Origin of the sequence: Dolomitihabitans soli (genome assembly GCF_022213955.1) — a bacterium.
GTDB classification, from domain to species: domain Bacteria; phylum Actinomycetota; class Actinomycetes; order Streptosporangiales; family Streptosporangiaceae; genus Streptosporangium_A; species Streptosporangium_A soli.
In genome coordinates, this window is sequence record NZ_JAKNTW010000013.1 from 229,412 (window position 1) to 287,082 (window position 57,671).

Here is a 57,671-nt window from a genome sequence, read left to right on the forward strand (position 1 = left end):
AAAGGATCAACCTGGTCCGGGTGTGTTCCTTCGCGTATCCGAGCGGGCTCAGCGTCTGCTGGAGGTACGAGGGCAACGCCGGCGTGGTCGCGACCAGATAGGGGAACTCGTCGATGATGACCGGCACCGCTCGTTCACCGCCGAGGCGCAGCAACTCCTCCAGGGCGTCTCGCCAGGTCGCGAAGAGGACAGGCCGGCGTAACCCCAGAAACGCGGCGTAGGCGGCGCCGAGGTCCGCCAGGTTCTGTGCCTCGGTCTGCTGGGTGGCCGCGAACAGAAACCCCCCGGTCTCCCTGGCCAACAGTTCCAGCATCAGCGTCTTGCCCTGTCTGCGACGCCCATAGACCAGTCCGAGGGTCGCGCCTGAGACCTCGGACCCGGCGAATTCGGCGAGCTCCTCCCACTCGACATCACGCCCGAAGAGGCGCTCCGGCTTGCTCGTCATCTGACCGCCTCCGATTATGATAGTTACAGCTATCATAATCGGAACAACCATTGTTGGCCCCTCAGACCTCTTCCAGGGCCTGGCGGAGGTGGGCGGCGGTGAGGCGGCGGTTGTAGGCGGGGGTGTCCGGCTGGAAGCGCCGGCCCTCGTGGAGCGGGCCCACGTCGACGACGTCGAAGCCGAACGAGTCGATCAGGTCGGCGACCGTTTTCCTGGCCGTCGCGTCGTCGCCCGCGATGGGCAGGGCACGCCGTTCGGGGTGGCCCGCCGGCAGGCCCTCGTCGGCGAGGTTGGCGTAGTAGATCGCGTTGAACGCCTTGACGACCTGGGCGTCCGGCAGGTGGGCGGCGAGCAGTTCGCTGCTGGTCGTGCCGCCGTCGTCGATCTCCGAGAAGTGGCCGTCGCGCGACGGGTAGTAGTTGTTGGTGTCGATGACGATCTTCCCCGCCGTGGGCTCGACCGGCACCTCCGGATACCTGCCGAAGGGGATCGTCACCACGACGAGGTCGCCCTCCCCGGCGGCTTGAGCCGAGGTCCCGGCGCGAGCCCCGGGCCCCAGCCCGGCCACGAGGTTCGCCAGGGTGTCCAGCCCGCGCGAGTTGCTGAGGATCACCGTGTGACCGGTGTTCAGGGCCAGCCGCGCGAGGGTCGCCCCGATGTGCCCGCTGCCTACGAGTCCGATGTCCATGCCGCTGTCATACCCCGCCGGATCGCTTCGCGATAGGTCACGAAGCGGTGGCCGGCGGTCTCGTACGCCCCGCACCGCGCCGGCGACGCCGTCACGGCGGACAACGGGGGAGCACGAGACCCCCTGCGGACCATGCCGAACTCTGCCATCATGACGCAGTTGCAATTCACTCGCAATAGTGTGTGAGACCTAGGTCCATCGGCCGATGTAATTGCGACATGGTTGCAATAGCGTCGAGCCGGTAGAGATCAACAGGAGGCTGACCATGGGGAACTACACCCTTCCCGACATGCCCTACGACTACGCGGCACTGGAGCCCGCGATCACCGGTGAGATCCTCGAACTGCACCACGCCAAACACCACGCCGCCTACGTCAAGGGGGCGAACGACACTCTGGAGCGCCTGGCGGAGGCCCGCGACAAGAGTGAGTACGGCGGGCTCGTCGGGCTGGAGAAGACCTTCGCCTTCCACCTGTCCGGCCACGTGCTGCACTCGATCTTCTGGGAGAACCTGTCGCCCGACGGCGGCGACCGGCCCGACGGGGAGTTGCGGGCGGCGATCGACGAGCATTTCGGGTCGTTCGAGGCTCTGCAGAAGCAACTCTCCACGGCGACGAGCACGGTGCAGGGCTCCGGCTGGGGAGTGCTGGCCTGGGAGCCGCTCAGCCGGCGGCTGATCGTCGAGCAGATCTACGACCACCACGGCAACGTGGGCCTGAACACCACCCCGGTGCTGGTCTTCGACGCCTGGGAGCACGCCTACTACCTGCAGTATCGCAACGTCCGCCCTGACTACGTGGATAAACTGTGGGGTCTGGTCAACTGGGACGACGTGTCCCGCCGGTTCGCCGAGGCGAGCAAGGTTCACTAAGATCAGTAATTTGACCTGACTCAAGATCTCAACAAAAAACCGGCCCTGTCTCTACAGGTCGCATTACGCAAATCGGTAAGCTGCCACTCATGCGTGCGCCCTCGGGATACCTTCTTGCCGCGCGCTACCGGCTATCGGAGCCTGTTGGACGTGGCGGCATGGGCACCGTTTGGCGCGCACGCGACGAGCTTCTCGACCGTCAGGTGGCTGTCAAGGAGGTGCGTCTCCCGCTGGTCCTCGACGAGGATCTGCGAGAGGAGTTGTGCGCGCGCACCGAACGAGAGGGCCGGGCGACCGCGATGGTCGCCCATCCCTCGGTGATCACCGTCTTCGACGTGGTCACCGAGGACGACCGGCCGTGGATCGTGATGGAGCTGCTCCAGGCGAGATCGCTGGAGCAGCTCATTCGCGAGGAGGGGCCGCTGCCGCCTCGCAAGGTCGCCGAGATCGGCAGGCAGGTCCTCGGCGCGCTGCGGGCCGTACACGCGAAGGGCATCCTGCACCGCGACGTCAAGCCGAGCAACGTGCTGGTGACCCACGACCGGGCGGTGCTGACCGACTTCGGGCTGGCCGCGCTCGAAGGGGACGCGTCGATCACCCAGGCGGGCATCGTGCTCGGGTCGGCCGGATACATCGCCCCCGAGCGGGTGCTGGGCGCCAAGGCGAGCCCTTCCGGCGACCTGTGGTCGCTCGGCGCGACCCTCTACACCGCCGTCGAGGGCAAGGGCCTGCACGGCCGCCGTACGGCTGCCGCCGCGCTCGCGGCGCTGACCAGCGGTGAGCCGATCCCGATGGAACGGGCGGGCCCGCTGGCCCCGGTGCTGTCCGGTCTGCTGCGGATCGCCCCCGATGCCCGGCTCGACGCCGCCAGGGCCTCGCTGATGCTCGCCAGGGTGGCCGCAGGCGGTTCGGCGGAGGAGCCGCTGGCCCAGGCGGCGCGCAAGTCGGTGCGCAACTCCACGCAGATCCCGGTGCCGAGCTTCGCGCGGCGGCCCGCCCATCGCGGGCTGCACCGCGCCGAGGCCAGGCAGCAGCAGACGGTGGTGGCCCGGCCGATCCAGGCCACGATGCCGCCGCCGCCGATCCCCGCGCCTCGCGGGCATCGCCGGCCGAGCGAGGGGGTGCACCGCAAACCGGTCGACATTCGCCCGGCCCCTCGCCCGCTCATCCTTCGTATGTCAACATTTATCCGACTGGTACTACCTCGTCGGTTGTGGCCCAGAGAGCTCCGCAAGCGAGGCTAAAGCGCTTCTTAACCCAGAATGGCTATCGTCTACACATGCCGGAACCGCACACGCGCCTGCTCGCCGATCGCTACGAGCTGATCACCCCCATCGGCCGGGGCACCATGGGCACCGTTTGGCGCGCCCACGACCGCTCCCTCGGCCGCGAGGTCGCGGTGAAGGAGATCCGCCAGGAGCCGGGGCTCGGCGAGGAGCAGCGCGCGGAGCTCAGGGCACGCATGATCCGCGAGGGGCGTACGGCCGCCCGGATCAACCACCCCTCCGTGGCCGTCGTCTACGACGCGATCGAGGACTCCGGCAGGCCGTGGATCATCATGGAGCTGGTCGACGCGCGGTCCCTGGAGCAGGTGATCGACGAGGAGGGCCCGCTGCCGGCCCGGCTGGTCGCCGAGATCGGCTCCGACCTGCTGGGCGCGCTCCGGGCCGCGCACTCGCAGGGCATCCTGCACCGCGACGTCAAGCCGGGCAACGTGCTGCTCACCGAGACCGGCCGCGTCGTGCTGACCGACTTCGGCATCGCGAAGGCCGTGGGCGACGCCAACCTCACCAAGACCGGCATGGTGATCGGCTCCCCCGGCTACACCGCCCCCGAACGCGCGCGCGGCGACCACACCGGGCCCGAGTCCGACCTGTGGTCCCTGGGCGCCACGCTGTACTTCGCGGTCGAGGGCAGGCCCGCCTACGAACGTTCCAGCGTGGCCGAGACCCTGGCCGCGCTGATGACCGAGAGCGCCGACGCGCCGACCCAGGCCGGGCCGCTGCGCCCGGTGCTCGAAGCGCTGCTGGAGAAGGACCACACCGTACGGCTGTCGCCGTCGAAGGCCGCCGCCATGCTGCGCGCGGTCGCGGACACACCGTCCTCCGAACCGGTGGAGATCCCCGAGGACGAACCGGAACCCAGACCGGCTCCCGGGCGGGTCCAGCGGCCCGCTCTGGGTCCGGGTCAGTCTCAGCGACCTGCGCAGCGACCCGGCCCGGGTCCGGCTCCCCGGCCCGCCGGGCAGGAGTTCGATCCGAACAAGACGATCGCCGTCAGACGCCCCAAGGCCACCCCGGCCCCCAAACGCCCGCCGATCACCCCGTCCGGTACGGCGTCGCCTGACGGGCAGCCGACGTCCGGCCCGCGGGGCGGCGTCCCCGGCGCGGCCATCCCACCGGGCAGCAGCGTCCCCGGCTCCGCCGGACCACGGGACCGCACCGGCCCGCCTGCCGGCCCCGGCGCCCCCCGTCCCCCCGTGCCCCCCGCCCGGCGCCCGTCCGGCCCGCCCCTGCAGCCCGGCCAGCGCCCGCCAGGCAGCCCTCCGCCGTCCTCCGCCGCCCCCAACCAGTACGGGCAGCAGGCACCCCGCCACCCCGCCTCAGGACTGCCGATGGGCGGCTGGCAGCCGGGCACCGGACCGCAGCAGGGACCGCCCACGCCGTACGGCACGCAGCCCAACCCGGCGGTCGCGGGACCGCCCGCCTCGTCCTACCCCGGGATCCCCGTGGCGGGTGTGCCCGGCTCCGGCCCGCCGGGACCGGTGCCGCCCGCGCCCCCGGGGAACTCCTCGAAGGGACTGGGCACCGACCTGTTCGCGATCGCCGGGCCGTCCCGGCCGGAACCTGCCCAGCGCGGCAACCGGGCGGGCATCTTCGCCCTGGTGTGCCTGGCCGTACTGGCCATCGCCGTGATCATCATCCTGGTCACCTCCACTTTCAGCGGGTGAGCCGGGCGCGGGCCGACGGCCTGCCTGCTTCGGGGACGCGCGGCCTGGCGGGCTGAGCCACGCGCCGCGTCTCCGGGCGCGCGGGGCAGACTGGGAGGCATGAGCGAGTTTCGGATCGAGCACGACTCGATGGGTGAGGTACACGTCCCCGCGGCGGCCAGGTGGCGAGCCCAGACCCAGCGGGCAGTGGAGAACTTCCCCATCTCGGGCGGAGGGCTTGAACCCGCCCATATCGCGGCGCTGGGCCTGATCAAGGCGGTCGCCGCCGAGGTGAACGGCGAGCTGGGCGTGATCCCGAAGGAGCTGGCCGAGGCCATCGCGCAGGCCGCGACCGATGTGGCGGAGAACGAGTGGGACGCCGAGTTCCCCATCGACGTCTTCCAGACCGGTTCCGGCACCTCCTCCAACATGAACGCCAACGAGGTGATCGCCTCGCTGGCCGAGGCCCGGCTGGGCCGTCCCGTCCACCCGAACGACCACGTCAACGCCTCGCAGTCGTCCAACGACGTCTTCCCCACGTCCATCCACGTGGCCGCCTCGACGGAGACGGTGTTCCACCTGATCCCGTCCCTCGAACACCTGGCGACGTCGCTGCGCGCCAAGTCGATCGAGTTCAGGGGGGTGGTCAAGTCGGGGCGCACCCATCTGATGGACGCCACCCCGGTGACCCTCGGCCAGGAGTTCGCCGGTTACGCCACGCAGATCGAGAACGCCGTGACGCGGGTCAACTCGGCGCTCACCAGGGTCACCGAGCTGCCGCTCGGCGGCACGGCGGTCGGCACCGGGATCAACACGCCGCCGGGGTTCGCCCGGCGGGTCATCGCGGGGTTGCGCGAGACCACCGGGCTGCCGTTCACCGAGGCGCCCGACCACTTCGAGGCACAGGGTGCGCAGGACTCGATCGTCGAGCTGTCCGGCCAGCTCAGAGTGACCGCGGTGAGCCTCAACAAGATCTGCAACGACCTGCGCTGGATGGGCTCGGGACCGCGTGCGGGACTCGGCGAGATCAACCTGCCCGACCTGCAGCCGGGCTCCTCGATCATGCCCGGCAAGGTGAACCCGGTGGTCCCCGAGGCCGTCTGCATGGTCAGCGCGCAGGTCATCGGCAACGACGCGGCGATCACGTTCGCGGGCGCCGCGGGCACTTTCGAGCTCAACGTGATGCTGCCGGTGCTCGCCAGGAACATCCTGGAGTCGATCCGGCTGCTGGCCAACGCCTCCCGGCTGCTGGCCGACCGGTGCGTGCACGGCATCACGGCCAACGTCGAGCGTTGCCTGGAGTACGCGGAGTCCTCGCCCTCGATCGTCACGCCGCTCAACACCCACGTCGGCTACGAGGAGGCCGCGAAGATCGCCAAGCAGGCGCTGGCCGAGCGGCAGACCATCAGGCAGGTCGTCGTCGACCGGGGCCATGTGGCGAAGGGCACCCTCACCGAGGAGCAACTCGACGCCATTCTCGACGTGTTGTCGATGACCCGGCCGCCGCGCGAGGACTGATCCACACAACAGCCGCCGAGAGTATGTCGGCCACCCCCATGGGCGCGGCCGACATGGGTGCCTAGTGTCGGCGAACATGACGGCTGATCTGTCGGGGGGCGCTTCCGTGGCACGCGAACCGGCCGGGCACACGACCGCGGTGACGAACGACGCACCCCCCGCGCACGGACCGTCCGCACCGCCGGGCGGCCCGCTCGGAGGGCACGGACCGGCCGCGCGGACGGCCGCGGTGACGAGCACACACGAACCGGCCGCGCGGACAGCCGCGGTGACGAGCACACATGAACCCGCCGCGCGTACGACCGCTGTGACGAGCACACACGAACCCGCCGCGCGTACGGCCGCGGTGACGAGCGGCGCTCTGGTGGCGCGTGAGCTGGCCGGGCGCACGGCCGTGGTGACGGGTGGCGGCAGCGGCATCGGGCGCGCCTGCGCGTACCGGCTCGCCGCCGCCGGGGCGCACGTGATCGTGGTCGACCTGTACGGCGAGGCGGCGGCCAAGGTGGCGACGGAGATCGGCGGCACCCCGGTGGCCGCCGATCTGGCCGATCCCGGGTTCCTCGACGCGATACCGGACCTCGCGTCCGTCGACATCGTGGTCAACAACGCGGGATTCCAGCACGTGGCGCCGATCGAGACGTTCCCGCCCGAGGTGTTCAGCCGGATCATGAAGGTGATGGTGGAGGCCCCGTTCCTGCTGGTGAGGGCCGTACTGCCGGGGATGTACGAGCGGGGATGGGGACGGGTGGTCAACATGTCCTCGGTGCACGGACTGCGAGCCTCGCCGTACAAATCCGCTTATGTCACTGCGAAGCATGCACTGGAAGGGTTGTCCAAGGTCATCGCGCTGGAAGGCGCTCCGCACGGGGTGACCTCCACCTGTGTCAACCCCGCCTATGTGCGCACCCCACTGGTCGAGGCCCAGATCTCGGCGCAGTCCGCCTCACACGGCGTCGAGCCGGACGAGGTGATCGAGCACATCATGCTGGCCCCGGCCGCGATCAAGCGGCTGGTCGAACCCGAGGAGGTGGCCGAGTTGGTGGCTTTCGTCTGCGGACCGCACGGCTCGTTCGTCACCGGAGTGTCGTTACCGGTGGACGGGGGCTGGACGGCACGCTGAAGAATGGACGCCATGGACACCCGCGTCTACCTTGAGCTTCTGGCCAGGGACGCCTCCGCGGTCGAGTTCGAGGGCCCGGTGCTGCAGGCGCGCGCGGCGGGCGCGGACCCGGCGGTGATGGAGGAGCTGGAGCAGGCCAAGGTCGCCGCGCTCAAGGTGCGCGCGCTGCTGCGGCGCAGGGCGCGCCGGGAAGCCGAGCTGTCGGCGCTGTTCGACACCGCGAGCGACCTGGCGGCGCTGCGCGACCTCGACGCGGTGCTGGCGGCGATCGTGCACCGGGCACGGCAACTCCTCGGCACCGACACCGCCTACCTGACCCTGCACGACGTGGAGCGCGGCGACACCTACATGCGGGTGACCGACGGCACGATCTCGGCCAGGTTCCGGGCGTTGCGGCTGCCGATGGGCGCGGGGCTGGGCGGGCTGGTGGCGCAGTCCTCCACGCCCTACTCCACACCTGACTACTTCGCCGACGAGCGCTTCCGCCACAAGACCGACATCGACGCGGCCGTGGAGGAGGAAGGGCTGGTCGCGATCCTCGGCGTGCCGCTCAAGCTGGGCGCCCGGGTGATCGGCGTGCTGCTCGCGGCCGACCGCAGCGCCCGGCCGTTCCTGCAGGAGGAGGTCGCGCTGCTGGCGTCGCTGGCCGCGCACGCCGCGGTCGCCATCGACAACGCCCGGCTGCTCCAGGAGACCCGGGCCGCGCTCGCCGAGCTGAGCGAGGCCAACCGGACCGTCAGCGCGCACAGCGCGGCCGTGGAGCGCGCCGCGCTGGCCCACGACCGCATGACGGGCCTGGTGCTGCGCGGCGGCGGGGTCGAGGACGTGGCGGCGGTGGTCACCGAGGTGCTCGGCGGCACCCTGGCGGTCCTCGACGACACCGGCCGGCCGCTGCTCGGCGACGTCGGGAAGCTCGACGCGGGCATCTTCGACGCCGCCCAGTCCTCCCGCGCGCTCGGCCGTACCGTCAGGCGCGGCAATCTGCTCGTCGCGTCCGTGGACGTCGGCGCCGAGCCGCTCTGCACGCTGGTGCTGCGCGCCGAGGACCAGGTCGCGGACACCGACCAGCGCATCCTGGAACGGGCGGCGCTGGTCACCGCGCTGCTGCTGTTGTTCCGGCGGAGCGTGGCCGAGGCCGAGGGCCGGGTCAGGGGCGAACTGCTCGACGACCTGATCTCCCGGCCGATCGGCGACCCCGAGGCGCTGGCCGAGCGGGCCCGCAGGGTCGGCGTCGACCTGGACGCCCCGCACATCGTCGTCGTGGCCAGGCACGGCGGACACCGCGACCGCGCCTCGTTCTGGGCCTCCTCGCAGGCCACCCTCGCGCACGGGCTGGCGGCGGGCCGGGGCGACGAGACCGTGCTGCTGCTCCCCGGCGAGGCGGCGGGCCCGCTGGCGCGCAAGGTGGCGGCCGAACTGACCACCTCGCTGGGCAGCACCGCCACGGTGGGCGCTAGCGGTCCGGTGCGCGGACCCGACGGGGTCGCCGCCGCCCACCGCGAGGCGCAGCGCTGCGCCGACGCCCTCGCCGCGCTCGGCCGGACCGGTGACGGCGCGAGCGCGGCCGAGCTGGGCTTCGTCGGCCTCCTCGTCGGCGACGGGCGCGACGTGGGCGGCTTCCTCGGCGCGACCCTCGGCCCCGTCCTCGACTACGACACCCGGCGCGGGACCGCCCTGGTGCAGACCCTGCGCGCGTACTTCGGCTCGGGCGGCTCACTGTCCCGTACGGCGGAGTCCCTGCACATCCACGTCAACACGGTCACCCAGCGGCTCGATCGCGTGGGCCAGCTCCTGGGGGCCGACTGGCAGGCCCCCGACCGCGCCCTGGAGATCCAGCTCGCCCTCCGCCTGAACCGCCTCGCCGACCGAACCAAACCGCCGACGTGAGAGTGAACCTGATCAACGACGGGTCGCGGCTCGCGGATCGGATGCGGCTCCACCCGGAGCCGCTCGAACGTCGATGACACAAGCTCAAGGTTCGCCGCCACAGGACGGCTGACCGACGAACGCTGCCGGCTACTGACTGGCGGTACGTGTTGCGAGGTCTTCGTCCGTGATGGAGCGGAGCACACGGCAAGGAGCTCCGACCGCGACGGTCATGGGGGGAATACTGCGGCTGACGACGCTGCCGGCGCCGATGACCGATCCGAATCCGATACGGACGCCCGGGAGGACGACCACGTTGCTGCCGATCCAGACCTTGTCCTCGATCACGATTGGTTCCGAGAACCGCCCGAAGTCCACGCGCCGCGAGGGATGCACCGGGTGTCCCGTCGTGGTGAGTGTCACGCTGGGTGCGATCATGACGCCATTGCCTATGCGGATGTCCACGTCATCGACCAACGTGAGGTTCACGTTCCCGAAGAAGTCATCACCGACGTAGACGTTGCTTCCGAACCCGGCGTGAAACGGCGGAAGCAGCACCGTGCGTTCGCCGACTCCTCCGAAGATCGCAACGAGCAGCGATCGACGCCTTTCCGTCTCGCTCGGTGGTGTGTGGTTGTACTCGAAGATCTGCTCGGTACGGCGTCGAGGGGCCTGGAAGGCTGCTTCCGACTCGGTATAGACAAGCCCCTTACCGATCCGGGCCAGGACTTCTTCCTCATGACCTTGCGACACAGCAGTGCACTCCGTTCATCCAACCCACAAATCCGCTCCCCCTCGACCCTGCACGTCCGAAGCCTATGTGCGCCGCGACCCGAGAAGCGTCGGCCCAGCAGGCCCGGCCCGCCAACGGCGCGGGGCAGCCGAGGCGGCATGCCGTACGCCAGATCCGGCAGGCCGTGCCTGGAGGTCGAAGATCGTCCGCTGCTCGGAGGCTACAGAAGCGCGAGTGCCTTGGCCACGCCCGGGTCGCGGCCGGTGGCCAGGTCGAGGGCGGTCATGGGGGCATAGTGATCGACCGGCACGCCGATCGTGTCGATGATTTCGCGGGCGGGGCCGAGGTGTCGGATCTTGGGCAGCAGCAGGATGCTGCCGTCGTCGAGGAGGTACGCCTCGGCGGGACCGGAGACCGCTCCGGCGGTGCGGGTCCCGATGAGGGTGCCCAGGTCGTTGCCCTTGACGGCCGCACTGAAGTCATCGCAGGCCGAGGCGCACCCGCGGTCGGTGAGGACGACCAGGCGCAGGCCGAGCAGCGGGACGCTGTCGTCGGTCCGGTTGGCCACGCAGTCGCCCTTGAGCGGGCAGAAGTAGCTGGTGATCTTGCCGTGCGCGAACGCGCCGAGCAGCCGCGTCACCTCGCGAGGCGACCCGCCGCCGTTGCCGCGCAGGTCGAGGACCACTGCCTTCGGCTTACCCTGCAGCTTGGCGATGACCTGGTCGGCGGCGCCTTCGTAGAATCCGGGCAGGTGGACGTACTCGACGCCGCCGGCGAGCGTCTTCGATGTCACCACCGGACGCTGCTGTGTGATGGGGCCCTCCTTGAGCTCGACGGTGCGGGTTCGTCCCGTCGTGGGGCGCTTGAGCGTGAGCTTTACCGGGTTGGTGGCGAAGGCTTCGACGATGCTCTGGTTCACGGTGTTCCCGATGAACACCGGCACGCCGTTGACCTTGACGAGGATGTCACCGGGTCTGACGTCGGCCTTGGCCGCGGGGCTGCCGGGCAGGACGCGAGTGATGAACACCGGCGGGCGGCCCGCCGGATCGAACTGCGGGCCCCGCAGGCCCGACAGGCCCACGATGCCCGTTCCGGTCGGTCCGCCCTCCGGCGGCGGGGTCGGCTTGATCCAGCGGGCGTGGTTGTCCTGCAGTCCGGCGACCATGCCGGTGATCGCGGCGCGCAGGGCGGCGGGGTCGCCGGCGCCGAGGACTTTCTCGAAGGCGGCCCAGTCGGTGTCGCGGTTCCCGGTCAGGGCGGGCAGCCAAAGGTCGGCCCGGTCGGCGCCGCGCCGCATCAGGTCCTGGGTGTAGGCGGCGAAGGCGTTCTTCAGTAGCTCCTTCGGATCCATGGCCGGGCCGCTGTAGTAGTTGTCCAGCACGCAGAAGTACGCCTGCCGGAGCGTGTTCATCGAGGTCGGCGGCGCCGATTCGGACGGTGGCTCCTTGATGGCGGTGCAGCCCTCGCCCAGGGTGGTGGCCGGTGGGGACGACGGCTTCGGCTGGGACGTCGGGGGCGACGCAAGGGCGGACGCGGGTGCGGACATGCAGCAGGCCGTCACCAGGACGGCGGCGCAGAGGGCTCTGATCATGAGCGCAGTATGGTCAGGAGCGAGTTGCACGGCCGTGAACGGATCCGTTAACGCCGCTGTTACCCCGGTTCGGGTACAAACGCTGGCATGCGGGTTCTGGTGGCGGAAGACGAACGCGACCTGGCCGATCTCGTGGCGCTGGGGCTGCGCCGCCACGCCATGGCCGTCGACGTGGTGTATGACGGGGCCGCCGCGGCGGAACGGCTGGCGGTGCACGACTACGACGTTCTCGTGCTGGATCGGGACCTGCCCGAGATGCACGGCGACCTCGTGTGCCGTGAGCTGGTGGCGCGCGGGCAGCGTACGCGGATCCTGATGATGACGGCGGCGGCGTCGGTGCCGGAGCGGGTCGCGGGTCTCGGGATGGGGGCCGACGACTACCTGCCCAAACCGTTCGACTACGCCGAGCTGGTCGCACGGGTGCAGGCGCTGGGACGGCGCAGCCAGTCGCCGGTGCCGCCGATGCTGATGCGGCACGGGATCGTGGTCGACACGCACCGGCTGCAGGCGTCGCGGGACGGGCGGCATCTGCACCTGTCACTCAAGGAGTTCGCCGTCCTCGAAGTGCTGATGAGGGCCGGCGGGGCGGTCGTGAGCTCCGAACGGCTGCTCGAAGAGGCATGGGACGAGAACACCGACCCGTTCACGACGGTGGTGCGCGTCGTGGTCAGCCGCTTACGGGCGAAGCTGGGCGACCCGCCGTGCATCCGGACGGTTCCCGGTGCGGGATACCTGCTGTGACGACGGTCCGGGTCCGGCTCACGCTGATCTACTCCGGATTGTTCCTGCTGACCTCGGTCATCCTGCTGGTCACGGTCAACCTGCTGCTGCGCCAGGCGCTGCACGCGCGGATCGGACGGCTCCCCGTGGCGCCGGTGGCGCCGATCCTGGGGGGGCCGGTCGACCGGCAGGCGCCGCTGCCCGAAGTGGTGGACGACGTGGTCAACTACCAGTGGGAGGTGACCGCGCTGACGGTCGGGATCATGGCGCTGGTGTCGGTGGTCGTCGGATGGCTGGTCGCCGGGCGGATCCTGCGGCCCATCCACCGGATCACCGCCACCGCGCAGCGACTGTCCCTGTCGACCCTGCACGAACGCATCGCGCTCATCGGGCCGAAGGACGAACTCAAGGAACTGGCCGACACCTTCGACGCGATGCTCGACCGCCTCGAACGCTCCGTCGAGGGGCAGCGGCGGTTCATCGCGAACGCGTCCCACGAGCTGCGGACCCCGCTGGCCGTCCAACGAGCGGCGATCGAGATCGGCCTCCCCGAGGACGTCGGCGAGATCCGCGACAAGCTCCTGTTCCACAACCACCGCACGGAGAACCTCATCGACGCCCTGCTGGTCCTGGCCCAGGCGGAACACGGCCTGGAGAAGAGAACCCCGGTGGCTCTGGATCAGGTGGTACGACTCGTCCTAGCCGAAAGAGGCCCGGACGACGTCACCGTCACAACGCGGGTCGAACCGTTCGTCGTCGACGGGGATCCGGTCCTGCTGAACCGCCTCGTCACCAACCTCGTCGACAACGCGGTCCGCTACAACCGTCCCGGCGGAACCATCGGGATAACGCTCTTCCACGGAGTTCTGACAGTCCGGAACACCGGCCCAGAAGTGCCGAGGGAACGTTTCGGCGATCTCTTCGAGCCCTTCCGGCGACTCCACACGACCCGTGAGCAGGGCGCCGGGCTCGGGTTGTCGATCGTCGCCTCGATTGCGAAGGCGCACGGGGCCGACATACGGGCGAGCCCCAACCCGGGCGGCGGGCTGGAGGTCGTCGTAGTTTTCACGGGGTATCGAAGTCGGGGATTCGAGACGAATGACCTTTAGGTCCGCCCCGGCTGCCCGACCGTACAGCCGACGCTCGTCACCGGCCGTTTCCGGGGCGACTTGTGCGGGGCGATCTGTTGGTGGGTCGAGACTGTAGGCATGGAGTTCCTCTGTTACCACCGTGACCGGCCCGGCTCCGTGGCGCTGCGCGAGGAGTTGTTGGAAGAGCATTGGTCCTACATGGACCGGTACGCGAAGGAGATGATCGCCCGGGGCCCGACCCTCGACGGCGACCTGCCCACCGGCAGCGTGCACATCGTCGACCTGCCCGATCCCGGCGCCGCCCGCGCGTTCGCGTTCGACGAGCCGAACTACCAGGCCGGCGTGTACCGGGACGTGCTGCTACGGCGGTGGCGCAACACGCTGGGGCGGACAATGTGGGATTTCCCCGGCGGCCAGACCGGTGGCAACCGGTACCTGGTGCTCGGCTTCGGCACGGGGCAGGCCGCCGACCTCGCCGTACCGCCCGACCTCGCCGTGCCCGACCTGGACGGGCTGATCGCCTACGGGCCGCTGCTGGCCGACGACGGCACCACCTGGCTGGGCACGGCGGCGCTGGTCCGGGCGCCGGACCCGGACACGGCACGCGCCATCCTGACCCCGGACCGGTACGCCGACATCGAGGTGCACAACTGGCAGCCCGGCGGACGGCGGTGATGCTGTTCACCGTACGAGGGCGTGGTCGACGTCTGCTGGGTGTGGGTCGTGCTTGCGGCGGCGGTAGTAGGCGATGGTGGCAGTAGCCAGCGCGGCGCCCCAGATCGGCCAGAAGCACTCCGGCAGCCAGGCCCCCCATTCGGCCAGGGCGAACCGGCCGGCGATCGTCCACCGGACGTAGGTCAGCCCGGCCACGGTGACGATGATCGAAACGAACCCGGCGGGGATGACCGCCAGCAACGGCGGCACCCGCAGGCCGCGCAGGCCGGGGATCCAGCGCGGGAAGATCTCCCCCCACCGCTGGGTCAGGCCGAGGGTGAGCACACCGCCGAACGCGCCGAAGGTCGCCAGGTAGGCGCCCGCCAGCCACAGGCCGCCCTCGCCTTCGGCCAGGAACTCCGGGCTGACGCCGAGCGGGATGCCCAGCGCCCACGCCCACCGGGTGGCGCAGTACACCAGCGGCACCGCGACCGCGACGTACACGGCCGTCCGCCCCCGCTCAGGGGTGAACCAGTTCCTACGGCTCCGGCGTCGGCTGCCGGCCAGTGCCGCGGCGGCCAGCAGCAGCCCGCCCAGCACGCACACCAGCTGGTTGAGCACGGGCCACGGCCAGGCGTCGGCGAAGGTGGCGCCGCCCAGGCTCCAGCCGAAGACCGGCGCGACCAGCAGCAGCGGTGTGTAGGCGACGCCCATCATGAGGCGGGAGTCGGGGATCACCAGGACCAGTAGCGCGGCGATCGGCCAGGCCAGGAACAAGGGCGCGCGGCCGCCTGTGCGGGGCAGCGCCAGCGCCGTCACGGCGGTGAGCAGGCCGAAGGCGGCGATCCACCAGCCGAAGCGCGGCGTGGTGCCGGCCAGGATGGACAGTGCACCGTCCGGGTCGGGGTCGGAGGCGCCCCAGGGGAAGCCCGGCATCCCCAGCGCCCACGCCACTCCGAGCGCGCCATAGGCCAGCGCCCACAGCACCGCCGCATGATCTCGCCAGACAGAAGTGATGGTTTTCATGTGCTCAGCGTCTCGGGGCGGCAGGCTGCCGGGCCAGATGCCGTTCGGCACTGCTTGCCGCCGGTAAACGTGCTGTTCGGCACCCGTGGGCGGCTCGCAGATGCACGTATCGTCGCTCTGGTGGACTTGGTGTGGGTTGCTGCCTTGGTGTCGGTGCTGATTCCCGTTGTGGTGGCGGCGACGGGGTTCGCCCGGCCGCGGCTCAGGTCCCGTCTGCCCGCGTCGACCTGCCTGGCCGCGACCGTGTCCCTGGCCTTCACGCTGGCCCACCTCATCGGCGCGACGCGGCCCGCACCGGGTGCCGACGCGCTGGGGATGGCCGAGAGCGCGGCGCTCATGGTGTTGGTCGGCTTGGTCCTCCGGTACGCGCCGGCACGGCAGGCCGCGCCGGCCGCACTGGCGGCGGGCCTGGCCGCGGCCACCTGGCTGCTACGCGTCTTCACCCCCGCTTCGGCCCTGGAAGGGCTGGGCGTGTGCACGTTCTGGGGGCTGGGCGCGTTGCTGGCCGCCGCCGCCGGCGGTTACCTGCGTTTTCTCAACGTACGGCAGGACCGCGCGGTGGCCGACGTCCGCACCGACTTGCGGCTCCAGCTGGCCAGGGACCTGCACGACTTCGTCGCCCACGACATCAGCGAGATGGTGGCGCACGCCCAGGCGGGCATGGTCGCGGGCGATCCTCGGCAGGCGCTCGAACGTGTCGAAACCGCGGGCCAGCGGGCCATGTCGATGCTGGATCGCACCCTGGACATGCTGCACCACGATCGGCCCCTCGCTGCCGTCGGCGACCTGAGCGGCGTCCGCGAGGCCGCCGAACGCTTCTCCGTCGCCGGTCCCGCGCAGGTCCGCCTCCACATGGACCCGACCGTGGTGGTTCCGGCGGAGACCGCGGCCCTGGCCTACCGGATCGTCGTCGAAGGACTGACCAACATCCGGCGCCACGCCCCTCAGGCCGACCGGGTCGATCTCAGCGTCAGCGTCCTCTCCGGATTCTTCGAGATCACGATGACCAACGACGGCGTGAGCCGGACGCGTAGCAGCCGGCAGGGCGGCTACGGCCTGCCCGGGCTGGCCGCGCTCGTCCAGGAGCAGGGCGGCGAGCTGGTCACGCAGGCCATGCCGGAGGAGTGGTCGCTGACGGCCCGCCTGCCGCTGGCACAATCGCCGGTGTGGCCATCCGTATCCTCATCGCCGACGACCAGGAAGGCATCCGCAGCGCCTTCCGCATGATCCTCAACGCCCAGCCCGACATGACCGTGGTGGCCGAGGCCTCCGACGGCCGCGCCGCGATCGATTCCGCCAAGACGATCGAACCCGATGTCGTGCTGGCCGACATCCGCATGCCCAGGGCCGACGGCATCGAGGTGACCCGCGCCTTGGCCGGCACCGGCATTCATGTCGTGATCGTCACCACGTTCGGGCTCGACGAGTACGTGCACGCCGCCCTACGACACGGCGCCTCCGGGTTCATCCTCAAACGCTCCGGCCCCACCCTGCTCATCGAGGCCATCCGGGCCGCGGTCAACGGCGACATGCTCATCAGCCCGCAGCTCACCGTCCGGTTGCTGCGCCAGCGCAGCCTTCCCCATGAGACACCGGGCGTCGTCCTCACCGAACGCGAGGACGAAATCGCGATGATGGTCGCGCATGGCAAGACCAACGCTGAGATCGCCACGGAACTCTTCCTCGCCCCGGGCACGGTCAAAAACCACATCGCCTCCATTCAGCGCAAGACCGGAGCCAGAAATCGGGTCGGTATCGCCTCGTGGACCTGGGCCACCGGCAGAGCCGAGCCATGACGCCGTGCGCACCGGCAGTGTGCCGAGGCGTTGAAGGCTCCCGACGGTAATCAAGAAACCGAAGGATCCACGCCGAGGGGCCGGTCGTCACGGCGATCAACCAGCGCGCCCGAGAAGCGTTGGCCCCGTAGGGCCCCGCCGCGGACGGCGCGGGGCCGCCGACCTGGCATGCCGTACATTCGCGCAGCACTGGACGAAGGAAGTCCGCTGTCGCGGACAGGCGGTGGGGTACTCGAACCCTCGGTCTTGCTAATCCGAGCTGAGGGGTGCCACCGGCAGGTTGGTGTCGAGGAAGGCGACGGCCTCGTTCCAGACGCGGGCAGCGGCTTCAGGGTGGTGGAACATCGGTGCCTCGCTGTTGTGGAAGGCGTGCCCCGCCTGCTCGGCGATGTGCATCCGGACGTTGGGCCGACCCTGCGCCGCCTTCTCCACCTTCGCGACCTGGTCACGCGGGATGTAGGGGTCGCTTCCGCCGAAGACCAGCAGGAGGGGGGAGTTGATCTGGCTCATCAGTTCAGTGGAGTCGGGGACGGCCGAGCCGTAGAAGGACAGGACCGCGTCCAGTCCGCCCTGCGCCGCCAGGACATAGTTGAGAGAGCCTCCCAGGCAGAACCCGACGGAGCCGACCGCGCCGGTCACCTCGGGCATGGAGCGCAAGTGGGCGAGAGTCAGCGCGCAGTCGGCCACTCCTCTCGCGAAGTCGAAGCCGCTGGAAAGCTCGACCGACGCTCGGACCCCTTCCTCGGTGTGCTCCGCCCGCCAGTTGGGCTGGAGACGCCAGAACAGGTCGGGCGCGGCTACCACGTAGCCCAGCTCGGCGAGGTCGCGGGCGACCTTCTCGATGTACGGGCCCACGCCGAAGATCTCCTGTACGAGGAGGATGCCTGGCCCGGAGCCACCGGTCGGCGTCCAGACGCGGACGTCGAACGAGCCATCATCGGCGTTCACGGTGTCAACGCGAGTATGCATCCGTCCAAGATAGCCAGATTCGTCGAAAGACCCGGTGCTGCCTCCTAGCGGTAGACGGTGTGGGATCCGCACACCATCACCGCGGGGATGAGCGTGACGCGTTACGTCTTCGCGTCGGGCGGGCCGGTCGGCGCCTGGTCGGTGGTAGCGGACTCCGGGCCGGACTCCGGTGATCCCGCCGCTTCGCCCGAGCCCGAGCCCGAGCCCGATCCCGATCCCGATCCTGAGCCTGAGCCCGAGGCGCGCGCGAGGCGGGGACGGAGGGCGGCGGCGACGGTGCCCCAGATCCCCTTCCTGAAGAGCAGCACGACCAGCACGAAGACAGTCCCGGTGATGATGCCGATGCCGTCGAACCCGGCGGTCGCGAGGTAGTCCTCCAACTGCACGACCAGGGTGGATCCCAGCACGCCTCCCCACAGGGTGCCGATGCCGCCGAGGACGACCATCATCACGGCCTTGCCCGAGGTGGTCCAGTAGACCTCCTGGAGCGAGGCGAACCCGTGGGAGATCGCGAACAGCCCGCCGGCCAGCCCGGCGAGGCCCGCCGACAGCACGAAGGCCAGCAGCTTGTACCTGTCCACGGGGTAGCCGAGGGCCCGCGCCCGCGCCGAGTTGTCCCGGACCGCCAGCAGCACCCTGCCGAACGGCGAGCGCACGATCCGCCACGCCAGCCAGAGCCCCGCCAGCACCAGCGGCAGCCCGAAGTAGTAGAAGACAAACGGATCCGACAGATCCAGCCCGAACAGCTCCCTGGGCACCCCCTGCAGGCCGTTCTCCCCGCCGGTCAGCCCACGCCACTGGTTGGCCACGAAGTAGACCATCTGCGCGAACGCCAGGGTCACCATCGCGAAGTAGATCCCGGTCCGCCGCACCGACAGATACCCGATCGGTACGGCGAGCGCCGCCGCGAACACCCCGCCGCCGAGCACCGCCAACGGGAACGGCACCCCGGCGTGGATCGCGAGCAGCCCCGCGACGTAGGCCGAGCTGCCCCAGAAGGCGGCGTGCCCGAACGACAGCAGCCCGGTGAACCCGAGCAGCAGGTCCACCGCCACGGCGAGGAGCGCCCAGCAGGCGATGTCCATGGCCACGGGCGGGTAGACCAGCCAGGGCAGCACCAGCGCCACGACCAGCCCCGCGGCGAGCAGCAGGGGCCGCCCGGCGAGCCTTGCGACGATCACGTGAGGGCCTCCTCGCGGCCGAACAGGCCCGCAGGCCGCCACAGCAGCACAGCGGCCATCAGGATGAACACCAGCGTCTGGGAGAGCGCGGGCACATAGAGGTTGCCGAGCGAGCCGACGACCCCGATCAGGAACCCGGCGAGCACCGAGCCGAACGTCGAGCCCAGCCCGCCGATCACCACGACCGCGAAGACCGTGATGATGAGGTCGGCGCCCATCAGCGGGTTGACCGCCCGCATCGGCGCGGCCAGCACCCCGGCCAGTCCGGCGAGGGCGACGCCGAACCCGAACACCGGGGTCACCCAGCGGCCCACGTCGATGCCGAAGGCCCTGGTCAGCTCGGGCCGCTCGGTCGCCGCTCGGACGATCATGCCGACCCTGGTCCGGGACAGGACGAACCACACGGCCAGGCAGACGACGATCGAGCAGCCGAGCACGAAGACCTGGTAGGCCGGGTACTCGAACAGGCCCAGGTCGAGGGTGGCCGAGATGGGCGGCGGATAGGGCTGCGACTGCACGCCGTACTCGCGTTTGAGCAGGTCCTGGAGGATCAGGGTGAGGCCGAAGGTGAGCAGGAAGTTGTACAGCGGGTCGAGGTCGGCCAGGCGGCGGATCAGCAGCCGTTCGAGGATCACCCCGAACAGGCCGAGGGCGAGCGGGACCAGCACGAGGGCGAGCCAGAAATTGACGCCGGCCTCGGTGAGCAGGATGTAGGCGCCGAACGCGCCCAGCATGTAGAAGGCGCCGTGGGCGAAGTTGACCACGCCGAGCATCCCGAAGATGACGGCGAGGCCGAGCGCGAGCAGCGCGTAGAACGATCCGCTGACCAGGCCGTTGAACACCTGTTGCACGGCAGCCTCCGCCTGTTCCTAGAACTTGCAGGTGTTCTCGGCGAGGGGCTTGAACGCCTCGGCCGCGGGAATGGTCTTAATGATCTTCTCGTAGTCCCACTCCTCGGTGACCTCGCTCTTCGCCTTGACCTGGGCCAGGTAGACGTCGTGGATCATCCGGTGATCCTCGGCCCTGACCTTGCCGTTCTTGGCGAAGACGTCCTCGAAGGCGTGGTTCTCCAGCGTCTTGACGACCGCGTCGGAGTCGTCGGTGCCGGCCCGCTGGACCGCCTGGAGATACTGCATGGCGGCGGAGTAGTTGGCGGCGTGCGCGAACGTGGGCCTGGCGCCGGTCCGCTGCTTGAACTTGTCGGCCCAGGCGCGGTTCTCCGGAGACTCGTTCCAGTACCAGGCGTCGGTGAACTTGGTGCCCTCGAACGCCGCCACGCCGAGGGAGTGGATGTCGGTGATGAACATCAGCCCGACCGCCAGGTCGACCCCCTTGTCGCGCAGCTTGAACTCGTTGTACTGCTTGACCAGGTTGACCAGGTCGCCGCCCGCCTGCATGGTGCCGAGCACCGCCGGTTTGGGGTTCATCCCCGGCGCCTTCAGCAGGAAGGTGGAGAAGTTGTCGTTGGGGAAGGGCGTCGGGTCCTTCGCCAGCACCTTGCCGCCCGCCTTGGAGATCGCCGCCGTGAAGCTCTTCTCCATGTCCTGGCCGAAGGCGTAGTCGGGGTAGACGATGTACCAGTCCTTGGCCCCTTCGGCCGTCACGGTCGTGCCGGTGCCGTTGGCCAGCATGTAGGTGTCGTAGGCCCAGTGGAACGTGTACTTGTTGCACTGCGCGCCGGTCAGCTCGGTGGTCGCGGCGCCGACGTTGATGTAGAGCTTCTTCTTCGCCTTCGCCTGCCCCGCCACGGCCAGCGCGGCCGAGGAGGTGGGCACGTCGAGGATGATGTCCGCCTGCTGGCGGTCGTAGAGCTCCTGGGCCTTGGAGTTGGCCACGTCGGGCTTGTTCTGGTGGTCGGCGGTGACCACGTCGATCTCCTTGGCCACGGCCTTGTCGCCGTGTTCGGCCTTGAAGTCCTCGATGGCCATGGTGACGGCCGTGACGCTGTTCTTGCCCGACAGGTCGGCGTAGACGCCCGACTGGTCGTTCAGCACGGCCAGTGTGATCTTGCCGTTGCTGATCTTCTCGTCGCCACCGCCGGGCCCGCCGCCGCACCCGGCAGCCACCACCGCGATTCCCGCCGCCAGCGCGGCCGTACGGCTAACGCCCATGGGTTGCTCCTTCATATTCCTAGGTATTCGAGAAGCTCGTGTTCACGTGCCCTGACCTGGGCGTTGTCCAGCGATTCGACGACCCGGCCCTCGGCCAGCAGGTAGTGCCTGTCGGCCACGGTGACCGCGAAGTGCACGTTCTGCTCGATGAGCAGGACCGTCACGCCCTGGGTTTTGATCTCCCGCAGGATGTCGCCGATCTGCTGGACCAGCAGCGGCGAGAGCCCTTCCGTCGGTTCGTCGCAGAGCAGCAGCCGGGAGCCCATCCGCAGCACCCGCGCCATCGCGAGCATCTGCTGCTCGCCTCCGGAGAGCTTGGTGCCGGGGAAGCGCCGGCGCTCGGCCAGCCGGGGGAACGCCTCGTAGACCCGTTTCAGCGACCACGGGTCCGGCCCGACCACGGGGGGCAGCAACAGGTTCTCCTCGACGCTGAGCGACGCGAAGATCCCCCGGTCGTCCTGGACCCAGCCGAGCCCGAGCCTGGCCCGCCGGTGCACGGGGAGCGCGGGCAGCGCGGCGCCCTCGAACTCGACCGTGCCGGTGAGCTGCTTGTGCAGTCCCATCACACAGCGCAGCAGAGTCGTCTTGCCGGCGCCGTTCCTGCCCACCAGGGTCACCACCTCCCCCGGTTCGACCGCCAGCGAGACCTCGCGCAGGGCCTGGGCCTCGCCGTACCAGGCGGACAGGCGGTCAATGCGCAGCATCGGCGTCTCCCAGATAGGCGGCGATCACCCGGGGGTCGGCTCTCACCTGCTCGTAGGGGCCCTCGACGAGGACCTTGCCGAACTGGAGCACCGTCACCGTGTCGGCCAGCGCCCCCACGACCTGCATGTTGTGCTCCACCAGCACCACGGTCCTGCCCGCCCGCACCCGTTGGATCAGCTCGACCGTGCGCGCCACGTCCTCCATGCCCATGCCGGCCGTCGGCTCGTCCAGCAGCAGCACCTTCGGGTCCAGGGCCAGCGCGAGAGCCAGCTCCAGGGCGCGCTTCCTGCCGTAGGCGAGGCTGTCGGCGGGCTGCTCGGCCTGCTCGGTCAGGCCGACCTCGGCGAGCAGTTCGAGCGCCCGGTCGCGGAACCGGTGCAGGACCTTGTCCGACCGCCAGAAGCGCCAGCCGAGCGAGGTGGCGCTCTGCAGGGCCAGCTCGACGTGCTCACGCGGGGTCATCTGGGCGAACAGGCTGGTGATCTGGAAAGATCTGGCGAGGCCGAGCCTGGCCACCCGCTCGGGGGGATACCCGGTGATGTCCCTGCCGGCGGCCACGATGCGCCCGGCCGTGGGCTTGTGGAAGCCGGTGAGCAGGTGGAACAGGGTCGTCTTGCCCGCTCCGTTGGGACCGACGAGGGCGTGCACGGACCCGTCGGCCACGTCAAGGCCGACCTCGTCGACGGCGCGGAAGCCCCTGAACTCCTTGACGAGGCCCTCGGCGCTCAGGATGGAGCCACTCACCGCGTGTCTCGCCGGAACGGTCGCAAGTCTCGCTCCTTTGTGCGTTCCTTCATGTGACCGGGAACGCTAGGACACGCCTTGACCGCGAGCTATGTGGACCGAGCACACATTTGGTCAGACCCGAGAGTCGGTGTGGCACACGTCACACGCTCTGGCCACCGCGTCCACAGCGGGCCACCGGTTCATGTAGGTGATCTACACACTTCGGTGGGCGACCAGAAGCTCAGAGCCGGTAACGCGACTTCCCCGCCCGTGCCAGGCGCACGAGGTGGCGGGCGCCCGGCACCTGGGCGGCGGCGCGGTGGAAGACCGAGCGGCGGGGCTCCAACGCCGGTTCCACGGCCACCGAGGGCCGCACCATGATCCGCCGCCCCCGGTGCATCTCCAGCTCGAAGCGGAGCCCGACCTCGCGGCCGTCCGTGCGCAGCGAGGGCACCCAGGTCCCCGGGCCGAGGTAGCCGGCGGCGGGCATCCGGCGCATCGGCACCTTGGCCACCAGCTGACCGGCCATCTTGCCGGGAATGCCCGGTTCCACCAGCCCTGGGACGCAGATCTCCCGGGAACCGTTGCGCAACGTCAGCTCGACCGGCGGCCCCCCGCTCGGCGGCACGTACGGCACCGGCACGACGATGAAGACGTGCCCGTCACGCCGGGCGGTGGAGGCGCCCAGCGACACCAGCGCGATCGACTCGGCGAAGCTCTTCGGCTCGACGCACACGCCCAGTTCGCCGTCGTCGGTCCAGCACGGGACGACGAGCCGCCGGGGATGGTCGGCCACCACTCCCACGCAGTTCAGCGGCTTCCTGACCCGGCCGATCCGGGTACGGGCCTGGTAGGCGCCGCTGTACAGGCGCACGTGCACCTCCCACAGGCCGCGGGGCAGCGGGTGGCCGCCGGCGGCGGTGCCGACGTCGAGGCGGACGTCGCCGACGAGCTGGACGCGGGCGTCGCGGCCCTCCCCGCGGGAGACGATCTCGCTGGTGGCGGGCAGCACGTGCGTCGCGCCGGACTCCGTGTGCCGGAGGTAGACGTTCAGGCGGGCCATGGCCACGTCCTCGGTCACGTCGGTGAGCGAGGGGCACAGCACGGAGTCCGCGATCGGCAGCGGCGGACGCCAGTACAACCGGTCGTCCTCGGCGGTGAACGTGATCGGCCTGCCGTCCGGCCCGACGATCTCGGCGTCTATGGCGAGGGTGAGCACGCCGTCGTCCCAGCGCACCTCGTCGAGGTGCGCGCGCAGGCCGGTGCCGCGGGACAGCCCGGCCAGGATGACGAGCTGGTCCAGGCGGCCCGCGCGGAGCAGGGCCGCGACCGCGCGCAGGTGGACGGGGAGCATCGGGTCCAGGCGGGTGGGGAAGCGTTCGAGCGCCAGCTCGCGCATGGCGCGGTAGAGCACCGCCCGGTCCTGCGAGGACGACACGAACCTGGCGCCGATGAAGGGGCGCAGCACCGCGGCGCGGAGCCAGTGCGCGTAGATGCGGTCTCGCTGCCTCCCAGGCTGCGTGTGCCGGTCGATGACGTCCAGCAGGGCCCGGAGTTCCCTCGCGGTCGCCGCGGGCTCCTGAGAGGAACGTCGGCGTTCTCCCACCCGGCAGCAGACGTGGTCGGCGAGCACCGCGACCACCTTGGCGGCCAGGTACGCCTGCATGACGAACGCCTGCTCCGCCAGCGGCCCCGAGTGCTCGGCGAACCGCAGCCCGTGAGCGTCGAGGAACGCCTTGCGGAAGAGCTTGTGCGGGGTGAGCTGGGTCAGCAGGCGGTCGCGCAGGATGTCGGCCCGCTCCCGGTTGGCGTAGAACGCGGTGGCCGGCGCGCCGTTGTCGCGGACCAGCTTGCCGACCAGCACGTCGGCCTCGGCGGCGACGGCCCGCGCGTGCATCCGGTGCAGCGCCTCGCGGTCCAGCCGGTCGTGCTGGTCAAGCAGGTAGACGTACTCGCCGACCGCCGCCGCGAGGCCGGCGTTCCTGCCGCGCATCGGCGAGCCCGTCGGTTCCAGGTGCAGGATCCGCACGTTGGGCCGGGTGCTCGCGATGACGTCGAGCCGTTCTGCGGTGCCGTCGGCCGACCCGTCGTCCGCGAAGATCACTTCGTACTCGTCCGGCGGCAGCGACTGCTCAAGGAGCGACCGGATACCCGCATCCGCGCCTCCCCCGGGATTACGCACCGGCATGATCACGCTGACCTTCACACCCATGTGTGCCAGCGTGCGGCGTCAACCGGGGAGACGCACTCGGACTTGCCGATTCAGGACGGAATCGCGGCCTCTCAATACCAGCCCTTGGCCATGGAGTGGGCCCAGGCGCCGCAGGGCGTCTTGTAGCGGCCCGCTATGTAGCCGAGACCCCACTTGATCTGGGTGGCGGGGTTCGTCTGCCAGTCGGCGCCCGCACTGGCCATCTTGCCCCCGGGCAGCGCCTGGGGAATCCCGTAGGCACCGCTACTGGGGTTCATCGCCCGTTCGTTCCAGGTGCTCTCCTTCATCCAGAGCCGCTCCAGGCAGCCCCACTCGGAGTCCCCCCACCCGCGGGCGGAGAGCATCTCCTTGGCCACGGCCTTGTTGCTGCCGGGGTCGGGGTCGCTGCCCGGCGGGAAGTTCTTCGGCAGGAAGCCGTCGCCGCCCGGAGCCTGCGTGGGGATCACGACGGCGTTGAGCCCCTTGCGGTCCCTGCCCTCGACGAGCGCGTCCTTCTTCATCGCCTGTACGGCCTGCTCCTTGAGCGCGTCGGCGGCCGGGTCGGGGGCGTAGGGATCGCCGCTCATGAGGCTCGCCCAGTCGGCCAGCGTCAACGGGTCGGCGGGCGTGTTGGCGTTCTGGACGGCGGTGTAGGCGGTGAAGCCGCCGCCCCCGACCAGGACCACCAGGGTGACCCCGAAGATGATCACTCGCTTGGGAGTGAGCCACGAGGAACCGCCGGAGGAACGGCGAGGACTACGGCGACGGGCACGCTGGCCCTGCGGCGCGGAGCGCTCTCTCAACTGCGGACGGGAACTCACGACCTATGAGCTTGCCGTGAACAGGGGGGTGCTCCGCAACCGAATCGCGATTCTCGGTTGGCTTGAGGCATGAATCCCGTTTACCAGTAGATGGCGTGATCAGGGATAAGCCTGGTAGTGCGCCTGTTTCGGATGAGGTGTGATGTTGGTCACAACTATGGAGGTCCGCCCCTCGCGCCCCCGCAGCAAAGGGAGGACCTACTTCAGCCTTGTGGTGCCACGTGCCGGTTGGATGGGTGCCGTGTCACAGTTTCGTGACATAAGGGGATTCATCGGACAGTGCACAATAATGTGCCGCGTGGCTGGCATCCTCCTGGTGGAAGACGATCCCTCGGTCCGCACGGGTCTCGAGCTCGCGCTCACCCGGCAGGGCCATTCCGTCACGGCCTTCTCCACCGGCGAGGAGGCGCTCGACCACATCCGCGCCCGGCGTCCGGAGATCGTGATCCTCGACGTGATGCTGCCCGGCATCGACGGCGTGGAGGTGTGCCGCCGCATCCGCAGACTGGACCAGCTCCCGGTGATCCTGCTCACCGCGCGGGGCGACGACCTCGACGTCGTGGTGGGCCTGGAGGCTGGGGCGGACGACTACGTGGTCAAGCCGGTCGAGCCGCGGGTCCTCGACGCGCGGATCCGGGCGGTGCTGCGCCGCGTCGAGTCCGCGTCCTCCGACCGGATCTCGTTCGGCGACCTGGTCATCGACCGGGGCGCGCTGAAGGTGACCCAAGCCGGGCGTGAGATCCACCTGACGCCGACCGAACTGCGGCTGCTGCTCGAACTCGTCCGGCATCCCGGCCAGGTGCTCAACCGCAGATACCTGCTGCGCGTCGTCTGGGACCACTCCCACGTCGCCGACTCGCGACTGGTCGACGCCTGCGTGCAACGGGTCCGGGCCAAGATCGAGCCGGTGCCCGCCGAGCCGGTGTTCATCCACACCGTGCGCGGGTTCGGGTACCGCTTCAGCCCGCCGTGAAGCCGCTCAGGCGGATGCCGACCGGGCTGCGCACCCGTCTGGTGATCACCTTCACCCTGGTGGCCGTCACCGCGTCCGCGCTGGTCGCCGGGATCGGCTACCAGCTCGTCAGGAACGCCCTGATCAACCGCACCGAACGGGCCGCCCTGTCCGACGTCACGCGCACCCTGGAGCAGATCACGGTGCCCATGGGCGACCTCTGGCCGGGTGAACTGCCGCCCACCAGCGAGGAACTGGCCGAGGTGCAGAAGACGCTCGGCGGGCCCGGCCGCGAGGTCATCGTCCGCTACCAGAGCACCGTCTACCCCGACCGCAACCTGCGGATGGACGACGTGCCCGGCGAGATGCAGGGCCAGGCGCTGCGCCGGCTGGTCACCCAGCGGGCGGTCATCGACGGCCAGGTCTGGCTGGTCATCGGCACCCAGCCGCACCGGACCGCGCGCGACGGCACCATCCAGCCGACCGGTATGACGGTGTTCGTGTTCGTCTCCCTCGTCGAGGAACAGCGACTGCTCGCCGACCTGCGCGAAGGACTCGCCCAGGCGGGCGCGATCACGCTGATCATCGGGCTCACCGGGGCCCTGCTGTCGGCCCGGCGAGTGCTGCTGCCGGTACGCAGACTCGGCGCGGCGGCCCGCGCGCTGGGCGCCGGTCACCTCGACACCCGGTTGCCCGTGCACGGCCGCGACGAGCTGGCCCGGCTCTCCGCGACCTTCAACGACACGGCCTCGGCCCTGGAGAAGAGCGTGAGCGAACTGCGATCCCTCGAAGCCATCTCCCGCCGTTTCGTCGCCGACGTCTCCCACGAACTGCGGACCCCGCTGACCGCGATGACAGCGGTGACCGACATGCTCAGGGAGGAGGCCGAGCGGCTGCCCGGGGCCCCCGCCGAGGCGGTCCACCTGGTACTGCACGAGATCGAACGGCTCCGCGTGCTGGTCGCGCACCTCATCGAGGCCAGTCACATCGACGCCGGGACCGCCACGCTCCGCCTGGAGCACGTGCTCATCGCCGACGCGATCTGCGACTGCCTGGAGATGCGAGGGTGGAGTGACCAGGTGCGGGTGAACGTCTCCGAAGGACTGTCGATCTCCCTGGACCCACGCCGCTTCGACCTCATCGTGGCGAACCTGGTGGGCAACGCGCTGCGACACGGTGAGCCGCCGGTGATGGTCACCGCCCGCGGCACCGACAACGGGCTGGAGGTCAAGGTGCGCGACCATGGAAAGGGCATCCCGCCCGAGGCCATGCCCCATGTCTTCGACCGCTTCTTCAAGGCCGAGGCGGGCCGTACGCGGAGTGACGGCAGCGGGCTCGGGCTGTCGATCGCCAGGGCCAACGCCCAGCTCCACGGCGGGACGATCTCGGTCAGGCGGCAGGAGCCCGGCACCCTCTTCACGGTCTGGCTGCCGCACTCGTGAGACGGTACGCCCGGATTCTGCTCGTGCTGCTGCTGGCCGTACCGATGGGGTGCGGGATAGAGCCCTCCGGAGTGCTGGACCGCGGCAGCGCGCCGGTGATCAGCGCCAACCCCACCTTCGTCACGGTCTACCTGCTGCGAGAGGGGCGGCTCGAACCGCGCAGGGTCTCGGCCGCGTCGAGCACGATCGAGGACATAGTGGACGCCCTGTTCAAGGCGAGCGAACCGCCCCCGCCGGGCCTGAAGTCGGGCCTGGCCGGCTTCACGCACGCCGACAGCCAGACCTCGCGGTACGGCCAGGCTGTGCGGAACGACCCCGAGGTGCCCGGCGGGCTGCGGCTGCACGTCTTCGTGCGCGGCGACGGCGGGCTCAGCCGCGCCGCCCTCGCCCAGATCACCTGCACGACGATGGGGCTGCCCGAACGGCGGATCTGGGTCGTCCAGGTCACCCAGATCTCCAGCTCGACCGGGACCCCGCGAAGCTGGGGGGAGCACGTGTGCAGCGAGTTCCGCGATCTGGCCTCGCCGGACGACCGGCTCCCCCCGTGACCCGTCAGACCCCGATGTCCTCCAGCATCTCGGTCACCAGCGCGGCGATCGGCGAGCGCTCGGAACGGGTCAGCGTCACGTGCGCGAACAGCGGATGCCCCTTGAGCTTCTCCACCACCGCGACCACTCCGTCGTGCCGGCCCACCCGGAGGTTGTCACGCTGGGCGATGTCGTGGGTGAGCACCACCCGGGAGTTCGCGCCGATCCGGGAGAGCACGGTGAGCAGCACGCCGCGCTCCAGCGACTGGGCCTCGTCCACGATCACGAACGCGTCGTGCAGCGAACGGCCGCGGATGTGGGTGAGCGGCAGCACCTCCAGCATGCCGCGTTCGAGGACCTCCTCGATCACCTCAGGCGTGGTCACCGCGCCCAGCGTGTCGTAGACGGCCTGGGCCCACGGGCCCATCTTCTCGTTCTCCGAACCGGGGAGGTAGCCGAGGTCCTGGCCGCCCACGGCGTACAGCGGGCGGAAGACGACCACCTTGCGGTGCTGGCGGCGCTCCAGGACCGCCTCCAGGCCCGCGCACAGGGCCAGCGCGGACTTGCCCGTGCCGGCCCGGCCGCCCATGGACACGATCCCGACCTCGGGGTCCATGAGCAGGTCGAGCGCGATGCGCTGCTCGGCGGAGCGGCCGTGCAGTCCGAAGACCTCGCGGTCGCCGCGCACCAGCCGCACGGACTTGTCGGGCAGCATCCGGCCGAGGGCGGACCCCTGGCTCGACAGCAGCCGCAGACCGGTGTGGCAGGGCAGTTCCCTGGCCTCCTCCAGATCGGCCGTGCCGTGCTCGAAGAGGGACGCGACGTCCTCGGTCGTCACCTGGACCTCGGCCATGCCGGTCCAGCCGGACTCGACGACCAGCTCCGCGAGGTACTCCTCGGCGACGAGGCCGATCGATGCGGCCTTCACCCGCATCGGCAGATCCTTCGACACCAGCACCACTTCACAGCCCTCCGCGGCCAGCGAGCGGGCCACGGTGAGGATGCGGCTGTCGTTGTCGCCCAGCCGGAAACCGACCGGCAGGATCGACGGGTCGCTGTGGTTGAGCTCCACCCTTATCGTGCCCTCGCCGACCGGCATGGGCTCGTCCAGCCTGCCGTGCGTGATCCGCAGATCATCGAGGTAACGGAGGGCCTTACGGGCGAAGTACCCCAGCTCGGGGTGGTGCCGCTTGGCCTCCAGCTCTGTGATCACGACGATCGGCAGAACCACCTCGTGCTCGGCGAACCTGGTCATTGCCGCCGGGTCGGCGAGCAGGACCGAGGTGTCGAGCACGTAAGTCCGCCGCTTGGCACGGCGGCGGGACGGTGATTTGCGTGAGGATGGGTTACTCGAGGACACTGCCACGCGTTCTCCCCCGGGCGCCAGTGGGATGGACGCCCTGACCAGATGAGGTGGGATGCGGACCGGACCCGGAACTGCGCTCGGACCATGCCGAGACGGCGCCGAATTCCGGCCCCCCTCAACAGGTGGTTGCGCAAAGGCGGGCCCTCTCCGGAGTAGGCGGACTCTGCCCGCCTGCCTCCTACGGTACGTCCTGAATACCCGGTCCCCAATACGTCAAGCCTGTCCGAAAGGGGGTGTTCACGTGCCGTTTCCAGCGCGCATACCGTCTCAGGTGCCGTACCGCCTGTGCCGCGCGGCATAGGATCGCAGCGCCCGCAGGAAGTCGACCCTGCGGAAATCCGGCCAGTAGGCCTCGCAGAAGTAGAACTCCGAGTGGGCGCTCTGCCAGAGCAGGAATCCGGAGAGTCGCTGCTCCCCCGAGGTCCGGATGACCAGATCCGGGTCGGGCAGGCCGCGCGTGTAGAGATGCTCCGCGATGTGCTCCACATCGAGGACCTCGACGAGGTCCTCGATGCTCGCCCCCTTGCTGGCGTGCTCCTGGAGGAGAGAGCGCACCGCATCAGCGATCTCACGTCTTCCTCCATACCCAACTGCAACGTTCACAATCAGCCCGGGTCGGTGCGATGTGGCTTCTTTAGCATCTTTCAGGACACGAGCTGTGTGATCGGGCAGCAGATCAAGGGCTCCCATGGGGTTGATGTGCCAGTCGTCGGCGACCAGCTCCTGCACCACATCTTCGATGATCTTCATCAACGGCTCGATCTCGCCCTTGGGACGAGTGAGGTTGTCGCTGGACAGCATCCAGATGGTGACGATCTCGACGCCCGCCTCGCGGCACCACGCCACCAACTCGGCGATCTTGTCCGCGCCCTTGCGATGCCCGCGGGCCACGTCGGCCATGCCCATCGAACGCGCCCAGCGGCGGTTGCCGTCGATGATGACGCCGACGTGCCTGGGAATCATGTCGCGGCGAAGCTTCACCTCCAGCCGGCGTTCGTACAGACGGTAGGCCACGTCGCGGACGCCCATCGAATCCTCCCTCCGGCCGGTGCCATGCCCGGACCACAGGCAATTATCACCGCCTTCTGGAGGTGCCTGCCCCCTCTACGGGGTTCCTGCCGCGTTCCCGCACAGGTTCTCCACATCCTTCGCCCAGGCAGCGCTCGACCTCCGTGACGAGTTCGCCGAGAAACTCACCCAGTTGCGCCGAGGTGAGTACGGCACGCAGCCCGAGCCCGCCCGCACCCCACGCCTCGACGATCGCCCGCCTGGTGAGCCGCCATTCCCCCGGCGCCGGACGGTCCCGCGCCTGGATCCAGATCGGCCGGGTCCGCAGCAGGCAGCGCAGCTCGCCGCCACCCGCCACATCGGCCCGCTCACGGCACCTGAACGCGAACAACTCCGTCTCCGGCCCCTCCCCGGGAAAACGGTCGTCCGGATCGACCCAGCACCCGCCCTGCTCGGCCCGCGCCGCCGCCACCCCCAGCGCCAGCCGCGCCAGAACCCACCCGCACCGCTCCCCCACCATCCCGTACGGCGTGCCGTCCCGGCGAAGCTCAAGAACGACCTCGTACGGCACGCCGACGCTGTCCGTACAGGTCAGCGGAGTAACGGTCAGATATGACCCGTCCACGCAGCGAAGTCCCCCCATGCCTGTGAGGTATCCCCGGCGGACCCACTCAAACTCCGGCCGGCGATGACGCCGCAGACGGAGGGCCGGAGTCGTTCCGTCCAGCCGATTCCGATCCGCCCGCCGCCCGCCGCCCGCCGCCCGCCGCCCGCCGCCCGCCGCCCGCCGCCCGCCGCCCGCCGCCCGCGACGAGTTTGCCCGTATGGAGACGCTCGGGGAGCCGGCCGAAGAACCGGCGCGGTCATCGTCGCGGAAACCTAGCTGCCGCCACACCCTCCGCCGCAACCCCCGCCACAGCCACCACCACCGCCGCCCCCGCCACCGGACCCTCCGTCGGAGCCCCCGCCGCCGTAGTCGCCCCCGCCGTAGCCACCCCCGCCGTAGGAGTCGCCTCCCACCGAACCACCGCCGCAGGCACCCGTCGCGCAGCCCGAACCGCCCGCCACGGCGTTCTTCTTCTCTTCTGCGTCGAGTTGGTCGGCCAATTCGTTGTCACCGGCCTCGCTCAGGCCGTACAGCGCGACGGGAAAGCCCACGGCGGCCGAGAGACCCGCGCCGGCGGGCACCGGGCCGCCCCTGAGGTGGACGCGCTGGGCCACCGCCAGCTCCTCGCGGCCGGCGAGGGTGACGACGTTGCGCAGGCCGCGGCGGAGGCGGCGGCCGGCGATCAGGCCGACGACGCCCATGCCGCCCGCGACCGCCACCGCGGCGAAGGAGAGGACGTTGACGACCGCGGGCCCCACGGCGACCAGCGCCACCATGCCCGCGGCGAGCACGACGGCCCCGGCCGAGACGATCCTGAGCCTGGCCACCAGGCGGGACGTCGGCACGAAGCTGCCGTCGGGAACGAGCAGCCCTCTGCCCGTGAGGTGATAGCGCAGCCCGTGGATCGCGGGGCTGTCGGCCAGCTCGCGGCGGAGGTCGCCGGCGGAGCAACCGCCCGGACGGGCGGCGACGGCGTCGAGCACCGCCTGCTCCACCGCCTCCGCCGAGGAAGGCGCCCCGTGCACCGGGTTGATCGCGCCGCCGCGGGAGACCCGGATCGCACCCGATCTGGCGAGCACCGCGAGCGCGGTGTTGATCGCCCGCCGCGGACCGCCCGCGAGGTAGGCGAGCGGGTAGGGGCCGAGTTGGCCGGCACGTCCGATGGCACTGAGCGAACGCACCCTGCGGTACTCCCGCCGTGCCTCGGCTCTCGTCGATCCGACCAGAGCCGCGGCCAGCGCACCAAGGATGAGAAAGACGAACTCCACTCCGCCTCCCGGGGGGAAGGAGGGGGCCGTGATGGGCCCCGTCTGCTATGTAGACGCGCGCCGGGCCCGCCGAGTTTCCCGCACGCGCGACCAGAATCCGCGACGGCGGGGAGCGGGCGGTTCGGCGGGCCCGGGAGCGAGCCAGTCGGCGAAGGCACGGGCGTCGGCACGGGAGCCGCCCGGCGGTTTGGGCCGGCCCTCGGCGTACGACGCGAAGAGTGCGGGGAACTCGCCGCCGAGGGAGCCGACCAGGTCCGGCGCGCTCAGCGCCACCAGCCCGCGCCGCTTCGCGATCAGGGAGGCCGCCTGGATCGCGAGCCGCCGCTCGTCGAAGCCGACCGGCCCGGGACCACCGGCCACCAGCGCCGCCAGCAACTCCCGCTGCGCCGCGGCCAGCCTCGCCCGCGCGTCCGGCGGGCCGCCCTCACCGACGTCGGGCACGAGACCTCGCGTCTCTGAGGCCGGCGAACCGCCCCCGCCAGGTCCAGCCACCGGACCTCGCCTCCCTGCCTCGGTCGAACTCGACGAACCGCTCCCCCCAGGCCCAGCCACCGGACCTCGCCCGCCCGACGCGGTCGAACCCAGCGAGCCGGCCTCAGCCACCGGACCTCGCCCATCTGACGCGGTCGAACTCAGTGAGCCGGCCTCAGTCATCGGGCATCACCCGTCTGACGCGGTCGGACTCGGCAAGCCGGCTTCAGCCACCGGACACCACCCGCCTCACGCGGTCCAGCTCGGCGGCCAGGGCGGCGTCGCTCGGGTAGGCGTCGTCCCACTCCAGCAGCACGCCCGGCGGGCGGGTGCGGGCGCACAACTCGGCGAGCAGGTCGAGCACGTCCGGCGGCACCGACGCCGTGTGGGTGTCGTGCCAGACGCCCTCGTGCAGGTGCCCGCCGGCCACGTGCACGTAGGCGAGCGCGTCGAGCGGCAGACCGTCGAGCGCCTCGCGGGCGTCCAGCCCCAGGTTGACCTGGTTGGTATAGAGGTTGGCCACGTCGATCAGCAGCCCGACCCCGGTTCGTTCGACCAGTTCGCCCAGGAACTGCGCCTCGGTCAGCTCGTCGCCGGGCCAGCCGAACAGCGCGGCCACGTTCTCCAGCGCCAGGGGCACCGGCAGGGCCGCCTGCGCCTGCCGTACGTTCTGCACGATGACCGACAGCGCGTCGCGGGTGCGCGGGACGGGCAGCAGGTGCCCGGCCTCCATGCCGCCCGCGCGTACGAACGCGAGGTGCTCGCTGACCAGTGGCGCGTCCAGCGCCCGCGCGCACGCCGCCAGGTGCGCGAGGCCCTCGGGCGCGGGCGGTTCGGCGCCGCCGAGGCCGAGCCCCACTCCGTGCGGGATGACGGGGATCCCCTTCGAGCGCAGCACACGCAGGGATTCGGGCAGGCGGGCAGGGCGGAGACTCTCGGCGATGACCTCCACGAACTCCACACCCGGCAGCCGCTCCACGGTCAGGTCGATCTCGGCGCGCCAGCCGATGCCGATCCCGAGCTCCTCGGCCGTCACCCCCCACCACCGCCTCCGCCGCCGCACCCGCCGCCGCCACCCCCGCCGCATCCCCCTATACCGCCGCCCCTGGACCAATTGCCGGAGCCTCCGGAACCTCCCGAGCCGCCGCGAAACCAACCGCGAAACCAACCGCCTGAGCCGGTTCCTGCCGCGTCTCGGGCCGGGTAGTCCTCGCCCGAGGAGCCCAGCCAGGCGCCGTCCGCGTACGCGCCGTCGTACGAGCCCGTGTAGGAGCCGCAGTGACCGGGAGCGCAGGAACTCGCGCGGTCATGGCTGTGCGCGGGAGTACGGGCGTCCGTGCGCAGCGCGTCGGCGAGGTCGCGGTCGGGCAGCCTGGTCAGCCCGCGCAGCGCCACGGGGACGAGATCGGTCGTGCTCCGCGCCGCGCCGTCGGCCGTCAGGGTGCCCGCGCCCGCCCGCGCGAGCAGCGCGCGGCCCGCCGCCGACACCGGGGTGGCCAGCCGCCCACGCAGCCAGTACGCGCACGCCAGGGCCGTCGCCAGGGCCGCCACCGCGATGACCAGTGGCACCACGTACACGCCGCCGGTCATGCTGAGGACGGCGACCATCGCCGCCGGCACGGCGAGGCCCTTGAGCACCCCGATCGTGCGGCGGACGCGGTGCGTCTCCGCGGGCGACAGCAGGAGCCGTTCACCGGCCAGCCGCTTGGCGATCTGCTGGATCGGGATCTGCGCGCCGGCCCGGCGCCGGATCCGCGCGGCCGGCTGACCGCGCCTCCTCATCCGCACGACTTGGTACACCGCGTGCTCCACGGGCAGCCCGCGGTCGGGCGTGAACCCTTGGACCGGCCGTACCGTGCCGTCACGGGCGACCCGGACGGCGTCCTGCCCGATCAGGGACACCATCGCCGTGTTGACCGTCCGCCGTGGGCCGCCCGCGAGGTAGGCCGCCTCGTAGAGGTCGAGGGACCGGTCCGCCCGGGGTCTGGCCCAGATCAGCGAGACGCCGAACCACGCTGCGATGAGCGCCACCGGGAGCAGCAGCGTCAGGGAGACCGAGTAGAGCACCACATCCAATGTCCGCCTCCTGGGGAGGAGGGAGCCTCAAACGCGCCCCTTCATCACGTCTGACGCTCAGTGTGGCGGAAAGGTTTCGCCCGCGCGCTCCGGCCTCGTGGGCGAAGCCGGAGCGGGCGGGCGGTGGTCAGATCAGGCCAGGCGGCCGAACAACGCGTTGTACTCGTCCCACAGCTCCTTGGGCAGGCGGTCGCCGAAGGTCTCGAAGTGACCGGGGATCAGCGACGCCTCCTCCCGCCAGATCTCCGGGTCGACGGACAGCAGCGTCCGGAGGTCCTCCGGCGACAGGTCGAGGCCGTCGGTGTCGAGCTCGGCGGGCAGCAGCCCGATGGGCGTCCGTACGGCTTCCGCCGTGCCGTTGAGGCGCTCGACGATCCACTTGAGCACCCGGCTGTTCTCGCCGAAGCCGGGCCACAGGAACGTGCCGTCGGCGCCCTTGCGGAACCAGTTCACGTAGTAGATGCGCGGCAGGCGGGCTCCCGGCCGCTTGCCCATCGCGATCCAGTGAGCGAAGTAGTCGCCCATGTTGTAGCCGCAGAACGGCAGCATCGCGAACGGGTCGCGGCGCAGCTCGCCGACCTTGCCCTCGGCGGCCGCGGTCTTCTCCGACGCCACGTTGGCGCCGAGGAAGACCCCGTGCTGCCAGCTCAGCGACTCGGTGACCAGAGGTACCGCGCTCGCGCGCCGGCCGCCGAACAGGATCGCCGAGATGGGCACGCCCGCGGGATCCTGCCATTCCGGCGCGATCGTCGGGCACTGCCCGGCGGGTGTGGTGAAGCGGGCGTTGGGATGCGCGGCCGGCTCGTCCGAGGCGGGAGTCCAGGAACGACCCTTCCAGTCGGTCAGGTGCGCGGGCGGCTCGTCGGTCATGCCCTCCCACCACACGTCGCCGTCGTCGGTGAGCGCGACGTTGGTGAAGATGCTGTTGCCCCAGAGCGTCCTGATCGCGTTGGCGTTGGTCGTCTCGCCGGTGCCGGGCGCGACGCCGAAGAACCCGGCCTCCGGGTTGATCGCCCGCAGCCGGCCGTCCGGTCCGAACCGCATCCAGGCGATGTCGTCGCCGATCGTCTCGACCTTCCAGCCGGGGATCGTCGGTTCCAGCATGGCCAGGTTGGTCTTGCCGCACGCGCTGGGGAAGGCCGCCGCCACGTAGCGGGCCTCGCCGTCGGGCGGGGTGAGTTTGAGGATGAGCATGTGCTCGGCCAGCCAGCCCTCGTCACGGGCCATCACGCTGGCGATGCGCAGCGCGTAGCACTTCTTGCCGAGCAGCGCGTTGCCGCCGTAGCCGGAGCCGTAGGACCAGATCTCGCGGGTCTCGGGGAAGTGGCTGATGTACTTGGTCGTGCTGCACGGCCACGGCACGTCCGACTGGCCGGGTTCGAGCGGGGCGCCGACCGAGTGCACGGCCCTGACGAAATCGCCGCGCTCCTCGATGAGCCGCAGCGCGCGCTCACCCATCCGCGTCATGATCCGCATCGACACCGCGACGTACGGCGAGTCGGTGATCTCGACGCCGAGCTGGGAGATGTCGCCGCCGAGCGGTCCCATGCAGAACGGCACGACGTACATCGTGCGGCCCTGCATGCAGCCCTCGAACAGGCCGTCGAAGGTGCGGCGCATCTCGGCGGGATCGACCCAGTGGTTGGTCGGCCCCGCGTCCTCCTCCTTCACCGAGCAGATGAAGGTGCGGTCCTCGACCCGGGCCACGTCGGAGGGGTCGGAGGCAGCGTGAAAGCTGTTCTGCCGCTTGGCGAGGCGGGTGAACGTGCCCTGCTCCACCAGCAGGTTCGTCAGGCGGGTCCACTCCGCTTCCGAACCGTCGCACCATTCGACGCGGTCGGGCCGGGTCAGATCGGCGATCTGGCGGACCCACTCGATCAGCTCCGCGTGGACGGTCGGGGCGGGCGCCTCAACAGAAACGGACACAGTCACGGCTCCTTTACTCTCTCAGGGCCAAAACATCATCAACGACCGATCCACTCGAAATCCAATTGGCGTAGACCAGTCGAAAGGCCCTCCCGGATGCCTTAGAACATCTGGGGCGCTCATTTCAACATGGTTCCCGACAAGTAAATTCGGTGGTCGCCGAGACGCATCTCCCGTACCTCCTGACGAGGTCAGCACGGGTGGCGGCACAACGATCCAGAGAGAGTACCCAGCTGCGGCCGACTTAAAGAATGTCGTGCGTGCAGTGGTTTAGGCCATTCCAAGAGGTCTAAACCAATCGCCGGTAAGGTTTAGTCCAGTGAAACCACCGGAATCCCTGCGCACACGGGGAACGGCGCCCGCACGACGTACGGCGAGACGCGGGCGGCGCCTCGCCGTACGTTCAGGAATTGATGTCGGGACCGGCCGCCCTGACGCGGTCGACGTGCTGCAGCGCGTCACGCAATTCCGCCAGCCAGGTATCGGTGTGCCGGCCCACGAGACGCACGCACCACGCCAATGCGTCGCTGCGACTGCGTGCCACTCCCGCGGCCACCAGGGTGTCGAGAACCTGGCGCTCCGATTGCCGCAAACGGGTCATTACGGGCACCGAGAGTGTGGTGAACATCACGGTCTCGCCGCCGGACGCGACACCCCACGAAACCTTGCGGCGGAACTTGTGCTCCACCTCGCGCGCGATCTCGATGCGCTGTTCGCGCGTCTCCTCACGGAACCGGCGGATGAGCCCATCCACGGCCGCGGCCCGCTCGGCGTCGGGCGCACCCTCGGCCAACCGGGGCTCGGGCAACGCGCCGACGAGGGTGATCTCCTCACGGTCGAGGACGATCTCCGGCGGCGCGGCGAACCAGTCTCCCGGCAGGCGGCCGGTGAACCATCCCCGCAACTGAACGACTGCTTCTTCGCTTTCCATGTAATTTAGATTACACCTCTGCTGGGCAAAGGCCAGTACTCCTCCTCTACGGCATGCGTCGTGCGCTAACTGTCAGCGGTTCAGCCGGCGTGACCTGCGGGGACCCGGTGACCGCACCGGAACGGACCACACGGAACTGACCCGATCAGGTCAGCGGGCGCGGGCGGCGACCTGCGGGCTCACCCGGATCACGCCCGCCAGGTTCCTGGTGCCGACGGGCGCGATCTTGACGACGTCGCCGGTGCGCGGCGCGTGCAGCATCTTGCCGTCGCCCCAGTAGATGGCCACATGCGAGATGTAGCCGGGATTCGTCGGATCGTGCCGCCAGAACAGCAGGTCGCCCGGCTGGGCCTGGGCGAGCGGCACCTGCGGGCCGGTGACGAACTGCTGGTGGGTCACCCGCGGCATCCGCACCCCCGCCTGCGCGTAGGCCCACTGGACGAGCCCGGAGCAGTCGAACGTGTCGGGCCCCTCCGCCCCCCAGACGTACGGCCGGCCGAGCTTGGAGATGGCGGCCTTCAACGCGGTCTCCACCTGCGGCACCGACATCAGCGAGCCGGTCGGCCAGGTGGCGCGGGGCTGCGTCTGCGTCCGGCCCTTCGGGGGCGGCGGGGTGAGCACCGGGTTCATGGTGGCGATCTGCGTCCCCTTGGGCAGCACCCGTAGCAGCGCGGCGCGCAACTTGGTGGTGTCCTTCTTCGGGGCGCTGATCACCAGCGCGTTGTTCTGCGGGATGCCGAGCGTCCTGGCCGTCGGGCGGGAGACCACGGCGTCGATCGAACCCATGCCCATCGTGGCGTAGGCGCCGATGCGCAGGGTGCGTCCGGCGGTGCCCACGGTCCTGCCCAGGGTCAGCCCGCCGTCGTTGCCGAGCACGAACGAGACCGCCACGTCACCGGCCGCCACGTTGCTCCACAGCGCGTCGGACTTGGCGGTGGGGCTCGGCGTGTAGGCCCGGAAGGTCGACGGGTCGACGCCGAGCGTCTGGACCCGCTTGCCGTCGAGCATCACCTCGGCGGCGTCGGCGAGCTCCACCGCCTTGACGCCCTTCACCTTGGCGACCCTGGCGAGGGACGCCTTGGTCAGCGGCCGGCGCGCCACGACGAACAGGTGCGGCTTCCTGAGCTCGCCCAGCGGCTCGACGACCCGCGACGGGGCGGCCTCGGCGACGTAGCCGCTGCTCACCCGTTGCGGGGCCCGCTGCACGGTGGCGACGACCCGCCCGTCGTCGCGCGGGGTCAGATTGTTCAGGACCATCAGGTCGGCGGCGAGCACCCCGACCGCCAGGACGGCGATGACCGGGACGGCCCGCCGCGCCAGCCGGGAGCGCCGGGGCGGGGGTGGCGGCGGGGGCGGAAACGGATGGGGAACGACGAAGGTCATGCGCGCGCCCTCGTCGAGCACGACACCACCCCCTCCGCCCGCTTGCACGCGGTCCGACCCGATTCCGCCATATGAGAATGCCGCACTTCAGGATCGATGTGCACGTCTTCCCGGCAAAAAACTTTACCCGGTCATGACAATCCGCCGCGGCCTTGGCGACACGCGGCGGATCAATCGGACATCGCCCTCAGTTACCGACGTACGGCACCGCCTCGAGGACCTCCACCGTGTTCTGGCGGCCGTTCGGCATGGTGTAGGTCGCCCTCTCGCCGATCTTCTTGCCGTTGATCGCCGAGCCCAGTGGGGACCTCGGCGAGTAGACGTCGATCGGGGCGCCGCTCTCCTCCCGGGACGCGAGCAGGAAGGTGACCTCCTCCTCGTCGCCGGCGAACCGGATGGTGACCGTCATGCCGGGGCCGACCACGCCTTCGGTGCGTGGCGCCTCGCCCACCTTGGCGTTGTCGAGCAGCTGGCGAAGCTGGAGGATGCGGCCCTCCATCTTGCCCTGCTCCTCCTTCGCGGCGTGGTAGCCACCGTTCTCGCGCAGGTCGCCCTCTTCACGGGCGGCCTCGATCTTCTTGGCGATGTCGGTGCGCCCCGGGCCCGAAAGGTACTCCAGCTCCGCCTTCAAGCGGTCGTACGCCTCCTGGGTCAACCAGGTGACGTTCTCGTCGTGGGAGTCGGCCACGGGTTCTCCTTGCTTCCTCGTACTGGGGGCATTGCTCTCGGTGATGCGCTGGGCACGCTCGAATTTCGAAAGGCTAACAAGTTAACGGCCCGAGCGCTTCCCCAAATGTCTCACTATACGAGATAGCAGTAGTGCACGTGAACCGATGTTGCCTGGGCCGTGGTGTCCAGGCGATCAGTACGCACGACATATGCCTCACCAGCGGGAATGTTGACCTCTCGGGTGCCCACCTCGATGTGATTCGTATCTGTGGCGCGCAGGCGGCAAAGGGCCGCTCGACCGGAAGGCTTGTGTATCTCATAGGTTATCTCAGCCGAGCTGCCACTGCCCGCCTTGAAGGCGATCACCTGGTCGATCACCTCGGTCTCGCCCTTCGAGGCCCACATGACATACCCCCACCCACCGGCCACGATCGCCACGAGCACCCCGATCACGAGGTGGACGACGAACCTCCCGCGGCGCTGCGGACGGTCGGGGAAGTCGTCAGGGGTGCCGAGCACAGGGCTGTACGGCCGGCCTGTCTCGGCCTCGCTGGTGGCCATGGTGGAATCTCCCTGCACGTCTTCGGCGTTATCCGAGACAATTGTCTCTCGCGGGGGTCCTGCCCTCGCCACCGCCCAAGAGAAACCGGCCTCTCTCGCCGAGGTCTTGTCCAACTGCAAGGAGACCACGCCCGTGAGTGCTGAACTGAGGCTGATGGCAGTCCATGCGCACCCCGACGACGAGTCCAGCAAAGGCGCCGCCGCCATGGCGCGCTACGTCGCCGAGGGCGTTGACGTGCTGGTCTGCACGCTCACAGGTGGCGAGCGCGGCTCGATCTTGAACCCGAAGATGGATCGCCCCGAGGTGCTCGCCAACATCGGCGAGGTGCGCCGCGGCGAGATGGACCGCGCCCGCGAGATCCTCGGGGTCTCGCAGCGATTCATGGGTTTCATCGACTCCGGGCTGCCCGAGGACGAGAACGAGGCGCTGCCGGAGGAGTCCTTCGCGGTGCAGTCCCTCGAAGTGGCGTCCGCCCCGCTCGTGGCGGCGGTGCGGGAGTTCCGGCCGCACGTGATCCTGACCTATGACGACGACGGCGGTTACCCCCACCCCGACCACGTGATGACGAACCGGGTCTCGGTCGAGGCGTTCGACGCGGCGGGCGACCCCGACCGCTACCCCGGCACCGGCGACCCGTGGCAGCCGCTCAAGCTCTACTACCAGATGGGCTTCACCAAGGCCCGGTTCGAGGCGCTGCACGAGGCGATGAACGACCGCGGCCTCGGCTCGCCGTACTCCGACTGGATCGCGCGCTGGGAGGACCGCCCGGAGAAGTGGCCCGTCACCACGCGCGTCCCGTGCGCCGACTACTTCGCGGTCCGTGACGAGGCGCTGCTGGCCCACGCCACGCAGGTCGACCCCGACGGCTTCTGGTTCGTGTGCCCGCGCGACGTGCAGATGGAGATCTGGCCGACGGAGGACTTCCACCTCGCCCGGTCGCTGGTCGACACCACGCTGCCCGAGGACGACCTGTTCGCCGGGATCCACGCCGACGAGGTCTCCCCCGCCTGCCACTGACGCGACCGCCGGGGGTGGGTGGCAGACTGGGTCATGTGACTGTATTCGCCATGCCCGTCGGGGACGTCAGCCCAGGTCTGCTGGGGTTCCTCGTCGTCGCCGCGATGGGCTTCGCGCTGTTCCTGCTCGTCAAGTCGATGAACAAGCAGATCTCCAAGATCGAGGTGCCCAGCGAGGCCGACCTCGCCAAGGAAGACCGGGAACACGGCGAGAAGTCCCGCGAGCCCAACGGCGCCCATTGATGGCCCTCGATCCGGACGAGGAGTTCATCGAGGTCGCCGACCGCCGCGAGGCGTCGCGCTTCGAGGTCTCGGTGGACGGCGATCTGGCCGGTTTCGCGGACTACCGGCTGCGACCCGGCAAGATCGTCTTCACCCACGCCGAGATCGACCCCCGCTTCGAAGGCCGCGGCCTGGGGGGCCGGCTGGTCGCCGCCGCCCTCGACGCCAGCCGTACGGCGGGCCTGTCCGTCGCGCCCGTCTGCCCCTTCGTCGCGAGCTACATCAAGCGCCACCCCGACTACCTCGACCTCGTCGCCCCCGACTACCGCGACTCGGTGACCTGACCCACCCGGGCCATCACTCCCCCGGGCTCACTCGGGCGAGGCCCAGGCGCGTTCCAGCGCCTTCGGGAGGCCCCACCAGCCGAGCGGCGTCAGCACCTCGTCCTTGTCGACGATGCCCAGCTCGGTCCAGAGCGGGATGACCGAGGTGAACAACATCTCGGTGGCCTCGATGTCCTCCGGGTCGTCGATCTCGACCTCGATCTCCTCCGACTCCGCGATGAACCGGGCCACCCGCTCGGCGGAGGCGAGGACTCCCGGGCCGCGCCGCGCCAGCGCGGCCACCGCGGCCAGCCAGTCGGCGTAGTGGATGGCGCACAGCGCGGCGAGGATGGAGTCCTCGTGACTGAGCTCACCCTCCAGATCGGTGAACTCCTCCAGCGTGTCGTCCTCCTCCGACAGGTCGGAGATCGGTCCGGCCACGCCCGCCGCGACCGCCAGCCACAGGTCGGTGTCGTCGGCGGGCACCGCGTCCTCGAAGCCCGCGCACGCGCTGAGCACGTTGCCCGGATAGCCGGGGCAGGACAGCACCTCGCGCAGGCGCGCGGCGGCGGCGCCCAGCTCCCGCGCGGGGAACGGGGGCTCGGGCAGTTCGCCGACCACCCGCCGCAGCTCGTTGAGCGCGAACGCCTCCTCCTCGTCCATCGCGTCGAGGAGTTCCTTGTCCTGCTCGTCGGTGACCGCGAACATCGGCACCCGGCCGTCGGGGAGCGGCTCGACCAGCCAGCGCTCCTGCAGTTCCTCGTACGCCAGCCGCGAGGTGGGGTCCTCGAGCACGAGGGCGTCGGGATCGATCCGCCCCGCCGCCACCCGCTCCTCCAGGTAGGCCACCATGAGGTCGAACATCTCCGCGGCGACCTCGCCGCGCTCCTCCTCGTCGGGCCAGATGAAGAAGGTGCGGGTCAGCAGGATCGGCTCGGTGCCCGTCGCCTCCACCCAGTGCTGGACGTCGCCCACGGTGGCCGAACCCGCCTCGATCGCGCCGAGCGTCGCCTTCGCCGAATCCCAGAACGCGACGGAGAGCGGATTCCCCGCGCCCAGCATCGCGCGACGGAGGTCGGGCAGGGCGACGAGCGCCACTCCTGACGGCACGGCCAGCAGCGCACGCGCCACATCCCTGCGGGTCAGCGCATTGGAGGAGCGACCGGCGTGCGCACAGACAAAGTCTAGATCCACACAACCTGAGACTACGCCTGTACGGCCCGCACCACACCCCCAGGGCGACGCGGGCCACGCGGATAGGCTGGGAACGTGAATCGGCTGAAGAACGCGACGAGCCCCTATCTGCTCCAGCACGCCGACAACCCCGTCCACTGGCACGAATGGGGCGAGGAGGCGTTCGCGGAGGCAGGCCGGCGTGACGTGCCCCTGCTGGTCTCCGTCGGCTACTCGGCCTGTCACTGGTGTCACGTGATGGCGCACGAGTCGTTCGAGGACGACGCCACCGCCGCCCTGATGAACGAGCACTTCGTCAACGTCAAGGTCGACCGTGAGGAGCGGCCGGACGTCGACGCGGTCTACATGGGCGCGACCCAGGCGATGACCGGGCACGGCGGCTGGCCGATGACCGTCTTCACCACGCCCGAGGGGCACCCGTTCTACACCGGCACCTACTTCCCCCGGCCGCAGTTCCAGCGGCTGCTGCTGGGCGTGGCCGGCGCGTGGCGAGACGATCGCGCGACCGTCGTCAGCCAGGGATCGAAGATCGTCGAGGCTCTCAACGAGCAGGCCGCCTTCCCATCGGGGCCGGCGCCGGGCACGTCCACCCTGGCCGAGGCCGTGACCGACCTGGCGGGTTCCTTCGACGCGGTCAACGGCGGCTTCGGCGGCGCGCCGAAGTTCCCGCCGTCCATGGTGCTCGCGTTCCTGCTGCGGAACGGCGGCGAGGGAGCCGTCGAGATGGCCGCCGCGACGCTGGACGCGATGGCCAGGGGCGGCATCTACGACCAGCTGGGCGGCGGCTTCGCCCGCTACAGCGTCGACGCCGAGTGGATCGTGCCGCACTTCGAGAAGATGCTCTACGACAACGCGCTGCTGCTCCGCGTCTACACCCAGTGGTGGCGGTCCTCGGGTTCGGATCTGGCCAAGCGGATCGCGCTGGAGACCGCCGACTGGCTGCTCCGCGAGATGCGCACCCCGCAGGGCGGCTTCGCCTCGGCGCTCGACGCCGACAGCGAGGGCGTCGAGGGCAAGTTCTACGTGTGGACCCCCGAGGAACTGGTCGCGGTGCTCGGCGAGGCCGACGGCGCGTGGGCCACCTCGGTGTTCGACGTCACGGGCACCTTCGAGCACGGCTCCTCGGTGCTGCGGCTGCTCGCCGACCCCGACGACGGCCCGCGCCTGGCGCGCGTCCGCGCGGCGCTGCTGGCCGCCCGCGCGGACCGGGTACGGCCGGGCAGGGACGACAAGGTGGTGGCCGCCTGGAACGGCCTGGCGATCGCCGCGCTGGCCGAGACCGGAGCGGTCTTCTCCCGGCCCGACCTGGTGGCGGCGGCGCGCTCGGCGGCCGTCCTGCTGGAGGAGGTGCACCTCGACGGGGAGCGGCTGCTGCGCACCTCGCGCGACGGGCGCGTCTCCGCGAACGCGGGCGTGCTCGAAGACTACGCCGACGTGGCCGAGGGTCTCCTCGCGCTCTACTCCGTGACCGGCGAGACCCGCTGGTTCCACCGTGCGGGCGCGCTGCTCGGGGTGGTGCTCGCCCGCTTCGCCGACGGCTCGGGCGGCTTCTACGACACCGCGGACGACGCCGAGCGGCTCTTCCAGCGCCCGCAGGACCCGACGGACAACGCCACGCCGTCCGGGCAGTTCGCCGCCGCGGGGGCGCTGCTGTCGTACGCGGCGCTGACCGGCTCGGCCGTCCACCGGGACGCCGCCGAGGCGGCGCTGGGCACGGTGTCGGTGCTGGCGGGCCGGCACGCCAGGTTCGCGGGCTGGGGGCTGGCCGTCGCCGAGGCCGCGCTGGCCGGTCCGGTGGAGGTGGCGATCGTCGGTCCCGATGACGACCCCGCCACCGACGCGCTGCACCGTGCCGCGCTGCTCGCCGACGTCCCCGGTCTGGTGATCGCCCGCGCCGCGCCCGCCGGTGCCGCCGAGGTGCCACTGCTGGAGGCCCGCGGCCTGGTCGCCGGCGCTCCAGCCGCCTATGTCTGCCGGCGTTTCGCCTGCCAGGCACCGGTCACCACGGTGTCCGACCTGACGGTTCAGCTGACCCGCTAGCCGATCTTCCCGTTCTTTACCTACCTGTAGGCATGCTGTGAACTCCGCCGTCGACGCGGGTTGGGCCCGGATGATGTGCTACGACTGGGACCGAACTGTGTGCTGAGTGAGGAACTGGTCGTTTGATGCCTTTCCGCGCAGACACAGTGAAATCGGAAATCATCGCAGAGAAGGCACGGTGTATGCGGATCTTGGTGCTCGGCGCTGACGGTTATCTCGGTTGGCCCACGGCCCTTCACCTGTCACAAGCCGGTCATGACGTCGCCGTCGCGGACAACTTCGTCCGCCGGCAGTACGACTTCGAGCTGGGCATCGACAGCCTGGTGCCGATCGAGTCGCTCCAGACCCGGGTCGCGGCGTGGCGGGAACTGACCGGGAAGCCGATCGAGACGTTCGTGGGCGATCTGACCGACGCGGACTTCACTTATCAGATGATCCGCGACTTCCGCCCAGAAGCCGTGGTCCACTTCGCGGAGCAGCGTGCCGCGCCGTACTCCATGATCGACCGTAAGCACGCGGTCTACACGCAGGTCAACAACGTGGTCGGCACGCTCAACGTGCTCTACGCGATCGCCGAGATCGACCCGGACATCCACCTCGTCAAGCTCGGCACGATGGGCGAGTACGGCACGCCCAACATCGACATCGAGGAGGGCTGGCTGGAGCTGGAGTACAAGGGCCGCAAGGACCGGGTGCTCTATCCCAAGCGGCCGGGGTCGTTCTACCACCTGTCCAAGGTGCACGACAGCCACAACATGGAGTTCGCCTGCCGGATCTGGGGGCTTCGCGCCACCGACCTCAACCAGGGTGTCGTCTACGGCCAGCAGACCCCGGAGACCGCGCTCGACGACCGGCTGGCGACCCGGTTCGACTACGACTCCGTCTTCGGCACGGTGCTGAACCGCTTCGTCGTGCAGGCGGTCCTCGGCCACCCCCTGACGGTCTACGGCAACGGCAGCCAGACCCGGGGGATCATCGACATCCGCGACACGGTGCGCTGCATCCAGCTCGCCTGCGAGAATCCCGCGGACCCCGGCGAGTTCCGGGTGTTCAACCAGATGACCGAGTCGATGTCGGTCGCGGGCATCGCCGAGGTGGTCGCCGAGCACTTCCCCGGTGAGAGCACCGTCGACCACCTCGCCAACCCCCGCGTCGAGCGCGAGAACCACTACTACAACGTGACGCACACCGGTCTGGTGGAGCTCGGCCTGACGCCGCACCTGCTCTCGGACACGCTCATCACGTCGCTGTTCGACATCACCAAGCGCTACGCGGAACGGGTTGACCTGGGCGCGATGCAGCCGAGCATCGACTGGCGCGGCGCGCGTGCCGGGGCGCCCCGGTGAGCCAGGAGGAGGGCGCGTTCGCGCGCGCCACCGGGCGGACGGCCGAGAGCGAGGACGGCGGACCCGACAAGCCCCGCTACCGGCGCTACCAGTACGACCTGATCGCCCCGCACTGCGGGGGCAGCGTGCTGGAGGTGGGCGCGGGGCTGGGCGAGTTCGCGGCGCAGTTCACCGGCAAGGAACGGCTGGTCGTCTCCGACGTCGATCCCGACGCCGTCGAGGTCCTGAAGACCCGGTTCGCCGGGCGGCACGAGGTCGAGACCGTCCAGTTCGACCTCGGCGCGGGCGCGTGCCTGGAACGCCCGGTCGACTCGGCGGTGGCGATCAACGTCCTCGAACACTTCGAGGACGACGCCGGGATCCTCACCCTGCTCGCCCGCTCGGTACGGCCCGGCGGCACGATCGTCCTGTGGGTGCCCGCCTACCAGGCGCTGTACGGCGACTTCGACCGCCGGGTCGGGCACTTCCGCCGCTACACGCCCGCCACCCTGCGCGACGCCGCCGTACGGGCCGGGCTGCGCGTCGAGTCGGCCCGGCCGGTCAACCTGCTCGGCGGCCTCGCCTGGTGGGCGGCGGTCCGCCTGGGCCGGGCCGGCACGCCCAAGGCCGGGGCCGTCGGCGTCTACGACCGCTTCATCGTGCCCACGACCAGGGTGCTCGACCGCATCCTGCCGATCCCCTTCGGACAGTCCGTGGTGGGGGTCATCCGCGTCCCGCACGACCACCGGCCCGCCGACCGTGACTGATCTTCGCCACCTGATCCGGGGATCCGTTCCCCGGATCTTCACGCGGTACGCGATCGGGTCCGTGGTGGCGGCCGTGGTGACCGAGGCGGTCCTGCTGGTGACCTACGGGTTCGGCCTGCTCGGCCCGCAGGCCGCCTCCGTCGCGGCGTGGGCGTGCGGGGCGACGGTGAACTACGTGCTCAACCGCCGGTGGGCCTGGCGCCGCACCGGCCGGGCGAAGCCGCTCCGCGAGCTACTGCCGTACTGGCTGGCCGCGCTGGCCAGTCTCGGCGTGTCCACCTGGGCGACCGGGGCGGCCGACCGGCTCGCCACCACCCTCTTCGTGTCGGACGGCCCGCGGGTGGCCTTCGTCGGAGCGGTCTTCCTCGGCGTCTACGGGGTGCTGTTCATCGCGAAGTTCGCGCTCTTCCACTACTTCGTCTTCGCCGACCGGCCCGGTGCGGACACCGACCCGGAAACCGGCGCTGAACCCGGCACTGAGACCGGTGCCGACATCGGTGCCGACATCGGTGCCGGGGAGGATCGGCGTTCCCGCCACCAGGTTCCCAGGACGACCCGGGAGTAGCGGTAGCCGTAGACGAGGTTGCCGCCCTTCTTGGTGCTCCCGGCGGCCCGCAGCCGCATGGTCGCCGGGACCTCCACGATCCGGTAACCCCGCGCGATCACCCCGATGAGCAACTCGGACGACTGGTACTGCGGTTGCCGGAGCTCGACGGCCCCGGTGACCTCCGCGCGCATCGCCCGCAGGCCGAAGGAGGTGTCGGTGACCCGCTGGCCGGTCAGCCGGCTGATCAGCCACGCGAACACGTGCACGCCGAGACGCCTGACCAGGTCATGGGTCTCCTGGCGGCCGAGCAGCCGGGAACCGGTGGCGAAGTCGGCCTCTCCCCGCGTCACCGGCTCCAGCACCCGCCGCATGTCCGCGGGGTCGTACTGGCCGTCGGCGTCGGTGGTCACGATGTAGGACGCGCCGCCGGCGCGGGCGATGCGGTAACCCAGGCGCAGCGCCGCGCCCTGCCCCCGGTTCACCGGGACGTCGCAGACCAGCGCCCCGGCACGGCGGGCCACGGCGGCGGTGTCGTCACTCGCGCCGTCCACGACCACGATGGTCGCCGTCTCCAGCCCGTCGATCAGGGCCGGGATCTCCTTGAGGACCGCGCCGATGCCCTGTTCCTCGTTGTAGGCGGCGATGACGATCGCGATCGGCGGCAGGTCGCCGCCGTGCTCGGCGGTGAACGCCGCCAGGGCCGCGTCGTCGATGTCGTGCCGCGTCACGTCGGAGGTGCTCATTCCGCGGCCTCGCCTGTCTGCTCCGCGAACTCCGGCCACACGGTGGCCATCCCGTCGGTCAGCTCGTAGCGGGGCCCGTAGCCGAGCGACCTGGCATGGGAGATGTCGAGCACGACCGCCGGCATCTCGCCCGCCTTGGCCGCCACCCGCTCGACCGGGATGGGCGCCCCGGTGACCTCGCGGGCCGCCTCGATGAGGTCGTTGACGCTCACCGAGTGACCCGACCCGACGACCACCGGCCCGCTGACGCCGGTGCGCCAGGCGAGCAGGACGGCCTGGACGATGTCGTCGACGTGGACGTAGTCGCGCAACTGGGTGCCGTCGCCGTACACCTGGACGCCGGTGCCGCCGGCCGCGGCCCGCATCAGCCGGGGCACGAAGCTGTCCTTGTGCCGCATCCCCGGGCCGTAGACGTTCGCGAAGCGCAGCGCGCAGGCCTGCATGCCGTACACCCCTGAGTAGGCGCTGAGCAGCATCTCGGCCGCCGCCTTCGTCGCGCCGTAGGGGGTGAGCGGGCGCAGCGGCAGCTGTTCGCCGATCGGGGTGCCGCCCACGTCGCCGGTCACCGCGTTGGTCGACGCGAGGACGAACCGGGGCACCTTGTGCTCCCTGGCCAGCTCCAGCAGGCCGGCGGTCACCTCGACGTTGACCTGGTAGGTGCCGGCCGGGTCCTCGACCGAGCGGAGCACCGAGGTCACGGCGGCGAGGTGGATCACGGCGTCGAGGCCGTCCGAGACGGCGGCGCGCCGTACCTCGGGGTCACGCAGGTCGCCCACGACGCTGCGGACGGCGGCGGCGGGATGCGCGGAAAGGTCGGCCACCACGACCTCGGCACCCGCCGCGAGCAGGGCGGCGACGACGCGCCTCCCGATGAAACCCGACCCTCCGGTGACCAGCACCCGGGCCCCGTCAAGCTCCGGCATGCACGTCTCCCTCTCCACCGGCTTGCCCTTCGACCATATCGGCCATGAGCGGATCATCGTTCGAGCGGGTCAGGTGTGGAGAGCACATGAACAGGGACCTTACCGCTGATCCCGTACGCTACGGTTTTCGACCGAGACGCACCGACCGGCACCTATGGGCACCGACGAGACGAGAGGGCGGCTGTGACCCCTGTACTGACGATGGGGCTGCCGCTGCTGGCCGGCTTGGCGCTCGCACTGGTGGCCGGACGCCGGGGATGGGCGCCGCCGCTGTGGGTCGCGCTGGGCGTCGGTACGGTCCTGCGACTCGTGCTCATGGCGGTGGCGGCGCAGGACCCCGTCCAGGCGTACGACTTCGACCAGGATTTCCGGCAGGCGGCCGACACCGTGCTCGACGGCCGGAACCCGGCCATGCACATGCGTGAGGGAGGCTGGCACTTCCTGCCGCTGCTCGCCTACGTGCTGGCCGCCCAGCGGGAACTGGGCGAGTTGCTGGGACTGTCCTGGAACGTGGTCGGCCGGATCGTCCCCGTCCTCGCCGACCTCGCGCTCATCCCGCTGGTGGCCAAGCTGGCCACCGAGCGCCGCTCGCTGCGCGCCTTCCAGTACGCCTGCGCGCCCCTGGGCATCATGGTGAGCAGCGTCCACGGCCAGTTCCCGCCGCTCACCCTGCTCCTCGGCGTGGCCGCGCTGGTGGCGGCCCGCGGCAACCGCGTCCACCTCGCGGGCCTGCTCATCGGTCTCTCGGTGACCTGCACCAACTGGTCGGCCCTGCTCATCCCCGGCGTACTGCTGGCCGTGCCCGGGGTGCGGAACCGGCTGGCCGTGCTCGGGTGGACGGCGGCGGTTCCCGCGGTGTTCCTGCTCAGCAGCACGGTCGTCCTCGACACGCGGATCGAGCAGCTGCCCGACCTGGTGCGGGCGATCCTGTCCACCCGGCCGGTGGCGGGCGACTGGGGCTGGACCGCCCTGGCCACCGGAGGCATCCAGACCGTCTCCCCCGTCCTCGGGCAGATCGGCATGCCGGTGCTCGTCATCGGGCTGCTCGCGGCGGGCTGGTGGTGGCGGCGGGCGGACCCGGTCGATCTGACGCTCGTGCTGCTGCTCGTCTTCCTCATCGTGACCTACCGGCTCGGCGCGCAGTACCTCATGTGGCCGATGCCCTACCTCATCGCCAGGGTCACCCGCGGCACCTGGCCGGCCGTCATCACCGCCGGTCTGTGGGCCGCGGTCGGCTACCTGCGCCCGTACGAGCTCCTGGGCGTCGGCTGGTGGCACGCCCACATCTGGTGGGCGTTCTCCTCGTTCCTGGTCATCCCATTCCTGATCCTCGCGCTGCCGTGGCAACGGCGGATCGCCCCCGCCGCGCCCGAGGCCGGCCCGGCGGCATCCCCGGAGGAACGTCCACCCGCGTCGATGCGGAGCTGACCACCCCGGCAGGACACGGCCGGCGGACGACAGCAGGCCGGTCTCGTCAGGTCGGCGCTCTCGACGGACGGCGTCGGCGCTCAGCCGACGGACGGCGAGCGACCGGTCGCGTCAGTCAGCTGCCCCTCAAGCGGCCCGTTGGGTCAGTTGGCGGGCGGCTGGAGGTCGGTGGGGCGGTCCGGCGCTGTGGGCTGCGGCGCCTCCGGGCCGGCGTCGGGCGGGCCGGTGTCCGGCGGTCCCGTGTCGGGCGGGGGCGTCACGTCGGGGGACTCCGGGCCGTCGTCACCGTCGGGCGGGCCGTCGGTGGGCTCCTCGCTGGGGATCGGCGGCGTCTCCGGGACGGTCTCCGTCGGCTGCGGGTCCGGGACGACGGGGATCTCCTGGCCGTCGTCGCCGTCGTTCCAGGAGTCGTCGGGCCGGTCGTCGCCGTAGGTCTCGCCGTAGCCGCGGTTGGACGGCTCGGGGAAGGTCTTGACGGGCTTGCCCGCCATCGCCTCGGTCATGAACGCCTGCCAGACCCGGGCCGGCAGGCTGCCGCCGGACAGCTCGCCGTACCCGGGGATGACCACGGGCTTGTTGTCGGCGCGGAACATGTTGACGGCGGTGGCGAGCTGCGGGGTGTATCCCGCGAACCAGACGGCGGCCGACTCGTCGGTGGTGCCGGTCTTGCCGGCGGCGGGGCGGTCGTAGAGCCGGGCGGCGGTGCCGGTGCCGCCCTCCACGACGGAGGTCATGGCGTAGGTGGCGTCGATGGCGGCCTGCTCGCCGAAGGCGCGGGCGCCCGCCGTGGAGATCTCGGTGGTCTTGCCGGACGCGTCGGTCACCGAACGGATCACGTGCGCCTCGTGGTGCATGCCGTTCGCCGCGAAGGTGGCGTAGCCGGACGCCTGCTGGACCGCGCTGACCGAGGCGACGCCGAGCGGGAACGTCGCGGCGCTCTTGTGCGGCGCGAGCTGCGGCCCGGGGATGCCGGCGGCCTGGGCGAGCGCGGCGACCTTGTCCAGGCCGACCTTCTGGCCGAGGTCGACGAAGGCGGTGTTCACCGAGCTGCGGGTGGCGGTGACCAGGTTGACCATGCCGTAGGACGTGCCGCCCGAGTTGGGGATCGGGGTGGAGGCGACCCGCATGGGCGAGTTGCCGTTGACCCTGGTGTCCAGGCCGTAGCCGTTCTCCAGCGCGGCGGCCAGGGTGTACGGCTTGAACGTGGAGCCCGCCTGGACCTTGGCGGAGAAGGCGTTGTCGTACTGCGAGGACTTGTAGCGCCCGCCGTAGAAGGCGACCACCTCGCCGGTCGCGGGATCGACGGCGGCCAGGCCGGTGCGCACCTTCTTCGGCGTGCCGTCCGGCACGACGGAGGTGACGGCCTTCTCGGCGGCGGCCATCAGCTTCTTGTCGAAGGTCGTGGTGACGCGCAGCCCGTCCTGGTTGATGTCCTCGTCGCTGTAGCCGCGCCGGTTCAGCTCGGCCCGCACCTGGTCGAACATGTAGCTCTCCTGGCCCTTGGGGACCAGCGGGTTGACGGGCTTGTCGAGCTTGGGGAAGCGCTGCTCGGCGGCTTCCGCGGGGGTCAGCGCGCCGGTCTGCACCATGGCGTCGACCACCGACTTCCACCGTTCGCGCGCGGCGACGAGGTCGCCTCCCCTGGGTACGGCGAAGCGGGAGGGCTGCTGGATGACGGCCGCGAGGTAGGCGCCCTGGGAGATGGTGAGGTCGGCCACGTCCTTGCCGAAGTAGGCGTCGGCGGCGGCCTGGATGCCGTTGGCGTTGCGCCCGAAGTAGATCGTGTTGAGGTACTGCTGGAGCACCCAGTTCTTGGACTTCGACTGGTCGACCTTCAGCGAGACCATGATCTCTTTGAACTTGCGGGTGATCGACCGCTCCTGGCTGAGCCCGCTGTAGTAGTTGCGGACCATCTGCTGGGTGATCGTGGAGCCGCCCTGGACCTGGTTGCCGCTGACCGTGGACCACACGGCGCGGGCCGTACCGGTGAAGGAGACGCCCGTGTCCTGGTAGAAGGTGCGGTTCTCGGCGGCGATCACGGCCTCGCGGACGTGCTGGGGGACCTGGTCGAGCTTGACGCTCTTGCGGTTGACGCCCTGCTTGGCGAGCACGGTCTTGCCGTCTCGGTAGTAGATCACCGACCCCTGGGCGGTGGCCTCCTTCTGGGCCGCGTCCGGGATGGGGGTCATCGCCCAGGCCACGCCGAACAGCGCGATCAGCGCGGCGGTCGCCGCGCCCACCCCGATGAGCGCATAACGGAGCAGCCGTCGCTTCCGCACGTCGCTCTTCTCGTTGCTCCGCACACGCCCCCCCGACCGCCCGACACCGTCAACCCCCGTCAACTGGGCGGACGTTCAGGGTAAACGATCGATAACGATGCTCGGTCCTCACCTGCGATGGTACGTCGAGCACAGCCCCTGTCGAGGGACATCCGCGACTCAAGGCACTACTCGGCATGGGTGGGGCGTGTCGCGGTCTATCACCTGATCATTCCCAGGTGGGCGACCAGTGCGGCGACCAGTGCGGCGACCAGTGCGGCGACCAGTGCGGCGACTAGTGCGGCGGCTGGCGGGGAACCTCCGCGACCAGCGGGAGGACGCGGTAGGGGACGGGCGTGTCGAGGGCGATCACCGAGGAGGTCCTGACGACGCCCCGGACGTCGACGATCTGGTCGATGACCCGTTGCAGGTCGGCGTTGCTCCTGGCGACCACGCGGGCCAGCATGTCGCCGCTCCCGGTGATGGTGTGGACCTCCAGGACCTCGGGGATGGCGGCGAGCTGGTCGGCCACCGGCTCGTGCCCGCTGACCTGGCGGATCTCCAGGGTGACGAACGCGGTCACGTCGTAGCCGAGCGCGCCGGGGTCGACCTCGGGGCCGAACCCGGTGATCACCCCGCGCGCGACCATCCGGTCGAGCCGCGCCTGCACGGTGCCCCGCGCCACGTTGAGCCTGCGCGAGCACTCCAGGACGCCGAGCCGCGGCTCCCCGGCGAGCAGCTCGACCAGCCGTGCGTCCAGCGGATCAATCGTCATGGTGCACAGGATTCCCCATCCGCTTCTGACCTCATTGAGCATATTGTCCACTCATTTTAGTGTCTGTTGCGCAAAACGGTTGCCTGATTCGACAGTGGAGTCATGACTGACACGTTTCCCGTACATGGCATGGACGCCGTCGTCTTCGCCGTCGGCAACGCCAGGCAGGCCGCCCACTACTACTCGACCGCGTTCGGGATGCGCCTGATCGCCTATCGGGGCCCGGAGACAGGCAGCCGCGACGAGGCCGCGTACGTCCTCTCCTCCGGGGGCGCCCGGTTCGAGCTGCGCGGCCCGGTCCGGGCGGGCACCGGCCTGGCCCGTCACGTGGCCGAGCACGGCGACGGGGTGATCGACCTCGCCCTCGACGTGCCCGACGTGGAGGCCGCCTACCGGCACGCGCTGGACAGGGGCGCGCGGGGGCTGGCCGAGCCGTACACGTCGGAGGACGATCACGGCAAGGTGGTCACGGCGGCGATCGCCACGTACGGCGAGACGCGGCACACGCTGGTCGATCGCGCCAACTACAGCGGCCCCTACCTGCCCGGCTACGTCCCGGCCGAGCCGCTGGTCACGCCACCGGCCAAGAGATACTTCCAGGCCGTGGACCACTGCGTCGGGAACGTCGAGCTGGGCAAGATGGACGAGTGGGTGGAGTTCTACAAGCGGGTGATGGGCTTCACCAACATGGCGGAGTTCATCGGCGACGACATCGCCACGGAATACTCCGCGCTGATGTCCAAGGTGGTGGCCGACGGCACGCGCAAGGTGAAGTTCCCGCTCAACGAGCCGGCGATCTCCAAGAAGAAGTCGCAGATCGACGAGTATCTGGAGTTCTACGGCGGGCCGGGCGTGCAGCACATCGCGCTGGCCACGAACGACATCCTCACCACCGTCGACCGGATGCGGGCGGCCGGCGTCCAGTTCCTCGCCACGCCCGACTCCTACTACGACGACCCCGAGCTGCGGGAGCGCATCGGCGAGGTGCGCGCCCCGATCGAGGAGCTGAAGCGGCGGCGCATCCTGGTCGACCGTGACGAGGACGGCTACCTCCTGCAGATCTTCACCAAGCCGGTGCAGGACCGCCCGACCGTGTTCTTCGAGCTCATCGAGCGCCACGGCTCCCTCGGCTTCGGCAAGGGCAACTTCAAGGCGCTCTTCGAGGCGATCGAGCGTGAGCAGGAGCTGCGCGGCAACCTGTGAACAGCTTTTAACGCGAAACGGGCTTTGCGTCGCCCAGCGCGCGGCGATCACACCTCCATGGGATCACCGAGCGAGCCGCACGACCCGCCTGACTGGTCCCCGCCACCCGGGAGTGGCGGGGCGGCGTACGGCGTGCCGCCGACGCACGGCCCCACGTACGGCGGGCCTCCCCCGGATCACGGCGAGTGGGCCCTGCCCCTGTCCGGACGCTGGCGGCGGCTGTTCGCCGGTCTCATCGACATCGTGATCGTGGCGATCCTCACGTCGCCTCTCTCCTACAACGTGGTCAGGTACACGGACGAAGGAATCGAGCGGATCAGCGTCTCCCACGGCCTCCTGTCCGCGCTGGTCGCCTTCCTCTACTACTGGCTGCTGCACGCCTTCTGGAACGGCCAGACGGTCGGCAAGAAGATCATCGGCATCCGGGTCGTCCAGGAGCGCGACGGCCGGAAGATCGACGTCGGGCAGGCCGCGATCCGGGAAGCCGTGATGGTCGTGCTCATCTGGCTGTGCTGTCTCGGCATCATCGACGTCGCCTGGATTCTGTTCGATCCGCGTCGGCAGGCCTTGCACGACAAAGCCGCCAAGACTCTGGTGATAGACGCCTGACCAGCCGCGATGTCACGTAGGCTGCCTTGCGACGGCTCTGCGGGGACCCCTCGGGCCGGAAAGGAGACTTGCGGCATATGCGGCTCGGCCGGGTCACCCTCGCGGTGTCCACCACGCTCGTCGGCGTCATCGCCTGCGCCCCGTCCAGCGGCGAGGCGAAGCCCACGTCGGCTCCCGCGCCCGTAGAGGCGGCCCACGGCACGGCGGGGGCGATCGGCATCGGCGACCCCGACTTCCCCAAGGACGGCAACGGCGGCTACGACGTCGACCGCTACCGGCTGAAACTGGGCTACGACCCGGGCACCAAGCAGCTCGACGCGGTGGCCGTCGTCGAGGCGAAAGCCGCACAGGATCTGTCGAGTCTCAACTTCGACCTGGCGGGGCTCGACGTCACGAAGGTGAAGGTCGACGGCGCCGCCGCCACCTTCGTCAGGGAGGGCGACGAGCTGACCGTCACCCCCGCGAAGACCGTCAAGGACAAGGCCGCCTTCTCCGTGGAGGTGGCGTACGGCGGGCAGCCCGAGCCGGTGCGCGACAGGAACAACCTGGGCGTCTACGGGTTCATCCCGACCTCCGACGGCGCGTTCGTCACCTGCGAGCCCAACGGTGCGAAGACCTGGTTCCCCGCCAACGACCACCCCGCTGACAAGGCCGCCTTCGACTTCGAGATCACCGTGCCCGAGGGGGTCACCGCACTGGCCAACGGCGAGATGACCGGCAAGCCCCGCACCAGCGGCGGCAAGACGACCTTCAACTGGCGCGAGAGCCACCCGATGGTGACCTATCTGGCGACGATGACGCTGGGCCGGTTCGAGCTGCGCCAGGGCAAGACCCCGGGCGGGGTGCCCAACCTCGCCGCGACCGACCCGAAGTTCCGCAGCTCGCTGAACAAGGTCTACACGAAGTCCGGCAAGATCACCGACTACTGGAGCACGGTCTTCGGGCCCTACCCGTTCTCCTCGACCGGCGGCGTGGTCGACGACTTCAGCGCCGGCTACGCGCTGGAGAACCAGACCAAGCCGATGTACGGCGGCTTCGACCCCGACGAGGGCATCATCGCCCACGAGCTGGCGCACCAGTGGTTCGGCGACAGCCTGAGCATCAAGCGGTGGAAGGATCTCTGGCTCAACGAGGGCTTCGCGACCTACGCCGAGTGGCTGTGGTCGGAGCACACCGGCGACCGCACGGCCGAGCAGATCTTCAAGGGTCACTACGCCTCGACGGAGAGCCCGATGTGGGCCTACCCGCCGGGCCGGGCGAAGCCCGACGACCTGTTCAACAGCTCCGTCTACACGCGGGGCGGCATGACCCTGCACGCGCTGCGCCAGCGCATCGGCGACGACACGTTCTTCAAGCTG

Annotated in this window: 54 protein-coding genes and 1 pseudogene (2 of these 55 running past the window's edge); 25 read left to right on the forward strand and 30 right to left on the reverse strand. The window is 70.4% G+C overall.

The window, feature by feature from the left end:
• Positions 1-445: the beginning of an AAA family ATPase gene (locus MBA17_RS26330; protein ID WP_238499260.1), read on the reverse strand. 1,025 nt of this gene lie to the left of the window's left edge; the window shows 445 of its 1,470 coding nt (coding positions 1-445); it begins with the start codon at positions 443-445; its stop codon lies beyond the left edge, outside the window.
• Between the two features lie 61 nt (positions 446-506).
• Entirely contained in the window at positions 507-1,133 is a 627-nt protein-coding gene (locus tag MBA17_RS26335; protein ID WP_238499261.1) for an NADPH-dependent F420 reductase, read from the reverse strand.
• A 265-nt stretch (positions 1,134-1,398) separates the two neighbouring features.
• On the opposite strand from MBA17_RS26335, the gene MBA17_RS26340 reads away from it, so the two are divergent.
• From MBA17_RS26340 to MBA17_RS26365, 6 genes are all read left to right on the forward strand, one after another.
• The gene (locus MBA17_RS26340) at positions 1,399-2,004 is read left to right on the forward strand and encodes a superoxide dismutase (RefSeq protein ID WP_238499262.1); all 606 of its coding nucleotides are present in this window, start codon (positions 1,399-1,401) and stop codon (positions 2,002-2,004) included.
• Between the two features lie 158 nt (positions 2,005-2,162).
• Positions 2,163-3,248 (forward strand): serine/threonine-protein kinase, encoded by a 1,086-nt coding sequence (locus tag MBA17_RS26345; RefSeq protein WP_238499263.1) that lies wholly within the window; start codon positions 2,163-2,165, stop codon positions 3,246-3,248.
• Positions 3,218-4,954 carry a serine/threonine-protein kinase gene (locus tag MBA17_RS26350; RefSeq protein ID WP_455432854.1) on the forward strand — a complete coding sequence of 579 codons (1,737 nt, stop codon included), beginning with the start codon at positions 3,218-3,220 and terminating at the stop codon, positions 4,952-4,954. The genes MBA17_RS26345 and MBA17_RS26350 overlap by 31 nt, the downstream gene beginning before the upstream one ends.
• A 99-nt stretch (positions 4,955-5,053) precedes the next feature.
• Positions 5,054-6,451 (forward strand): class II fumarate hydratase, encoded by a 1,398-nt coding sequence (locus MBA17_RS26355; protein WP_238499265.1) that lies wholly within the window; start codon positions 5,054-5,056, stop codon positions 6,449-6,451.
• Between the two features lie 364 nt (positions 6,452-6,815).
• Positions 6,816-7,571 (forward strand): 3-hydroxybutyrate dehydrogenase, encoded by a 756-nt coding sequence (locus MBA17_RS26360; protein WP_238499398.1) that lies wholly within the window; start codon positions 6,816-6,818, stop codon positions 7,569-7,571.
• Between the two features lie 12 nt (positions 7,572-7,583).
• Complete coding sequence (locus MBA17_RS26365; RefSeq protein WP_238499266.1) at positions 7,584-9,458, forward strand: helix-turn-helix domain-containing protein; 1,875 nt, start codon at positions 7,584-7,586, stop codon at positions 9,456-9,458.
• Between the two features lie 129 nt (positions 9,459-9,587).
• Here the strand turns inward: MBA17_RS26365 and MBA17_RS26370 are convergent, their stop codons facing one another.
• Together MBA17_RS26370 and MBA17_RS26375 are read right to left on the reverse strand one after the other, a co-directional pair.
• Positions 9,588-10,190 carry a sugar O-acetyltransferase gene (locus MBA17_RS26370; protein ID WP_238499267.1) on the reverse strand — a complete coding sequence of 201 codons (603 nt, stop codon included), beginning with the start codon at positions 10,188-10,190 and terminating at the stop codon, positions 9,588-9,590.
• 200 nt (positions 10,191-10,390) lie between these two features.
• On the reverse strand, positions 10,391-11,761 hold the full coding sequence (locus tag MBA17_RS26375) for a S41 family peptidase (RefSeq protein WP_238499268.1): 1,371 nt from the start codon (positions 11,759-11,761) through the stop codon (positions 10,391-10,393).
• Positions 11,762-11,848: 87 nt separating this feature from the next.
• Between MBA17_RS26375 and MBA17_RS26380 the strand changes: the two genes are divergently transcribed.
• The 3 genes from MBA17_RS26380 to MBA17_RS26390 all read left to right on the forward strand — a co-directional run bounded on the left by MBA17_RS26380 (position 11,849) and on the right by MBA17_RS26390 (position 14,247).
• Positions 11,849-12,502: a response regulator transcription factor gene (locus MBA17_RS26380; protein ID WP_238499269.1), complete on the forward strand. Its 654-nt coding sequence runs from the start codon at positions 11,849-11,851 to the stop codon at positions 12,500-12,502.
• Positions 12,499-13,590 carry a HAMP domain-containing sensor histidine kinase gene (locus MBA17_RS26385; RefSeq protein ID WP_238499270.1) on the forward strand — a complete coding sequence of 364 codons (1,092 nt, stop codon included), beginning with the start codon at positions 12,499-12,501 and terminating at the stop codon, positions 13,588-13,590. Before MBA17_RS26380 ends, MBA17_RS26385 begins: the two co-directional genes overlap by 4 nt.
• Positions 13,591-13,689: 99 nt before the next feature.
• Positions 13,690-14,247 (forward strand): YciI family protein, encoded by a 558-nt coding sequence (locus MBA17_RS26390; RefSeq protein ID WP_238499271.1) that lies wholly within the window; start codon positions 13,690-13,692, stop codon positions 14,245-14,247.
• A 6-nt stretch (positions 14,248-14,253) separates the two neighbouring features.
• On the opposite strand, the gene MBA17_RS26395 is transcribed toward MBA17_RS26390, so the two are convergent.
• Complete coding sequence (locus MBA17_RS26395; protein WP_238499272.1) at positions 14,254-15,252, reverse strand: hypothetical protein; 999 nt, start codon at positions 15,250-15,252, stop codon at positions 14,254-14,256.
• A gap of 153 nt (positions 15,253-15,405) precedes the next feature.
• Here MBA17_RS26395 and MBA17_RS26400 point away from each other — a divergent pair, with 153 nt between their 5' ends.
• Together MBA17_RS26400 and MBA17_RS26405 are read left to right on the forward strand one after the other, a co-directional pair.
• The gene (locus MBA17_RS26400) at positions 15,406-16,479 is read left to right on the forward strand and encodes a sensor histidine kinase (RefSeq protein WP_238499273.1); all 1,074 of its coding nucleotides are present in this window, start codon (positions 15,406-15,408) and stop codon (positions 16,477-16,479) included.
• Positions 16,419-17,048 (forward strand): response regulator, encoded by a 630-nt coding sequence (locus MBA17_RS26405; protein ID WP_238499274.1) that lies wholly within the window; start codon positions 16,419-16,421, stop codon positions 17,046-17,048. Before MBA17_RS26400 ends, MBA17_RS26405 begins: the two co-directional genes overlap by 61 nt.
• Before the next feature lie 249 nt (positions 17,049-17,297).
• Here the strand turns inward: MBA17_RS26405 and MBA17_RS26410 are convergent, their stop codons facing one another.
• The 8 genes from MBA17_RS26410 to MBA17_RS26445 form a co-directional block, all read right to left on the reverse strand.
• Positions 17,298-18,017, reverse strand: coding sequence for a dienelactone hydrolase family protein (locus MBA17_RS26410; RefSeq protein ID WP_238499275.1), 720 nt, complete (start codon positions 18,015-18,017; stop codon positions 17,298-17,300).
• Between the two features lie 101 nt (positions 18,018-18,118).
• Positions 18,119-19,198, reverse strand: coding sequence for a branched-chain amino acid ABC transporter permease (locus MBA17_RS26415; protein WP_238499276.1), 1,080 nt, complete (start codon positions 19,196-19,198; stop codon positions 18,119-18,121).
• Positions 19,195-20,049 (reverse strand): branched-chain amino acid ABC transporter permease, encoded by an 855-nt coding sequence (locus tag MBA17_RS26420; RefSeq protein WP_238499277.1) that lies wholly within the window; start codon positions 20,047-20,049, stop codon positions 19,195-19,197. The genes MBA17_RS26415 and MBA17_RS26420 overlap by 4 nt, the downstream gene beginning before the upstream one ends.
• Before the next feature lie 18 nt (positions 20,050-20,067).
• On the reverse strand, positions 20,068-21,309 hold the full coding sequence (locus tag MBA17_RS26425) for an ABC transporter substrate-binding protein (protein ID WP_238499278.1): 1,242 nt from the start codon (positions 21,307-21,309) through the stop codon (positions 20,068-20,070).
• 11 nt (positions 21,310-21,320) lie between these two features.
• Entirely contained in the window at positions 21,321-22,013 is a 693-nt protein-coding gene (locus tag MBA17_RS26430) for an ABC transporter ATP-binding protein (protein ID WP_238499279.1), read from the reverse strand.
• Positions 22,000-22,758 (reverse strand): ABC transporter ATP-binding protein, encoded by a 759-nt coding sequence (locus tag MBA17_RS26435; RefSeq protein ID WP_238499280.1) that lies wholly within the window; start codon positions 22,756-22,758, stop codon positions 22,000-22,002. The genes MBA17_RS26430 and MBA17_RS26435 overlap by 14 nt, the downstream gene beginning before the upstream one ends.
• Positions 22,759-22,981: 223 nt before the next feature.
• Positions 22,982-24,952 carry a glycosyltransferase family 2 protein gene (locus MBA17_RS26440; protein WP_238499281.1) on the reverse strand — a complete coding sequence of 657 codons (1,971 nt, stop codon included), beginning with the start codon at positions 24,950-24,952 and terminating at the stop codon, positions 22,982-22,984.
• A gap of 71 nt (positions 24,953-25,023) precedes the next feature.
• Positions 25,024-25,641 carry an aggregation-promoting factor C-terminal-like domain-containing protein gene (locus MBA17_RS26445; protein ID WP_455432855.1) on the reverse strand — a complete coding sequence of 206 codons (618 nt, stop codon included), beginning with the start codon at positions 25,639-25,641 and terminating at the stop codon, positions 25,024-25,026.
• A 409-nt stretch (positions 25,642-26,050) separates the two neighbouring features.
• Here MBA17_RS26445 and MBA17_RS26450 point away from each other — a divergent pair, with 409 nt between their 5' ends.
• The 3 genes from MBA17_RS26450 to MBA17_RS26460 are packed head-to-tail and all read left to right on the forward strand — an operon-like array spanning position 26,051 to position 28,694.
• The gene (locus tag MBA17_RS26450) at positions 26,051-26,725 is read left to right on the forward strand and encodes a response regulator (protein ID WP_238499283.1); all 675 of its coding nucleotides are present in this window, start codon (positions 26,051-26,053) and stop codon (positions 26,723-26,725) included.
• Positions 26,722-28,146, forward strand: a complete 1,425-nt coding sequence (locus MBA17_RS26455; RefSeq protein WP_238499284.1) for a sensor histidine kinase — start codon at positions 26,722-26,724, stop codon at positions 28,144-28,146. Before MBA17_RS26450 ends, MBA17_RS26455 begins: the two co-directional genes overlap by 4 nt.
• Complete coding sequence (locus MBA17_RS26460; protein ID WP_238499285.1) at positions 28,143-28,694, forward strand: hypothetical protein; 552 nt, start codon at positions 28,143-28,145, stop codon at positions 28,692-28,694. The genes MBA17_RS26455 and MBA17_RS26460 overlap by 4 nt, the downstream gene beginning before the upstream one ends.
• A gap of 4 nt (positions 28,695-28,698) precedes the next feature.
• On the opposite strand, the gene MBA17_RS26465 is transcribed toward MBA17_RS26460, so the two are convergent.
• From MBA17_RS26465 to MBA17_RS26520, 12 genes are all read right to left on the reverse strand, one after another.
• Positions 28,699-29,967, reverse strand: a complete 1,269-nt coding sequence (locus MBA17_RS26465) for a PhoH family protein (protein ID WP_455432856.1) — start codon at positions 29,965-29,967, stop codon at positions 28,699-28,701.
• A gap of 339 nt (positions 29,968-30,306) precedes the next feature.
• Positions 30,307-31,068: an isoprenyl transferase gene (locus MBA17_RS26470; protein ID WP_238499286.1), complete on the reverse strand. Its 762-nt coding sequence runs from the start codon at positions 31,066-31,068 to the stop codon at positions 30,307-30,309.
• A 46-nt stretch (positions 31,069-31,114) separates the two neighbouring features.
• Positions 31,115-31,672 carry a hypothetical protein gene (locus tag MBA17_RS26475; protein WP_238499287.1) on the reverse strand — a complete coding sequence of 186 codons (558 nt, stop codon included), beginning with the start codon at positions 31,670-31,672 and terminating at the stop codon, positions 31,115-31,117.
• A 254-nt stretch (positions 31,673-31,926) separates the two neighbouring features.
• Positions 31,927-32,922 carry a TIGR04222 domain-containing membrane protein gene (locus MBA17_RS26480; protein ID WP_238499288.1) on the reverse strand — a complete coding sequence of 332 codons (996 nt, stop codon included), beginning with the start codon at positions 32,920-32,922 and terminating at the stop codon, positions 31,927-31,929.
• A gap of 45 nt (positions 32,923-32,967) precedes the next feature.
• Complete coding sequence (locus MBA17_RS26485) at positions 32,968-33,363, reverse strand: SCO6045 C-terminal-like domain-containing protein (protein WP_238499289.1); 396 nt, start codon at positions 33,361-33,363, stop codon at positions 32,968-32,970.
• A gap of 256 nt (positions 33,364-33,619) precedes the next feature.
• Positions 33,620-34,429 carry an MbnB/TglH/ChrH family RiPP precursor modification enzyme gene (locus MBA17_RS26490; protein WP_238499290.1) on the reverse strand — a complete coding sequence of 270 codons (810 nt, stop codon included), beginning with the start codon at positions 34,427-34,429 and terminating at the stop codon, positions 33,620-33,622.
• Positions 34,426-35,463 (reverse strand): TIGR04222 domain-containing membrane protein, encoded by a 1,038-nt coding sequence (locus MBA17_RS26495; RefSeq protein WP_238499400.1) that lies wholly within the window; start codon positions 35,461-35,463, stop codon positions 34,426-34,428. Before MBA17_RS26495 ends, MBA17_RS26490 begins: the two co-directional genes overlap by 4 nt.
• A 138-nt stretch (positions 35,464-35,601) precedes the next feature.
• On the reverse strand, positions 35,602-37,395 hold the full coding sequence (locus tag MBA17_RS26500; RefSeq protein WP_238499291.1) for a phosphoenolpyruvate carboxykinase (GTP): 1,794 nt from the start codon (positions 37,393-37,395) through the stop codon (positions 35,602-35,604).
• A gap of 403 nt (positions 37,396-37,798) precedes the next feature.
• Positions 37,799-38,326, reverse strand: a complete 528-nt coding sequence (locus tag MBA17_RS26505) for a hypothetical protein (RefSeq protein WP_238499292.1) — start codon at positions 38,324-38,326, stop codon at positions 37,799-37,801.
• A gap of 150 nt (positions 38,327-38,476) precedes the next feature.
• Positions 38,477-39,730 (reverse strand): C40 family peptidase, encoded by a 1,254-nt coding sequence (locus MBA17_RS26510; protein WP_238499293.1) that lies wholly within the window; start codon positions 39,728-39,730, stop codon positions 38,477-38,479.
• A 166-nt stretch (positions 39,731-39,896) separates the two neighbouring features.
• Positions 39,897-40,397, reverse strand: a complete 501-nt coding sequence (gene greA, locus MBA17_RS26515; RefSeq protein WP_238499294.1) for a transcription elongation factor GreA — start codon at positions 40,395-40,397, stop codon at positions 39,897-39,899.
• A gap of 113 nt (positions 40,398-40,510) precedes the next feature.
• Entirely contained in the window at positions 40,511-40,939 is a 429-nt protein-coding gene (locus MBA17_RS26520; protein WP_238499295.1) for a DUF4307 domain-containing protein, read from the reverse strand.
• 133 nt (positions 40,940-41,072) lie between these two features.
• On the opposite strand from MBA17_RS26520, the gene mca reads away from it, so the two are divergent.
• Genes mca through MBA17_RS26535 form a run of 3 tightly spaced genes read left to right on the forward strand, consistent with a single transcriptional unit; the run spans position 41,073 to position 42,522 of the window.
• Positions 41,073-41,957 carry a mycothiol conjugate amidase Mca gene (gene mca / locus MBA17_RS26525; RefSeq protein ID WP_238499296.1) on the forward strand — a complete coding sequence of 295 codons (885 nt, stop codon included), beginning with the start codon at positions 41,073-41,075 and terminating at the stop codon, positions 41,955-41,957.
• Positions 41,958-41,992: 35 nt separating this feature from the next.
• Positions 41,993-42,199, forward strand: coding sequence for a large conductance mechanosensitive channel protein MscL (locus MBA17_RS26530; RefSeq protein ID WP_238499297.1), 207 nt, complete (start codon positions 41,993-41,995; stop codon positions 42,197-42,199).
• Complete coding sequence (locus tag MBA17_RS26535) at positions 42,199-42,522, forward strand: GNAT family N-acetyltransferase (protein ID WP_238499298.1); 324 nt, start codon at positions 42,199-42,201, stop codon at positions 42,520-42,522. The genes MBA17_RS26530 and MBA17_RS26535 overlap by 1 nt, the downstream gene beginning before the upstream one ends.
• Before the next feature lie 27 nt (positions 42,523-42,549).
• Here the strand turns inward: MBA17_RS26535 and MBA17_RS26540 are convergent, their stop codons facing one another.
• Positions 42,550-43,695: a hypothetical protein gene (locus MBA17_RS26540; protein ID WP_238499299.1), complete on the reverse strand. Its 1,146-nt coding sequence runs from the start codon at positions 43,693-43,695 to the stop codon at positions 42,550-42,552.
• Between the two features lie 75 nt (positions 43,696-43,770).
• On the opposite strand from MBA17_RS26540, the gene MBA17_RS26545 reads away from it, so the two are divergent.
• The 4 genes from MBA17_RS26545 to MBA17_RS50570 all read left to right on the forward strand — a co-directional run bounded on the left by MBA17_RS26545 (position 43,771) and on the right by MBA17_RS50570 (position 48,392).
• The gene (locus MBA17_RS26545) at positions 43,771-45,735 is read left to right on the forward strand and encodes a thioredoxin domain-containing protein (protein ID WP_238499300.1); all 1,965 of its coding nucleotides are present in this window, start codon (positions 43,771-43,773) and stop codon (positions 45,733-45,735) included.
• 182 nt (positions 45,736-45,917) lie between these two features.
• Positions 45,918-47,081: an NAD-dependent epimerase/dehydratase family protein gene (locus MBA17_RS26550; RefSeq protein WP_238499301.1), complete on the forward strand. Its 1,164-nt coding sequence runs from the start codon at positions 45,918-45,920 to the stop codon at positions 47,079-47,081.
• Positions 47,078-47,827 (forward strand): class I SAM-dependent methyltransferase, encoded by a 750-nt coding sequence (locus MBA17_RS26555; protein WP_238499302.1) that lies wholly within the window; start codon positions 47,078-47,080, stop codon positions 47,825-47,827. Before MBA17_RS26550 ends, MBA17_RS26555 begins: the two co-directional genes overlap by 4 nt.
• A complete protein-coding gene (locus MBA17_RS50570; protein WP_238499303.1) occupies positions 47,820-48,392 on the forward strand; it encodes a GtrA family protein in 573 nt (190 codons plus the stop codon). The genes MBA17_RS26555 and MBA17_RS50570 overlap by 8 nt, the downstream gene beginning before the upstream one ends.
• Before the next feature lie 170 nt (positions 48,393-48,562).
• On the opposite strand, the pseudogene MBA17_RS50575 reads toward MBA17_RS50570, so the two are convergent.
• Both MBA17_RS50575 and MBA17_RS26570 read right to left on the reverse strand, forming a co-directional pair.
• Positions 48,563-49,117 (reverse strand): annotated as a pseudogene (locus MBA17_RS50575) (glycosyltransferase family 2 protein); the annotation flags it as partial.
• Positions 49,114-50,040, reverse strand: coding sequence for an NAD-dependent epimerase/dehydratase family protein (locus tag MBA17_RS26570; protein ID WP_238499304.1), 927 nt, complete (start codon positions 50,038-50,040; stop codon positions 49,114-49,116). The gene MBA17_RS26570 and the pseudogene MBA17_RS50575, both read right to left, overlap by 4 nt.
• Positions 50,041-50,223: 183 nt before the next feature.
• On the opposite strand from MBA17_RS26570, the gene MBA17_RS26575 reads away from it, so the two are divergent.
• Positions 50,224-51,468, forward strand: coding sequence for a hypothetical protein (locus MBA17_RS26575; RefSeq protein ID WP_238499305.1), 1,245 nt, complete (start codon positions 50,224-50,226; stop codon positions 51,466-51,468).
• Positions 51,469-51,611: 143 nt separating this feature from the next.
• Here the strand turns inward: MBA17_RS26575 and MBA17_RS26580 are convergent, their stop codons facing one another.
• Both MBA17_RS26580 and MBA17_RS26585 read right to left on the reverse strand, forming a co-directional pair.
• The gene (locus MBA17_RS26580; RefSeq protein ID WP_238499306.1) at positions 51,612-53,747 is read right to left on the reverse strand and encodes a transglycosylase domain-containing protein; all 2,136 of its coding nucleotides are present in this window, start codon (positions 53,745-53,747) and stop codon (positions 51,612-51,614) included.
• Positions 53,748-54,021: 274 nt separating this feature from the next.
• Complete coding sequence (locus tag MBA17_RS26585) at positions 54,022-54,501, reverse strand: Lrp/AsnC family transcriptional regulator (protein ID WP_238499307.1); 480 nt, start codon at positions 54,499-54,501, stop codon at positions 54,022-54,024.
• Between the two features lie 102 nt (positions 54,502-54,603).
• Between MBA17_RS26585 and hppD the strand changes: the two genes are divergently transcribed.
• The 3 genes from hppD to MBA17_RS26600 form a co-directional block, all read left to right on the forward strand.
• The gene (hppD, locus tag MBA17_RS26590; RefSeq protein WP_238499308.1) at positions 54,604-55,704 is read left to right on the forward strand and encodes a 4-hydroxyphenylpyruvate dioxygenase; all 1,101 of its coding nucleotides are present in this window, start codon (positions 54,604-54,606) and stop codon (positions 55,702-55,704) included.
• Between the two features lie 57 nt (positions 55,705-55,761).
• Entirely contained in the window at positions 55,762-56,313 is a 552-nt protein-coding gene (locus MBA17_RS26595) for an RDD family protein (RefSeq protein WP_238499309.1), read from the forward strand.
• Positions 56,314-56,390: 77 nt separating this feature from the next.
• Positions 56,391-57,671, forward strand: partial view of a M1 family metallopeptidase gene (locus MBA17_RS26600; RefSeq protein WP_238499310.1) — the 5' portion only. The gene runs 144 nt beyond the window's last position; only the first 1,281 of its 1,425 coding nucleotides appear in the window; its start codon is at positions 56,391-56,393; its stop codon lies beyond the right edge, outside the window.

Coding starts and splice junctions, on each gene's coding strand:
- MBA17_RS26585 (WP_238499307.1), bottom strand. CDS start 54,501: ATGACGATTGATCCGCTGGACGCACGGCTGGTCGAGCTGCTCGCCGGG.
- MBA17_RS26505 (WP_238499292.1), bottom strand. CDS start 38,326: ATGGAAAGCGAAGAAGCAGTCGTTCAGTTGCGGGGATGGTTCACCGGC.
- MBA17_RS26570 (WP_238499304.1), bottom strand. CDS start 50,040: ATGCCGGAGCTTGACGGGGCCCGGGTGCTGGTCACCGGAGGGTCGGGT.
- MBA17_RS26380 (WP_238499269.1), top strand. CDS start 11,849: ATGCGGGTTCTGGTGGCGGAAGACGAACGCGACCTGGCCGATCTCGTG.
- MBA17_RS26395 (WP_238499272.1), bottom strand. CDS start 15,252: ATGAAAACCATCACTTCTGTCTGGCGAGATCATGCGGCGGTGCTGTGG.
- MBA17_RS26470 (WP_238499286.1), bottom strand. CDS start 31,068: ATGGGCGTCCGCGACGTGGCCTACCGTCTGTACGAACGCCGGCTGGAG.
- MBA17_RS26410 (WP_238499275.1), bottom strand. CDS start 18,017: ATGCATACTCGCGTTGACACCGTGAACGCCGATGATGGCTCGTTCGAC.
- MBA17_RS26550 (WP_238499301.1), top strand. CDS start 45,918: ATGCGGATCTTGGTGCTCGGCGCTGACGGTTATCTCGGTTGGCCCACG.
- MBA17_RS26425 (WP_238499278.1), bottom strand. CDS start 21,309: ATGGGCGTTAGCCGTACGGCCGCGCTGGCGGCGGGAATCGCGGTGGTG.
- MBA17_RS26355 (WP_238499265.1), top strand. CDS start 5,054: ATGAGCGAGTTTCGGATCGAGCACGACTCGATGGGTGAGGTACACGTC.
- MBA17_RS26335 (WP_238499261.1), bottom strand. CDS start 1,133: ATGGACATCGGACTCGTAGGCAGCGGGCACATCGGGGCGACCCTCGCG.
- MBA17_RS26365 (WP_238499266.1), top strand. CDS start 7,584: ATGGACACCCGCGTCTACCTTGAGCTTCTGGCCAGGGACGCCTCCGCG.
- MBA17_RS26430 (WP_238499279.1), bottom strand. CDS start 22,013: ATGCTGCGCATTGACCGCCTGTCCGCCTGGTACGGCGAGGCCCAGGCC.
- MBA17_RS26340 (WP_238499262.1), top strand. CDS start 1,399: ATGGGGAACTACACCCTTCCCGACATGCCCTACGACTACGCGGCACTG.
- MBA17_RS26520 (WP_238499295.1), bottom strand. CDS start 40,939: ATGGCCACCAGCGAGGCCGAGACAGGCCGGCCGTACAGCCCTGTGCTC.
- MBA17_RS26595 (WP_238499309.1), top strand. CDS start 55,762: ATGGGATCACCGAGCGAGCCGCACGACCCGCCTGACTGGTCCCCGCCA.
- MBA17_RS26375 (WP_238499268.1), bottom strand. CDS start 11,761: ATGATCAGAGCCCTCTGCGCCGCCGTCCTGGTGACGGCCTGCTGCATG.
- MBA17_RS26390 (WP_238499271.1), top strand. CDS start 13,690: ATGGAGTTCCTCTGTTACCACCGTGACCGGCCCGGCTCCGTGGCGCTG.
- MBA17_RS26535 (WP_238499298.1), top strand. CDS start 42,199: ATGGCCCTCGATCCGGACGAGGAGTTCATCGAGGTCGCCGACCGCCGC.
- MBA17_RS26345 (WP_238499263.1), top strand. CDS start 2,163: ATGGGCACCGTTTGGCGCGCACGCGACGAGCTTCTCGACCGTCAGGTG.
- MBA17_RS26440 (WP_238499281.1), bottom strand. CDS start 24,952: ATGGGTGTGAAGGTCAGCGTGATCATGCCGGTGCGTAATCCCGGGGGA.
- hppD (WP_238499308.1), top strand. CDS start 54,604: ATGACTGACACGTTTCCCGTACATGGCATGGACGCCGTCGTCTTCGCC.